This is a genomic window from Azospirillum sp. TSH64, from assembly GCF_003116035.1.
Lineage (GTDB): Bacteria > Pseudomonadota > Alphaproteobacteria > Azospirillales > Azospirillaceae > Azospirillum.
In genome coordinates, this window is record NZ_LGQW01000015.1 from 5,077,897 (window position 1) to 5,134,612 (window position 56,716).

47 protein-coding genes are annotated in these 56,716 nt (G+C 69.0%); 22 read left to right on the forward strand and 25 right to left on the reverse strand.

All coding sequences use genetic code 11. The annotated features are described in order from the left end of the window. Positions 1–134: 134 nt before the first annotated feature. On the forward strand, positions 135–1,013 hold the full coding sequence (locus tag TSH64_RS24390) for a 3-hydroxybutyryl-CoA dehydrogenase (RefSeq protein ID WP_109448981.1): 879 nt from the start codon (positions 135–137) through the stop codon (positions 1,011–1,013). A gap of 65 nt (positions 1,014–1,078) precedes the next feature. Here TSH64_RS24390 and TSH64_RS24395 read toward each other — a convergent pair whose 3' ends face one another. Continuing rightward, positions 1,079–1,696: a glutathione S-transferase gene (locus TSH64_RS24395; protein WP_109448983.1), complete on the reverse strand. Its 618-nt coding sequence runs from the start codon at positions 1,694–1,696 to the stop codon at positions 1,079–1,081. Between the two features lie 55 nt (positions 1,697–1,751). Next, entirely contained in the window at positions 1,752–4,214 is a 2,463-nt protein-coding gene (locus TSH64_RS24400; RefSeq protein ID WP_109448985.1) for a glucose/quinate/shikimate family membrane-bound PQQ-dependent dehydrogenase, read from the reverse strand. Between the two features lie 195 nt (positions 4,215–4,409). Between TSH64_RS24400 and TSH64_RS24405 the strand changes: the two genes are divergently transcribed. Further along, on the forward strand, positions 4,410–4,931 hold the full coding sequence (locus tag TSH64_RS24405; protein WP_109448987.1) for a BON domain-containing protein: 522 nt from the start codon (positions 4,410–4,412) through the stop codon (positions 4,929–4,931). A gap of 174 nt (positions 4,932–5,105) precedes the next feature. Beyond that, a complete protein-coding gene (locus TSH64_RS24410) occupies positions 5,106–5,315 on the forward strand; it encodes a hypothetical protein (protein ID WP_085090871.1) in 210 nt (69 codons plus the stop codon). Between the two features lie 43 nt (positions 5,316–5,358). On the opposite strand, the gene TSH64_RS24415 is transcribed toward TSH64_RS24410, so the two are convergent. Further along, the gene (locus TSH64_RS24415; RefSeq protein ID WP_109448990.1) at positions 5,359–5,658 is read right to left on the reverse strand and encodes a hypothetical protein; all 300 of its coding nucleotides are present in this window, start codon (positions 5,656–5,658) and stop codon (positions 5,359–5,361) included. 320 nt (positions 5,659–5,978) lie between these two features. Here TSH64_RS24415 and TSH64_RS24420 point away from each other — a divergent pair, with 320 nt between their 5' ends. Both TSH64_RS24420 and TSH64_RS24425 read left to right on the forward strand, forming a co-directional pair. Beyond that, complete coding sequence (locus tag TSH64_RS24420; RefSeq protein ID WP_109448992.1) at positions 5,979–7,250, forward strand: allantoate amidohydrolase; 1,272 nt, start codon at positions 5,979–5,981, stop codon at positions 7,248–7,250. A gap of 13 nt (positions 7,251–7,263) precedes the next feature. Beyond that, the gene (locus TSH64_RS24425; RefSeq protein ID WP_109448994.1) at positions 7,264–8,502 is read left to right on the forward strand and encodes a M20/M25/M40 family metallo-hydrolase; all 1,239 of its coding nucleotides are present in this window, start codon (positions 7,264–7,266) and stop codon (positions 8,500–8,502) included. A gap of 235 nt (positions 8,503–8,737) precedes the next feature. On the opposite strand, the gene TSH64_RS24430 is transcribed toward TSH64_RS24425, so the two are convergent. Genes TSH64_RS24430 through TSH64_RS24455 form a run of 6 tightly spaced genes read right to left on the reverse strand, consistent with a single transcriptional unit; the run spans position 8,738 to position 16,527 of the window. After that, positions 8,738–10,534: an alpha/beta fold hydrolase gene (locus TSH64_RS24430; RefSeq protein WP_109448996.1), complete on the reverse strand. Its 1,797-nt coding sequence runs from the start codon at positions 10,532–10,534 to the stop codon at positions 8,738–8,740. Continuing rightward, positions 10,531–13,050 carry a glycoside hydrolase family 2 protein gene (locus tag TSH64_RS24435; protein ID WP_109448998.1) on the reverse strand — a complete coding sequence of 840 codons (2,520 nt, stop codon included), beginning with the start codon at positions 13,048–13,050 and terminating at the stop codon, positions 10,531–10,533. The genes TSH64_RS24430 and TSH64_RS24435 overlap by 4 nt, the downstream gene beginning before the upstream one ends. Positions 13,051–13,056: 6 nt before the next feature. After that, on the reverse strand, positions 13,057–14,016 hold the full coding sequence (locus tag TSH64_RS24440; RefSeq protein ID WP_109449000.1) for a DUF1839 family protein: 960 nt from the start codon (positions 14,014–14,016) through the stop codon (positions 13,057–13,059). 8 nt (positions 14,017–14,024) lie between these two features. Continuing rightward, complete coding sequence (locus TSH64_RS24445; protein ID WP_199237656.1) at positions 14,025–14,951, reverse strand: amino acid--[acyl-carrier-protein] ligase; 927 nt, start codon at positions 14,949–14,951, stop codon at positions 14,025–14,027. Beyond that, positions 14,948–16,171 (reverse strand): acyl-CoA dehydrogenase family protein, encoded by a 1,224-nt coding sequence (locus TSH64_RS24450; protein WP_109449004.1) that lies wholly within the window; start codon positions 16,169–16,171, stop codon positions 14,948–14,950. Before TSH64_RS24450 ends, TSH64_RS24445 begins: the two co-directional genes overlap by 4 nt. Beyond that, on the reverse strand, positions 16,168–16,527 hold the full coding sequence (locus TSH64_RS24455; RefSeq protein ID WP_282188120.1) for an acyl carrier protein: 360 nt from the start codon (positions 16,525–16,527) through the stop codon (positions 16,168–16,170). Before TSH64_RS24455 ends, TSH64_RS24450 begins: the two co-directional genes overlap by 4 nt. Before the next feature lie 619 nt (positions 16,528–17,146). Here TSH64_RS24455 and TSH64_RS24460 point away from each other — a divergent pair. Beyond that, on the forward strand, positions 17,147–19,792 hold the full coding sequence (locus TSH64_RS24460; RefSeq protein ID WP_109449006.1) for a methyl-accepting chemotaxis protein: 2,646 nt from the start codon (positions 17,147–17,149) through the stop codon (positions 19,790–19,792). A gap of 24 nt (positions 19,793–19,816) precedes the next feature. Here the strand turns inward: TSH64_RS24460 and TSH64_RS24465 are convergent, their stop codons facing one another. The 3 genes from TSH64_RS24465 to TSH64_RS24475 form a co-directional block, all read right to left on the reverse strand. After that, complete coding sequence (locus tag TSH64_RS24465; protein WP_247873122.1) at positions 19,817–20,524, reverse strand: Crp/Fnr family transcriptional regulator; 708 nt, start codon at positions 20,522–20,524, stop codon at positions 19,817–19,819. A gap of 103 nt (positions 20,525–20,627) precedes the next feature. Further along, complete coding sequence (locus TSH64_RS24470) at positions 20,628–22,466, reverse strand: ABC transporter ATP-binding protein/permease (RefSeq protein WP_247873123.1); 1,839 nt, start codon at positions 22,464–22,466, stop codon at positions 20,628–20,630. A 99-nt stretch (positions 22,467–22,565) separates the two neighbouring features. Continuing rightward, positions 22,566–23,930, reverse strand: a complete 1,365-nt coding sequence (locus TSH64_RS24475) for a GH1 family beta-glucosidase (RefSeq protein ID WP_109449012.1) — start codon at positions 23,928–23,930, stop codon at positions 22,566–22,568. 210 nt (positions 23,931–24,140) lie between these two features. Between TSH64_RS24475 and TSH64_RS24480 the strand changes: the two genes are divergently transcribed. After that, positions 24,141–25,424 (forward strand): alpha-glucosidase/alpha-galactosidase, encoded by a 1,284-nt coding sequence (locus TSH64_RS24480; RefSeq protein ID WP_109449014.1) that lies wholly within the window; start codon positions 24,141–24,143, stop codon positions 25,422–25,424. Positions 25,425–25,430: 6 nt separating this feature from the next. Here the strand turns inward: TSH64_RS24480 and TSH64_RS24485 are convergent, their stop codons facing one another. Further along, positions 25,431–26,576, reverse strand: a complete 1,146-nt coding sequence (locus TSH64_RS24485) for an MFS transporter (RefSeq protein ID WP_109449016.1) — start codon at positions 26,574–26,576, stop codon at positions 25,431–25,433. A 209-nt stretch (positions 26,577–26,785) separates the two neighbouring features. On the opposite strand from TSH64_RS24485, the gene TSH64_RS24490 reads away from it, so the two are divergent. Together TSH64_RS24490 and TSH64_RS24495 are read left to right on the forward strand one after the other, a co-directional pair. Next, positions 26,786–27,601 (forward strand): alpha/beta hydrolase, encoded by an 816-nt coding sequence (locus TSH64_RS24490; RefSeq protein WP_109453006.1) that lies wholly within the window; start codon positions 26,786–26,788, stop codon positions 27,599–27,601. A 41-nt stretch (positions 27,602–27,642) separates the two neighbouring features. Beyond that, entirely contained in the window at positions 27,643–28,527 is an 885-nt protein-coding gene (locus tag TSH64_RS24495) for a helix-turn-helix transcriptional regulator (RefSeq protein ID WP_109453007.1), read from the forward strand. Here TSH64_RS24495 and putA read toward each other — a convergent pair. Both putA and TSH64_RS24505 read right to left on the reverse strand, forming a co-directional pair. Continuing rightward, positions 28,524–32,270, reverse strand: a complete 3,747-nt coding sequence (putA, locus tag TSH64_RS24500; RefSeq protein WP_247873124.1) for a trifunctional transcriptional regulator/proline dehydrogenase/L-glutamate gamma-semialdehyde dehydrogenase — start codon at positions 32,268–32,270, stop codon at positions 28,524–28,526. The two genes, TSH64_RS24495 and putA, sit on opposite strands and share 4 nt — an antisense overlap. 369 nt (positions 32,271–32,639) lie before the next feature. Next, positions 32,640–33,257 carry a metal-dependent hydrolase gene (locus TSH64_RS24505; RefSeq protein WP_109449020.1) on the reverse strand — a complete coding sequence of 206 codons (618 nt, stop codon included), beginning with the start codon at positions 33,255–33,257 and terminating at the stop codon, positions 32,640–32,642. A gap of 444 nt (positions 33,258–33,701) precedes the next feature. Between TSH64_RS24505 and TSH64_RS24510 the strand changes: the two genes are divergently transcribed. From TSH64_RS24510 to TSH64_RS24525, 4 genes are all read left to right on the forward strand, one after another. Beyond that, positions 33,702–35,195 carry a glycosyltransferase family 87 protein gene (locus TSH64_RS24510; protein ID WP_109449022.1) on the forward strand — a complete coding sequence of 498 codons (1,494 nt, stop codon included), beginning with the start codon at positions 33,702–33,704 and terminating at the stop codon, positions 35,193–35,195. A gap of 92 nt (positions 35,196–35,287) precedes the next feature. Next, complete coding sequence (locus TSH64_RS24515; protein WP_109449024.1) at positions 35,288–35,893, forward strand: hemerythrin domain-containing protein; 606 nt, start codon at positions 35,288–35,290, stop codon at positions 35,891–35,893. A gap of 100 nt (positions 35,894–35,993) precedes the next feature. Then, entirely contained in the window at positions 35,994–37,166 is a 1,173-nt protein-coding gene (locus tag TSH64_RS24520) for a zinc-dependent alcohol dehydrogenase (protein ID WP_109449026.1), read from the forward strand. 9 nt (positions 37,167–37,175) lie between these two features. Beyond that, positions 37,176–37,727 carry a cyclase dehydrase gene (locus TSH64_RS24525; protein ID WP_109449028.1) on the forward strand — a complete coding sequence of 184 codons (552 nt, stop codon included), beginning with the start codon at positions 37,176–37,178 and terminating at the stop codon, positions 37,725–37,727. A gap of 88 nt (positions 37,728–37,815) precedes the next feature. On the opposite strand, the gene TSH64_RS24530 is transcribed toward TSH64_RS24525, so the two are convergent. Continuing rightward, positions 37,816–39,126, reverse strand: a complete 1,311-nt coding sequence (locus TSH64_RS24530; protein ID WP_109449030.1) for an MFS transporter — start codon at positions 39,124–39,126, stop codon at positions 37,816–37,818. A gap of 180 nt (positions 39,127–39,306) precedes the next feature. Between TSH64_RS24530 and cyoA the strand changes: the two genes are divergently transcribed. The 7 genes from cyoA to TSH64_RS24565 all read left to right on the forward strand — a co-directional run bounded on the left by cyoA (position 39,307) and on the right by TSH64_RS24565 (position 46,232). Beyond that, a complete protein-coding gene (gene cyoA / locus TSH64_RS24535; protein ID WP_247873126.1) occupies positions 39,307–40,416 on the forward strand; it encodes a ubiquinol oxidase subunit II in 1,110 nt (369 codons plus the stop codon). A gap of 14 nt (positions 40,417–40,430) precedes the next feature. Next, the gene (gene cyoB / locus TSH64_RS24540; protein WP_109449034.1) at positions 40,431–42,428 is read left to right on the forward strand and encodes a cytochrome o ubiquinol oxidase subunit I; all 1,998 of its coding nucleotides are present in this window, start codon (positions 40,431–40,433) and stop codon (positions 42,426–42,428) included. A 24-nt stretch (positions 42,429–42,452) separates the two neighbouring features. Continuing rightward, on the forward strand, positions 42,453–43,091 hold the full coding sequence (cyoC, locus tag TSH64_RS24545; protein ID WP_109453009.1) for a cytochrome o ubiquinol oxidase subunit III: 639 nt from the start codon (positions 42,453–42,455) through the stop codon (positions 43,089–43,091). Beyond that, complete coding sequence (gene cyoD, locus TSH64_RS24550) at positions 43,088–43,510, forward strand: cytochrome o ubiquinol oxidase subunit IV (protein ID WP_109049436.1); 423 nt, start codon at positions 43,088–43,090, stop codon at positions 43,508–43,510. Before cyoC ends, cyoD begins: the two co-directional genes overlap by 4 nt. Before the next feature lie 38 nt (positions 43,511–43,548). Then, on the forward strand, positions 43,549–44,280 hold the full coding sequence (locus TSH64_RS24555; RefSeq protein WP_247873127.1) for an SURF1 family protein: 732 nt from the start codon (positions 43,549–43,551) through the stop codon (positions 44,278–44,280). Positions 44,281–44,413: 133 nt separating this feature from the next. Further along, a complete protein-coding gene (locus TSH64_RS24560; RefSeq protein ID WP_247873128.1) occupies positions 44,414–45,691 on the forward strand; it encodes an ATP-binding protein in 1,278 nt (425 codons plus the stop codon). Further along, entirely contained in the window at positions 45,678–46,232 is a 555-nt protein-coding gene (locus TSH64_RS24565) for a response regulator transcription factor (RefSeq protein WP_109449040.1), read from the forward strand. The genes TSH64_RS24560 and TSH64_RS24565 overlap by 14 nt, the downstream gene beginning before the upstream one ends. Positions 46,233–46,253: 21 nt before the next feature. Here the strand turns inward: TSH64_RS24565 and thiD are convergent, their stop codons facing one another. From thiD to flhA, 7 genes are all read right to left on the reverse strand, one after another. Further along, entirely contained in the window at positions 46,254–47,084 is an 831-nt protein-coding gene (thiD, locus tag TSH64_RS24570) for a bifunctional hydroxymethylpyrimidine kinase/phosphomethylpyrimidine kinase (protein ID WP_109449042.1), read from the reverse strand. Beyond that, positions 47,081–48,454, reverse strand: coding sequence for a phosphoglucosamine mutase (gene glmM, locus TSH64_RS24575; protein WP_109449044.1), 1,374 nt, complete (start codon positions 48,452–48,454; stop codon positions 47,081–47,083). The genes thiD and glmM overlap by 4 nt, the downstream gene beginning before the upstream one ends. 173 nt (positions 48,455–48,627) lie before the next feature. Then, positions 48,628–49,797: a dihydropteroate synthase gene (gene folP, locus TSH64_RS24580; protein ID WP_109449046.1), complete on the reverse strand. Its 1,170-nt coding sequence runs from the start codon at positions 49,795–49,797 to the stop codon at positions 48,628–48,630. 193 nt (positions 49,798–49,990) lie between these two features. Continuing rightward, positions 49,991–50,290, reverse strand: coding sequence for a hypothetical protein (locus tag TSH64_RS24585; protein ID WP_109449048.1), 300 nt, complete (start codon positions 50,288–50,290; stop codon positions 49,991–49,993). 156 nt (positions 50,291–50,446) lie between these two features. Further along, positions 50,447–51,529 carry a flagellar biosynthesis protein FlhB gene (flhB, locus tag TSH64_RS24590; protein WP_109449050.1) on the reverse strand — a complete coding sequence of 361 codons (1,083 nt, stop codon included), beginning with the start codon at positions 51,527–51,529 and terminating at the stop codon, positions 50,447–50,449. Between the two features lie 3 nt (positions 51,530–51,532). After that, entirely contained in the window at positions 51,533–52,291 is a 759-nt protein-coding gene (locus TSH64_RS24595; RefSeq protein ID WP_199237657.1) for a flagellar biosynthetic protein FliR, read from the reverse strand. Between the two features lie 16 nt (positions 52,292–52,307). Continuing rightward, entirely contained in the window at positions 52,308–54,401 is a 2,094-nt protein-coding gene (gene flhA / locus TSH64_RS24600; protein WP_109449054.1) for a flagellar biosynthesis protein FlhA, read from the reverse strand. A gap of 184 nt (positions 54,402–54,585) precedes the next feature. Between flhA and TSH64_RS24605 the strand changes: the two genes are divergently transcribed. Beyond that, the gene (locus TSH64_RS24605) at positions 54,586–55,047 is read left to right on the forward strand and encodes a MarR family transcriptional regulator (RefSeq protein ID WP_199237658.1); all 462 of its coding nucleotides are present in this window, start codon (positions 54,586–54,588) and stop codon (positions 55,045–55,047) included. Positions 55,048–55,087: 40 nt separating this feature from the next. After that, positions 55,088–55,489: a DUF1398 family protein gene (locus TSH64_RS24610; RefSeq protein ID WP_109449056.1), complete on the forward strand. Its 402-nt coding sequence runs from the start codon at positions 55,088–55,090 to the stop codon at positions 55,487–55,489. A 7-nt stretch (positions 55,490–55,496) separates the two neighbouring features. Here TSH64_RS24610 and TSH64_RS24615 read toward each other — a convergent pair whose 3' ends face one another. Together TSH64_RS24615 and fliQ are read right to left on the reverse strand one after the other, a co-directional pair. Further along, a complete protein-coding gene (locus TSH64_RS24615; protein WP_247873129.1) occupies positions 55,497–56,252 on the reverse strand; it encodes a lytic transglycosylase domain-containing protein in 756 nt (251 codons plus the stop codon). A gap of 39 nt (positions 56,253–56,291) precedes the next feature. After that, positions 56,292–56,558, reverse strand: a complete 267-nt coding sequence (gene fliQ, locus TSH64_RS24620) for a flagellar biosynthesis protein FliQ (protein ID WP_109449060.1) — start codon at positions 56,556–56,558, stop codon at positions 56,292–56,294. Positions 56,559–56,716 lie beyond the last annotated feature (158 nt).

Here is a 56,716-nt window from a genome sequence, read left to right on the forward strand (position 1 = left end):
GTTCAAGGCCGTGCCGGAGCTGACGGAAAAGCTTGGATAAGGCGCGCTGATCCAGGCCGCCGCGGCGGTCGCCGGACGGAACCGGCGACCGCCATGGCGGACCAACCACCCACATCCTTCGCGGGACAGCCTCCATGACCACGATCAAGAAGATTGGCATCATCGGTGCCGGCCAGATGGGCAGCGGCATCACCCAGGTCTGTGCCCAGGCCGGCTACGACGTCTTCCTGTCCGACATCAGCGAAGCGGCGCTGGAAAAGTCGCTCGCCGGCATCTCCCGGAACTTCGACCGGCAGATCCAGAAGGGCAAGCTGAGCGAGGCGGACAAGACGGCGGCGCTGGCCCGCATCGTCACCGGCACCGACCTGTCGATCTTCGGCGACTGCGATCTGGTGGTCGAGGCCGCGACCGAGAACGAGGCGCTGAAGCGCGACCTCCTGAAGAAGCTGGTCCCGCACCTGAAGCCGGAGGCGCTGATCGCGACGAACACCTCGTCGATCTCGATCACCCGTCTGGCGGCGGCGACCGACCGGCCGGCCAAGTTCATGGGCATGCACTTCATGAACCCGGTGCCGGTGATGCAGCTGGTCGAGCTGATCCGCGGCATCGCGACCGACGAGCCGACCTTCAACGCCATCAAGGAACTGACGCTCGCCATCGGCAAGACCGCCGCGGTGGCCGAGGATTTCCCGGCCTTCATCGTCAACCGCATCCTGCTGCCGATGATCAACGAGGCCGTCTACACGCTGTATGAGGGCGTCGGCGGCGTCGACGCCATCGACACCGCGCTGAAGCTGGGCGCCAACCACCCGATGGGCCCGCTGGAGCTGGCCGACTTCATCGGGCTGGACACCTGTCTGGCGGTGATGCAGGTGCTGTACGAGGGCCTTGCCGACAGCAAGTACCGCCCCTGCCCGCTGCTGGTGAAGTATGTCGAAGCCGGCTGGATCGGCAAGAAATACGGCCGCGGCTTCTACGACTACTCGCAGACTCCGCCGGTGCCGACGCGCTGAGGATTGCCGGTTTTATTTGAAAAAGGCCCGCCCCGGAAGACCGGAGCGGGCCTTTTCATTGGCCCTCACTTGAAGTAGGCGCCGCCTTTGGCGAGCGCGCGCTGCCAAGCCGGACGGGCGTGCATGGCGTCGACGAAGGCGGCCAGCTTCGGCCAGCGGCTGCGGTTGCCCTTCATCATCGCAATCTCGACCGGGAAGCTGAGCATGATGTCGGCACCGGTCAGGCTGTCGCCGACGAAATGGCCGGACGGTCGAAGCTCGGACTCCAGATAGTCGAAATGGCTGGCCAGCTGCTCCTGGATGCGGGGATGCAGCGGCGCGCCCGCCTCGCCCAGCCGCCCGACATAGAGGTCGAGCAGCACCGGGGTCATCACCGAGCCTTCGGCGAAATGCATCAGCTGGAGATGGCGCAGCGCGTCGTCCGAGCCGGCCGGCGGCAGGAAGCGGCCGGCACCCTCGCACAGATGCTGGACGATGGCGCCGGACTCCATGACGATCCGTCCGTCGATCTCCAGCAGCGGCGATTTCCCCAGCGGGTGCACCGCCTTCAATTCCGGCGGCGCCAGATTGGTCGTCTTGTCACGCTGGTAGAAGCGGAGTTCATAGGGAAGCTCCAGCTCCTCCAGCAGCCACAGGATCCGCTGCGACCGGCTGTTGTTGAGATGATGGACGACGATGGTCACGGAATGCCCTCCGGGGAATGGATTGAGGTGCGGGAAGCGGCAGTAGGGGGGAGGGTCATTTCGGCAGCGCGTAGGCGATCACCGAATCGCCGCCCTTGGTCCCGAGCGAGCCATGCCCGCCGGCCACCACCAGCACATATTGCCGGCCGTCCTCGCCCTGGTAGGTCATCGGCGTCGCTTGGCCTCCCGCCGGCAGGCGGCTCTCCCACAGCTGCCTGCCGGTGGAGACGTCGTAGGCCCGGACATAATAGTCAATGGTGCCGGACAGGAAGGCGACGCCGCCCGCGGTCATGACCGGGCCGCCCAGGTTGGGCACGCCCATGCGGAACGGCAGCGGAACCGGCGAGGCGTCGCGGGTGGTGCCGTTCTTGTGCTTCCAGACCACCTTTCCTGTCGTCAGGTCGGCGGCGGCGACATAGCCCCAGGGCGGCGCCTGACAGGGCAGGCCGAGCACCGAGACGAAGGGGCCGAGCTTGATCGCATAGGGCGCGCCGAAATTCTCGTTCAACGCCGGCAGGCTGAATTTGGGCCGCTCGCCGCCCTGGACATAGAGGTCGGTGTCGTTCTTGCGCGGCACCAGCTGCGAGACGAAGGCGAGATATGTCGGGGTGGTGAAGGCGACCTGCCGCTGGGGATCGACGGCGACGCTGCCCCAGTTGAAGACGCCGAAATTGCCGGGATAGATCAGAGACCCCTGGAGCGACGGCGGGGTGAAGCGGCCGTCGTAGCGCAGGCGCTTCAGTGCGATGCGGCAGGCGAGCTGGTCGAACATCGTCGCCCCCCACATGTCGGCCCCGCTCAGCGGCGGCGGGTCGTAGGAGAGGGCCGAGACCGGCTGGGTCGGGGCGGCATGGTCGCCGTCGGCGGCGCCCTGCGGCGCCGGCGTCTCGGTCACCGGCAGCACCGGCTGGCCGGTGCGGCGGTCGAGCACGAACAGCTCGCCCTGCTTGGTCGGCTGGACCAGCGCCGGGACGGTCTGGCCATTGACGGTCAGGTCGATCAGGCTGGGCTGCGCCGGCACGTCATAGTCCCACAGGTCATGGTGCACGGTCTGGAAGACCCAGCGCACCTGCCCCGTCGCCAGATCGAGCGCCACGACGGAGGAGGAGAAGCGCTCCACCTCCGGGCTGCGGTTGGCGCCGAACTGATCGGGCGGCTGGTTGCCCAGCGGCAGATAGACCATGCCCAGCGCCTCGTCGACGCTGGCGATCGACCAGCTGTTGGGCGAGTTGACGGTGTAGGTCTGGCCGTCGGCGATCGGCGCGGTCTGGTCGGGCTTGGCCGAATCCCAGTTCCACACCAGCCGGCCGCTGTCGGCGTCGAAGGCGCGGACGACGCCCGACTGCTCCTTGGTCGAGACATTGTCGAGCACCGTGCCGCCGACGACGATCAGCTTGGCGGTCACCACCGGCGGCGAGGTCGAATAATAGGCGCCGGGCCGGACATTCGGCATGTTGGCCCACAGGTTGACCTGCCCGTTCTCGCCGAAGCCGGTGCAGATCGAGCCGTCCTCCGGGTTCAGCGCTACCAAGCGGCCGTCCGCCGTCGGCATGAACAGCCGGGCGGCGCAGGCACCGCCGGCCGCAGGGGTGGATGCGGTGGCCTGCGGGGCCGGGCGGTAGGACAGGCCGCGGCAGGTCAGGTGCTGCAGGGCCAGCTGCTTTTGGTCGATCTGCAGGTCGCGGCGCCAGACCTCCTTGCCGGTGGTGGCGTCGAGCGCGATGACATGCTGGTGCGGCGAACACAGGAACAGCCGGTTGCCGATCTTCAGCGGCGTCACCTCGAAGGTGGTTTCCTTCGGGTCGCCGGGCTGGCCGCGCAGGTCGCCGGTCTCATAGCTCCAGGCGACCTGGAGCTTGTCGGCATTCTCCGGCGTGATGCCGGTCAGCGGCGAATAGCGCTGGCCGAAGCCGGTGCGGCCATAGGCCTGCCACTCGCCGTCCGGGACCGCCGGACCGCTGCCGCCGGCGGGGGACGCGGCGGAGGCGGTCTGCTGGCGCGCCGGAACGGTGCCGTCTATGCGGTGCGGGTCGGTGAACCAGGAGGCGACGGCGACCAGCAGCACGATGGCCAGCGCGGCGGTCAGCGGGATGCCGGTGCCGCGGAAGGCGCCGACGGGATAGGCCCCCGGCGCCGGTTCGCCGGCCATCGGCTGGCGCTCGCCCAGGCGGCGGGTGACCCAGGGCAGCAGCAGCAGGAAGCCCACCACCGCGATCACGTCGCCGCGCGCCGAAAGCGGCCACCAGTCCAGCCCGGCCTCCCACAAGGCCCAGATCAGCGTGCCGATCACCAGCAGCGCATAGACCGACAAGGCCGTGGGCGACCGCTTCGCCAGCAAGGCGGCGGTGGCGAGGAACAGCAGCCCGGCGACGGCGTAGTACCAGGAGCCGCCCAGCAGGATCAGCCAGAGGCCGCCGCCCAGCGCCCCCAGCCCCAAGACCGCCAGCAGGATGACCATCGCCCAGAGGGCGAAACCGCCCCGCGCCCAGAGGGCGGCGCTCGAGTCAGACTGTTTCATGGCACTCAACCTCGACCGAAAGCTTTTCGGACCGAACAGCCGGGCGCGGCCAAGGTTGCGGCGGATTCGCTCCCCATCCCCTTTCACCCCGCAAGGCTGACCTTCCGGGTGCGCCGGGCTCAAGTGCCGGAACGCCACGGGCGCAACTTTTGTTGAAGGGCAAAGGAGTCTGACATCAACAAGACGGAGGCCGCCATGCACCGCCATCCCTGGAGCGAAGAGTTCGTCAAGATGAGCCCGCAGGCCCGCTATCGCGGCGTCGGCCCACGCAACTACCGCCGCTCCGACGACCGCATCCTGGAGGACATCAACGAGCGCCTGACCGACGACCACCACATCGACGCCTCCGACATCGGCGTTCGGGTGGAGGGCGGCGAGGTGACGCTGTCCGGCACTGTCGGCGACCGCACCGCCCGCCGCCGGGCGGAGGACATCGCCGAGAGCGTGTCGGGCGTCGGCCATGTGCAGAACGACCTGCGCGTCGCCAGCCACAATGCGCCGGGCCAGACGAATTCGGTCGGCATGGGCGAGCGGGTGGAGCCGGCAGCGCCGCAGGGCGAGGGCAGCGTGACCGGCCCCGGCGCCCCGGCGCGGGACGCGATGGTGGCGGCGCTCGACAACAGCTCCATGGTGCTGGGCAAGCGGCCGCTGCCGGAAGACGACACCCTGCGGCATGGGGACGCCATGGTGGGCAGCGGCGGGCACGACCGCCGCTGACTCAATGGGTTGCCGGGGGGCCATTCGCCCCCCTGCACCGCATGCGCTGCTGCCCTGCGCCAGGGGCGGAGAGCCGGAGAGGCTGCTTAACCGTTGGTTAACCGCCGGGGACCATTGTCCCGCGGCCAATCGAGTATCCCCTCTCAAGCCTTCTGGAACAGAGCAGCTGCCATCATGGGCACCAAGACCATCAAGCTTTCCGACAAGACCGGCTACCGCGACGTCGAACTGGACCAGCTGCCGCGCAATGTGCGCGCCGCGGTCACCGACCTGTCGACCAAGAACCCGGTCGCCGATATCATCGTCGACCAGTCCGGCATGCTGTACCGCATCCACCTGTCGGCGCCCGCCAACATGTATGTGGATGTCCTGTCCGTCGCCTGACGCGACGCCACGGCGCACCGGTTTCGCGAAGGGCGGTTTGCAGCTATTGCAACCGCCCTTCGTCGTTCCGGCCCTCCAGCCGGGCGAGCGCCCGGTTCAGCAGGCGCGGCGGCAGCATCGCCACGGCACCCTCGCGCACGGCGCGCACATCCTCGATGTCCAACCCGGTGGCGACGGCCAGCTGGCGGTCGTCCAGATCGCGGTCCTCCGCCAGCAGCATGATCCACCCCGCCAGCGTGCGGGCCTGGACCAGCTCGGTCCGGTTGTTGAACCACAGGCCGGCACCGGGCCGGCCAATCGGCGTTGCGTTCTCGAAAGGCATGTCGGGATCGAACGACGTCATGGACGCACCTCCCCTCAGCTGTTTCTTTCGCGGTTGCAGCAAATACGCGCCGTCATCCAGTGCTTTTGTTCATCCTCATCTATGAAGTCTGCCCGAGGCTTCCAGAGGGTGGTAGACATTATTCGGCACCACCAACGAATTCCCGCCTGTCTTTTTGCGCTGCGGCACGAGCGGACGGTGCCGGGGCTGCGCCTTTCCGGGATTCTTTGAAACTGTCTTCGCCGGCCGGGGGCTAGGGTGGGAGTGCCGCTTCGGCGTATAACCGGCTCCATAGTCCTGATTCCATCGTCCCGCTTCCTCAGCGCATTCCGGAACCGCCGATGCCCGATTCCCTGCCGCCCGACTCTCCGCAGCCCGAGTCTCTGTTGTCGGGAGCGGCCCTTCTCGACCGCATCGACGCGCTTGCGGCGATCAGCGCGGAGGAGGGGCGGCTGTCGCGCCTCTACCTGACGCCGGAACACCGCCGCGCCAACGACCTCGTCGCCGGCTGGATGCGCGAGGCCGGGATGGGCGTGCGCGAGGATGCCGTCGGCAACATCATCGGCCGCTACGAGGGCGAGCGGCCGGGGCTGCCGGCCCTGCTGATCGGTTCGCACCTCGACACCGTGCGGGATGCCGGGCGCTATGACGGCATGCTGGGGGTGCTGAGCGGCATCGCCGTGGTGGCCGAGCTGAACGCCCGCGGCCGGCGCCTGCCCTTCGCCGTCGAGGTGATCGGCTTCGGCGACGAGGAGGGCACCCGCTTCCAATCGACGCTGATCGGCAGCCGCGCCATCGCCGGCACCTTCGACCCGGCGGTGCTGGAGACGCGCGACGCCGCCGGCACCCGGCTGGCCGACGCGATGACCGCCTTCGGGCTGGATCCCGCCGCCTGGGCCAACGCCGCCTACAAGGCCGACGACGTGCTGGCCTATGCCGAGCTGCACATCGAACAGGGGCCGGTGCTGGAGGCGCTGGGCCGGCCGGTCGGCGTGGTCACCGCCATCGCCGGCGCCACCCGGCTGGCGGTGACGGTGGAGGGCATGGCCGGACATGCCGGCACCGTGCCGATGACCCTGCGCCGCGACGCGCTGGCGGCATCGGCCGAGATGATCCTGGCGGTGGAGCAGCTCTGCTCGGGACAGGAGCGGCTGGTCGGCACCGTCGGCCGGATCGAGGCGTCGCCCGGCGCCACCAACGTCATCGCCGGCAAGGTCCGCTTCACCATCGACCTGCGCGCCGACCGCGATCCCCTGCGGCTGGAACGGGTCGGCGCGGTGCGCGCCCGGCTGGAGGCCATCGCCGACGCCCGTGGTGTGGCCATCGGCTTCGAGACGCTGCATGAAAGCCCGGCGGTGGCCTGCCACCCGGCGCTGATGGCGCAGGTCGCCGCCGCCGCATCCGCCGAGGGGCTGGACGCGCCGGAGCTGCCGAGCGGCGCCGGCCATGACGCGATGGCGGTGGCGGCGCTGACCGACATCGCCATGCTGTTCGTGCGCTGCGAACGCGGCATCTCGCACAACCCGGCCGAACGCATCACCGCCGCCGACGCCGAGGCCGGTGCACGGGTGCTCGCCCGCTTCGTCGAAAATTTCCAGCCCGCAAACTCCTGACGGACCGCCTGCCATGACCGACCTGTCTCCCTCCCTCGCCGCCACCCTGGATGAGGCGGTGAATGCCCACTTCGACGAGGAGGTCCGTTTCCTGGCGGAGCTGGTGAAGGTGCCGTCCGACAACCCGGCGGGCGACTGCGCCCCCCATGCCGTCCGCGCCGCCGAGCTGCTGGAGGCGATGGGCTTCACGGTGGAGCGCCACCCGGTGCCGGCCGAGCTGGTGCGGGCCAACGGCATGATCAGCGCCACCAATCTGGTGATCCGCCACCGTTTCGGGGATGGCCCAACCGTGGCGCTGAACGCCCATGGCGACGTGGTGCCGCCCGGCGAGGGCTGGTCGAGCGATCCCTACGGCGCCGAGATCCGCGACGGCGTGATGTATGGCCGCGGCGTGGCGGTGTCCAAGTCGGATTTCGCCAGCTATGCCTTCGCGCTTCGGGCGCTGATGGAATCAATGGCTCCGCTGAAGGGCACGGTGGAACTGCACCTGACCTATGACGAGGAGGCCGGCGGCGAGATCGGGCCGAAATGGCTGCTCGACCAGGGGATTTCCAAGCCGGATTATGCGGTGTCGGCCAGCTTCGCCTATTCGGTGGTGACCGGGCACAATGGCTGCCTGCATCTGGAGGTGCAGGTCGACGGCAAGTCCGCCCACGCCGCCCGCCCCGACACCGGCCACGACGCGCTGGAGGCGGCGACCGGCATCCTGGCCGCGCTCTACGCCCACCGGCCGGAGCTGGCGGCGCGCCGGTCGGGCGTCGCCGGCATCACCCACCCGTCGCTGACCATCGGGCTGATCCAGGGCGGCATCAACACCAACGTGGTTCCCGACCGCGTCACCTTCCGCCTCGACCGCCGCATGATCCCGGAAGAGAACCCGGCCGAGGTGGAGGCCGAGCTGCGCAGCCTGATCGAGGGTGCCGCCGCCGGCCGGGACGGCATCCGCGTGTCGATCCGCCGCATCCTGCTGGCCCGTCCCTTCCGCTCGGTCGGCGACGCGCCACGGCTGGCGGCGCTGTTCGCGGCGCAGGCGCAGGAGGTGCTGGGCGTTCCGGTCGGGCAGACCGGCATCCCGCTCTACACCGACGCCCGCCATTATTCGGAGGCCGGCATCCCGACCATCCTCTACGGCGCCGGCCCGCGCGACCTGCTGGAAGCCAACGGCCACCGCGCCGACGAGAAGCTGGTGCTGGAAGACCTGCGCAAGGCAACCCAGGTGGTCGCACGGTCGCTGGCGGAGTTGCTGGGGTAAGGAGGGGGCAACGAGGTCAGGTCAAGGCGACTGCCTATAAGCCCTCTCCCCTCCGGGGAGAGGGTTGGGTGAGGGGGCAGCGCGGGCGGAACGCCTGCGCCAGGGGATTGCCAAGGGGCAGTATGCCCCTTGGCGGCGCGCTTTGCGCGCCGGCCCCCTCACCCTCCCCACGCCTCCAGCGCGGGTCCCCTCCCTCTCCCCGGGGGAGAGAGGGCATTCTTCGCCCCCCTTTGCCCTACCCCACCCGCTCGCCGGATGGCAGCCCTCCCGATGACAGATCGAGGCCCCAGCCGGTCAGGTCCGAGGCGGCGGGGTCCGCCTGCGCCGCGCTGTCCAGACCGGCCAGATGGCGGTCGATCATGCGGTCCAGCCGGTCGCGCGCCTCCCAGACCGTCAGGCTGTGGTCGGAGCGGTCGAGATAGGCCACTTCGATGCCGGACAGGCCGTCCAGCGCCCGGCCTCCCTCGCCCAGATGCAGGTAGAACTCGGCCAGCGTCATGTCGCCGCTGCTGTAGACCACCAGCACCCGCCGGCCTTCCACCGACAGGCGGCGGAACATGCGCAGCGCGTGGCGCGTCAGGCCGGTGCGGAGCAGCACCTTGCGGAAGAAGCGCCCGGCCAGACGCCTGGCCAGCCCGGTCAGGCGGGCGGGCTTGCGGAAGCTGGCGCGCAGCCGGGCCGGCTTCAGCGCCTCGATCAGATATTCCTTGGTGGAGCGGAAGGCCACCGTCCGCATCAGCTCCGACACGGCGATGCCGCCGCCCATCTCGAACCGGCCGGGGTTCAGCACGATCTGCCCGACGACGCGGTCGTCGCCCAGCCCGGCATGCAGGGCGGGCGTGCCGCCGGCGCACAGGCCGATGACGACGACGCGCTCGTGCCCCTGCTCCTCCAGCCAGTTCAGCGCGGCGCGGACGTCGCCCATCACCTCCTTGTTGTAGAGGAGATTGTCGGGGAAGCCGGGACGGTCGGGGCTGTCGCCGATGCCGGCCGCGTCGATGCGGAGCGAGGCGTAGCCGCGCGCCGCCAGCCGCCGAGCCTGCACCACCGTGGCGCGGCCGGAGCCGACATGGTGGGTGGCGCCGCTGTTCAGGAACAGGATGGCCGGCCGGTTGCCGGCCGGATCGGCCAGGACCGGCGTGCAATAGACGCCGAACAGCTCCGGCGCGGTGCCGAAGAAGATCGGGCGTTCGACCGCGGTCGGCATCATCAGCCCGGCCGGGCGATCCGGCGGCGGGGTGGCGCCGGCGGCGACCGGGGCGGCGGCGACGATCCAGCGCAGCACCGGCTCGAACGCGGCGGCGGCCTGGGCGCGCTGCGGCTGCTGGGTCAGCTCCATCATGCCGCTGACGCCCATCGGCTCCGCCATCGCACCCAGCGTGCGCCAGCGGGCGGCCAGCTTGACCGGGGTCTTCCCCTCCGGCCGGTCAGCGATCAGGATGCGCGGCGCCGGCAGGGCCGGGGCGTCGCAGGGGTTGAGGCCGCCCAGCGTCAGTGCTGTTTCCGGCGTCAGCGGCATGCCGATGACGTTCAGCCAGGAGGAGCGCTCCGGCGGTTCCGGGTTGCAGACCGGACGCAGCACGATGGAGGACAGGGTCTGCATTTCACGGACCGCCTTGCGGCCCGAGGTGATCGGCGACATCAACACCAGCCTGTCGATGCCCTGCCCGTCCTCCGCCATCTCCAGCGCGGCGGCGGTGGCGAGCAGCGCTCCCATGCGGAAGCCGACCAGGGTCACGTCGGTGACGCCGGTGTCCTCGCGCAGGCGGCGGACCGCCGCCTTGACGCCGTCCAGCCAGGCGCGCACCCGGTCCGGCTCGCCGTCGTCGCCGGCCGAATCGCCGGAGCCGGGATAGTCGAACCGCAGCGTCGGCAGCCCGGCGGACGCCAGGCTTTCGGCGAAGCTCTTCCAGGCGCGGTGGGCGCACAGCTCCTCATACCCGTAGGGACCGCAGAGGACCACCCCGCGCAGCCCCTCGGCCGGGTGCAGCCATCCGAAACAACCCTCGAACACCACCGGTGTCGGCTTCATGCGTTCCCCCTGTAGCGGACGGGCGCCATCGCGTTCAGCGCATGGACCTCGCCGTCTGGCACCATCCGTCCGGCCGATGCCGTCCCGTCCGTAACCCCAACCCCATTCCCACTTTGCGAACCTGCACGCGGCCGCAAGGTGACAACCCGCTCGACGCCGGGGGCGAGATGGAACCAGCCGTCATCCGCCTGGAACCGCTCATCCTCGACATGCACCGAACAGGCGAACCGCCCTGCCGCCAGCCGCAGCGCCCACGCGTCGCCGTCTCCGCTCCCCTGGCGCTCGACCACCGCCGTCAACCCCAGGTCGGCGCGCGGCAGCGAGCGTCCCTTTGGAAAATAATGAGACTCGTCAATTGGTTCCGCGTCCCTTTCGGCCAGCAGCACCTGCGCCGTGACCACATCGTGCGAGATAGGCCCAAACCTGTAGGCGTAGGTCGTGTCAAAAAAGCGGTCGGTCAGTTCGGCGGCGGCCAGCGCCACCGCACCCCTCGCCGGAACCGTCACCGGACGCTCCGCCTTCAGCACCGGGACCGAGCCGTCACGCCCCCCCTCCCGCCATGCGGTCAGCCGCAGCAGGGCCTCCACCGGCCGGGCGGTGTCGTTGACCAGATGCACCGCCAGCCCGTTGACACCCTCGTCGGTCAGGATGACCCGCAGCGGGCGGAAGGCGCGCTTCAGCGCGTAATAAGCCGGCTTCGGCGTGCCGTCGGCGGCGACCACGCCCCAGCCGGCGCCCGGAGCGATGTCGCGCCACTGCCAGACCAGACCGCCGGCACAACTGGAGCCGGCGCGCCGCCATTCGTCGAACACCGCCTGCATCACCTCGCCGGTCACCGCGCGCGACAGGCGGCGGTAGCGGTCGGGATCCTCGTAGCGCAGGCGGCGCGGATCGACGGCGTAGAGGCTTTCCAGATAATGCTCGCGCACATCCTCGAAGTCCCAGGAGGCGCCGGGATCGCGCGGCACCCGCGCCTTCCAGCGCGGATGGTGGAGCGCCGGAACGCCGAGCGGATCCTCCTCGGGGAGGTTGGCGAAGGCGAGGCATTCGCTGGCGAAGCGCACCCCCGCCCGCCGGGCATCGTCGAGCGGTTTCATGTAGGCGCCGACGCCGTAATAATGGGTCACCCCGGCATTGGCGATGAAGGGCAGCGGCCCGCCGCTGGGGGAGTTCGGCACCTGGATCAGGTCGGGCCGCCGGGCCGTCGTCTCCTCCGCAATCACCGCCGTCAGGGCCGCTTGCGCCCAGGAGGCGCGGGGCAGGCCCAGCATGGCCGCCTGCTGCTCCATCTCGCTGCCGCCGCAGAGCACGGCCAGCGACGGCGACGCCTGGGTGCGGTCGAGCAGCTGCGCGATCTCCGCCCGCACGCTGTCGAGGAAGGCGGTGTCGGTGGGATAGTCGAAATTGGCGAACATGGCGTCCTGCCAGACCAGCAGGCCCAGCTCGTCGCACAGCTCGAAGAAGGCGTCGCCCTCATAGAGCATGGTGCCGCCGACGCGGACCATGTTGGCGCCGGCCTCGCGCAGCCGGCGCAGCTCCGGCTCGTAGGCGGCACGGTCGGACGACAGCCCGACAAGATCGACCGGCACCCAGCAGCCGCCGCGGCAGAACACCCGCTCGCCGTTCACCAGCAGGGCGAAGCCGGTGCCGTCCACCCCGCGGTCGACCGCCAGCGAGCGGAAGCCAACACGGCCAAGGTCCACTTCGACCGATCCAATGCGGGCGGCGACGCCGTGCAGGACCGGCTCGCCATGGGTGTGCGGCCACCAGGGCTCGACACCCGGCAGGGTCAGGTCGGCGGTGAAGCCGTCCACCCCGTCGAAGACGAGCGGCGCCGTGCGGCCGGCGACCTCGACCGAACCGGCGGTGCTGGGCGATGCGCCCTCCACCGTCAGGCGGAGCGACAGATGGCCGTCGCGTCCGTCATAAGCGGTGCGCAGGTCGGCGGCGAGGACACGGCAGGGGCCGGTGTCCTCCACCAGTTCCACCGGACGGAACGGGCCGACGGCATGGATCGGCGGGCACCAGCCCGGCATGTGGCCCAGCAGGGTGGTGCGGACGAAGCGCAACCCCGCCGGCTCGGCCAGCTTGGGACGCCAGCGGGCGCGGCCCTTCTTCGCCGCCAGCACCGGGTGCAGGGCGTGGAAGCGGATGGACAGTTCGGCCTCGCCGGTCAGCGTCACCGGCACCTCATGGGCCAGATACATGCTGTCGGAGGTCAGGATGCGCTCGCCGTCCAGCCGCACCTCCGCGATGGTGGCGAGGCCGTGGAAGCGCAGGACATGGGGGCCATGGCCGTTGAGGCGGGTGCGGTAGACGAAATCCCTGTCATGCAGCGGGGCCGGCTCCTCCGCCGACCACAGGCCGGCGGCCTGGAGGGCCTGGGCGGCGGTGCCGGGAACCGGGGCGGGGATGATCTCCCCGCTGTCCGGTCCGCCGGGCGCCGAGACGGTCAGCGTCCATCCCCGATCCAGAAGGGTCCGCCGCTGTCCCGTGACCGCTCGGATTAGGGCCATCGCCGCTCACCCGTACCGGCGGGCCAGACTGCCCATGACGGTGTCGTAGCCGCGCTCCAGCCGGTCGAAGCTGTCGGTCAGGTCGGGCGCCTTGCGCCGGGCCACCGTGCGGGCAAGCTGGAACTGCATCGCCTTGGCGCCCTCGGCGATGGACTGGCAGGCCTCCACCGCTTCCCCAGGGCCGTCGAGCCAGCGGAGATGGGCGCCAAGCAGTTCGAAATTGGCGCCGAGCTGGCGCAGCAGGTTGAAGGCGTAGAGGTGGAAATATTCCATCGGCCGGGCGAGCAGCCGGTCGAGATGCTCCGGGAAGGCGGCGCGGTAGGCCGTCACCGGGTTGCCGGCGGGACGGCGGGCGAGATGGCGGCGCAGCAGGTCGAGCGAGGCGGCGACCAGCGCCCCGCCCTCCAGCGCCGTCCCGCCGGGCTTGACGAACTCGACATAGGGGAAGAGCGGCCCGGCCGCCGCGGCGGCGACGCCCTGGTAGTCGGCACCGTCGAGCCGGTAGAAGCCGGCATTGTGGAAATAGTCCATCGTCCCGGCGGCCGGATCGATGCGGACGATGCCGACCGTGGTCTTCACATGGGTGGTGCCATAGGAGGTGCCGCGGGTATCCGGCAAATGGAAGCCGTCGACCTCCACCAGCACCAAGCCGCCATCGGGACTCCTCCGCAGCTGCTCGGCCACATGGGCCTCGACGCTGTCGTAGATCGCCAGCTCCTGCACGCGCAGGCCGTACAGCGTCTCCAGATCCTCCAGCGGCACCTTGAAGAAGGTGAACTGGTCGCCTTCAAAATCCTGGGTGACGGTGAAGCCCAGCATCGCCCGCGGTTCCAGTCCGCGGGCGTGCAGCGCCTCGATCCACAGATCGACGTAGCAATTGGTCTCCGGCCAGATCCGTTCCCCCCCCTGGTCGTCCCGGTGCAGGGAGTGGCGGTCGTAGCCGTCGGGGTGGCGCTGCGTCCACATGGTGCCGGTTACCCCCACAGGACCTTGCGCACCGACGCCGGCCACTGCGCGGTGTCGAAGCCATGGTGGCGGAACAGCGCCAGCGCCACGCGTTCCATGCCGAAGCCGACGCAGGCGGTGTGGGCGACGCCGTCATCGGCGGTGTGGATGTCCCACAGATGGCCGAAATGGTCCTGGTGGTAGTTGAAGCTGAGGCAGGCGGTCGGCTTCTCGGTGCTGGTGATCGGGATCAGCAGCTCGAACTTCAGCTTCTGCTCGCGCTGGCTGTTCGACAGCATGGTGCCGGCCCGGCCGAAGAAGGGGTCGTTGGCGACATCGACGTCGAGCGGCACCTCCAGCGAGCCCATCATCGCGCGCCCGCGCTCCAGCCACAGCTCGCGGAACTCCACGACCTGATCGGGGGTGCCGATGCGGATGTATTCGCGCATGCGGAACAGCTGCATACGGGCGGGGTCGATCGACGGCTCATGCCGGAAGCAGTAGGAGAAGACGTCGATCAGCTTGCCCTCGCCGGGCAGCGGGCCCCGCCGCGCGATGGTCGGATAGACCGGGTAGCAGGCGGCCGGCGTCATCACCACGTCGGTCGCGACCTGATCCTCGGTCCAGTCCTGGCCCTCCTCCAGCCGGCGCAGCAGGGTGCGGTGCGCCTTCTCGTCGCCACCGAAGCTGTGGATGGTGCCGGCCAGATGGGGGAAGCTCTTCAGATACTCGCTTTCCTCGAAATACTGGCGGTTCAGCGCCGGCGGGAAGCGCATCACCTCCGCCCCGTCCTGGCCGCCCCAGCGGGTGACCAGCGCGTCGAAGCGCTCCACCACATCCTCGAAGACGCCGCTGCGGCCATAGAGACCGTCCACGCCCGTCGGGATCAGCAGGCCCGCCTCCACCAGCGCGTCGCGATAGGCGGCCTGGGCGGCCGTGATGTCGACCATGTTCATTCGAAGGCCCCCGACCCGTCGCGCTGGACGAGCAGCTGTGTGGAGATGTGCGACATGATGCGGTCGTTGCCGATCATGAGGGCGGCGGAATGGGCGTCGCGCAGGTGGCGGCCCAGGCTGTAGGGGGTGTCGTTGCGGTAGCCGGCGAGACCGCAGGTGCGGATCGACGCTTCCACCACCTCGCGCACCAGCTCCGAGGTGGTCACCTTCAGCGTGCCCATGGCGGTGGCGAAGGACAGGCTGGTCAGCCGCTCCGGTGAGCCGCAGGCCAGCTCGTACTGGCGGATGGCGGCCAGGATGACGGCCTTCATCTGCTGGAGCTTGGCGGTCGCCTCGGCCAGCCGCACGGCGGACGCCGGGGTGGTGCCGGGCTTGCGCTTGGCCTCCGAACGGACGAAGGCGCGGGCGCGGCTGACCGCGTCGGCGGCGATGCCGAGCCAGGTGCTGCTCCACAGGATGTGGGTCACCGGCAGCATGGTCTGGGCCGACAGGTCGGCGTAGGACAGCGGCAGGATCTGGTCGAGGACGCCCGCCGCCTCCAGCCGGTAGCCGTCGGAGCAGGTGCCGCGCATCCCCATCGCGTCCCAGAGGCTGGTCTTCTCCAGCCGGTAATCGTCCTTGGTCACCACCACCAGCACCTGGTCCGACGAGGGGGCGTCGGGGTTGCGGCGGGCGGTGACCAGGATCACGTCGGACTGGTCGCCGTAGGAGATGACCGACGCGTTCTTGGCCAGGGTGAAGCGGTCGCCGCCAGCCTCCTGATCCGCCTGCACGGCGCAGACGCTGTTGCGGATGTCGCCGCCGGTCTCCTTCTCCGTCGTGGCGGAGCCGAGCAGGAGCTGGCCGGCGGCGATGCGCTGCATCAACTCGCGGTGCCAGCCGTTGCCGCCATGGTTGACCAGACAGGCGATCTGGATCTGGTGCATGGCATAGATCATGCCGGTGGCGGCGCAGCCGCGGGCCAGCGCATGGCAGGCGGCGGCCACATCGAACAGCGACGCACCGCCGCCGCCGAGTTCCGCCGGGATCATGACGCCCAGCAGCTTCTCCGCACGCAGGGCTTCGAAGGCCTCGATGGGGAAGCGGCCGTCGCGGTCGACGTCAGGGGCGTGGCGCGCGGCGATCTCGGCACCGATGGCGCGCGCGCGGGCCACGATATTGGCTGGGGCCTGGACCGATGCTGGAGTCAGCTCGGCCAGGCCGGCCAGGGCCGCGTTCACGCCTCGCCCCCGTCGACCAGGCCGCGCACCGCGTCGCGGATGGCGGCGATGCTCTCGAAGGTGCGGCGGTTCAGCAGCTTTTCCGGAAACTCGATGTCGAACTGCTCCTCCAGCCCCAGCATCAGGCCGACGCAGCCATGCGAGGTGAGGCCGGCGGCATAGAGGTCGTCGTCGATGGCGAGCGTTCCGGCATCGACCGCCAGCCCGCCGCACTCCGCCAGGACGGAGCGGATGCCGGCGACCGTCTCGTCGTCGGCGCCGCCGCCGGGCGGACGTCCGAGGCCCCCGGCGGCCCCGGCGGCCTGGAAGCCCTCATGGGAAGAATTGGCGTAAGGCGGGCTGGCATCCTGCGGCATTCTCGAATTCCCTCGGGCAAACTTGCTGGTCTGAAGCTAGCCACGCCATCCCGGTGCTTCCACTCGGCATCGGTATGGCCGCACCGCTATCCAAGTGATCGCTTTTTCACCGGTGGGGGTAAGCAGAGGGATAGGGTCGGTCGATAGCCCGGATAGCTTTGGTGCTGCCCGCTATGGCCATGATCCTTGCGCATAGGCTCAAGCCGGGGCTTGGGCTTGGCCGCTGGAAGACAGGCGGCTCCTGCCCCCGCGGCACCGGAGGGCGGACCCCACCGGCGGCGGGCAACGGAGTTTCCTGCGAGCGAAATTTTCCCATCCATTTTGCCTACCTCTTCCGTATAGCGGAAGGACGGCGACTATCTTTTCTCGGTCACGGAAAAAGAAGTTGACGGCTGCTCGCGCTGTCGAAAAGCATGCAAGGGCCGGTGTGGCCGATGGTCGCAAGCACTTCGCGGCGCTTGCATTGCCGTGATTGCGCACAATGCGGACGCGCAGCCCCCCTCCCCCCAGGCGAGGCTGCAGGCGCCCGGCCAGAGTTCGTGCCGGCCTCGTTTCGTGCAGGCCTCGTTTCGTGCAGATCGACCAGCGACCACACCCGCCTTCAAGGGACACCGACGCCATGACCATCGCCGAAACCACCGCCCCGCAAACCGGTCCCGACCTGTCCGGTACAGGCGGCGGACGCCGCCCCGGCCTGCGGTTGGGCGTGCGGGCGAAGCTGATGCTGGCCTTCGCCGGCATGGCGGCGATGACGGTGGCGGCCAGCGGCGTCGGGCTGGTGTCCTTCTCGGCGGTCGAGCGGCCGATGGCGCAGATCGCCGACACCAGCCTGCCGGAGATGGAGCTGGCGACCCGGCTGGCCGGCGAAAGCGGCGCCATCGCCTCGGCCGCCCCGATGCTGGACGGCGCCGCCAGCCAGGAGGAGCGGGAACGGCTTCGGACGGAGGCGCAGGAGCGCGCCCGCGGCTTCCTCTCCCTGGTGGACGATCTGGCAGCACGCCGGCCGCAGGACCCGCTTTTGTCGGAGGTGCGCGAGACCGGCAATGCCCTGATCGGCACGCTCGACCGCATCAATGACGGGGTGGCCCGGCGCCTGTCGCTGCATGACCGGCGCGAGGCGGCCTCGACCCGGCTGGCCCAGACCTATGACGGCTTCCTGAAGACGCTGGCGCCGCTGGTCGACGGGTCGAGCCAAGCCTTGCAGGAAAAAGGCATGGCGCTCGACGGCGGCACCGACCGCGAGATGGGGGCTCTGTCGGACGCCGTGCGGTCGATGATCGCGCTCTATGACCTGCGCGGCGGGATCGCCGGTGCGCTCGACGCCATGAACCGCTCCGGCGCGGCGCAGGACGCCAAGACCGTCGGCGACCAGCAGCAGTCCTTTCTGGAGGCCTCGTCCCAGGTGACGGCCACGCTCGGCACGCTGGGCGACCGGCTGCCGGCCGACGCCGCCGGCAAGATCGACGCGCTGTTCCTGTTCGGCTACGGCAAGGACAATGTCTTCGACCTGCGCCGCGCGGCGCTGGAAGGCACCGGCGGGCCGGCGGCGGACCGCCAGCTGGCCGAACGGCTGGCCGACGCCCGGACGCAGGCCGCACAGCTGCTCACCCTGCTGAACGCGCCGCTGCGCAAGGTGCAGAGCGATATCAAGCGCGCCAACTTCGACATCCGGTCCCAGGTGCAGGACGCGGTGCAGGATCTGCTCGGCCGTGGGCTGGAGCAGTTCCGCACGAACCTGGAGCTGTCGACCTACGGCACCGCCCTGACCGGCGCCCTGAACGAGGCGTCGCAGGCCCCCGACGCCGCCCGGCTCGACCTGTTGGAAAAGCGCTTCTCCACCGCCTCCTCCTCGCTGTTCGAGCGGATCGGCACGCTGCGCGCCCAGGCCGGCGACAGTGCCGCCGGCACCGAGGTGCTGGCCGCGCTGGTGAAGGCGCTGATCGGCTTCGGCCGTGGCGAGGAAGGGGTGATCGCGCTGCGCCGCGGCGAACTGGCGGCGATGGCGGACACCGAGCGGATGCTCGCCGAGAACCGGCAGCTGGCCCAGCGCTTCGCCGCCACGGTGGACCGCAAGATCGCCGCGATGCGCGAGGAGGCCAAGGCCGCGGTCGCCGGCACCGACGACACCATCGCCGCCGGCCGCAAGATGCTGGTCCTGTTCGCGGTCGGCAGCCTGATCGTCGCCGCCGCCCTGGCCTGGCTGGTGGTCGGCCGCCACATCGTGGCACGGCTCAGCGGGCTGTCGGACGCCATGCGGGCGATTGCCGCCGGCAACCTGAACGCGCCGATCCCCGCCGCCGGTGCGGACGAGATCGGCGACATGACCCGCGCCCTGATGGTCTTCCGCGACACCGCCAACGAGGCGAAGGCCGCCAACGCGCGGGCCGAGGCCGAACGCGGCCGTGCCGCCGGCGAACGCCGCCGCGCCATGGTCGAGATGGCCGAGAATTTCGAAAGCAGCGTGCGCGGCGTGCTGGACCGCGTCTCCCAGGCCGCCGGCGAGATGCAGAGCATGGCCGAACGCATGAGCCGCAGCGCCGACCTGACCGCCGGGGAGGCGACGACCGCCGCCGGCAGCTCCCAGCAGGCCGAGGGCAACGTGAAGGCGGTCGCCGCCGCGACGGAAGAGCTGTCGGCCTCGATCCAGGAGATCGGCACCCAGGTCCACGCCTCCAGCCAGATCGCCCGCAAGGCCGCCGACGAGGCCGAGCGCACCGACCGCACGGTGGAAGGGCTGGCCCAGACCGCCGGCCGCATCGGCGAAGTGGTCGGGCTGATCCAGAGCATCGCCGGCCAGACCAACCTGCTGGCGCTGAACGCCACCATCGAGGCGGCGCGGGCCGGCGAGGCCGGCAAGGGCTTCGCGGTGGTGGCGTCGGAGGTGAAGGGCCTCGCCACCCAGACGGCGAAGGCGACGGAGGACATCTCCGCCCAGATCGCCGCCATGCAGTCGGTGACGCAGGAGGCGGTCGACGCCATCCGCTCCATCGCCGGCACCATCCGCGAGGTGAACGAGATCGCCGCCACCATCGCCGCCGCGGTGGAGCAGCAGAGCGCCGCCACCCGCGAGATCGCCCGCAATGTCGGCGAGGCGGCGGACAGCACCCAGCATGTCCGCGGCAACATCGACAGCGTCGCCGATGCGGCGCGGGAGTCGGGGGAATCGGCCAACCGCGTGCTGTCGGCCTCCTCCACCGTGCAGGAGCAGCTGCGGACGCTGGCCGGTCAGGTCGACGGGCTGGTCGGGGAAATGCGGGCGGCTTAAGGCCGGTACGTTGCCGGGGACGGGCTAAGGCCCGTCCGCCAGCTCGCGCAGGGCGGTCACGTCGCAGCGGAAGCGGTTGGGCCGCAGCTCCTCCAGCAGGCCCTGCCGCTTCAGTTCCGCCACCACGCGGCTGGCGGTCTCGGTGGTGATGCCCAGCACGGCGCCGACATCCTCCCGGCCGAAGAAGTCGCACTCGCCGCGGTCGTCCACCAGGGTCAGGAACAGCCGGGCGACCCGCGCCCTGGCGCTGCCGGTGCCGAGTTCGACCAGAAAGGCGTCGGCCCGCTCCACCGCCTGGTGCCAGCGGCGCATCAGCTGCTGGTGCAGGTGCTGCGTCTCCTCCGACAGGCGCTGGATCACCGCGCGCGGGATGCGGCAGGTCAGGACCGGATGGATGGCGATGGCGGTGTGGCGGTAGGGCTCGCCCAGCGCCGCCTCCAGCCCGGCGGTGTCGCCGGTGCGCAGCAGCCGGACGATGCGCTGGCCGCCGTTCGGCAGATACTGCACCAGCTTCACCAGCCCGCCGCGCACGGTGAAGAGCGCCGCCGGCTCGTCGCCGACATGGTAGAGTGCGGCCCCCGGCGCCACCGTCATCTCGTCGATGGGCAGATGGATCAGGTTGAAATCCGGTTCCGTCAGGTCGGCGAAGAGTGCCGAGTCCCGGATGCCGCACCCCCGGCAGTTCGCCAGCCCCCGCCATGCCGCGTTGATGCTGGTCTTCTTCACGCTCATGTCCATGGTGGTGCGGGGCGGCTGCTTCTGTTGGTGCCAACGATGACCGCCGCGCAGTGTGGCAGCTTTTCGGACCGGTTCCAAGGATGCGGGAGGCGGCCGGTCAGGCCGCGCTCTCCTCCACCGGCCGGATCGGCCGCACCTCCTCGCGCAGGGTGACGGCGCCGTTGGTGCGCTCCAGCACCAGCTTGCGGCCGTGGTGGGCGGCCAGTGCCGCATGGTGGCCGATGGTCAGCAGGGTGGCATGCGGCAGTTCGCGCTCCATCAGCGACAGAAGCTCCTCCTCCGCCGGGGGATCGAGGCTGTCGGTCGCGTCCTCCAGGAAGATCCAGTCGGGGCGGCGGATCAGCAGCCGGGCGAAGCCCAGCCGCTGGCGCTCGGGCACCGACAGCACCTCGTCCCAATGGTCGAGGCTGTCCAGCCGGCCGACGAGGTCGGGCAACCCGACGCTGACCAGCGCCTCGGCCGCCTTGTCGTCGCCGACCGACGCCGCCGTGCCGGGATAGGCCAACACCGCGCGCAGGCTGGCATGGGGCAAATAGGGGCGTTCCGGCATGAAGAAGACGCGGGTGTGGGCCGGCAGGGTGATCAGCCCGCGCCCCCAGGGCCAGACGCCGGCCACGGCGCGGAACAGCCGGATGGTCGCCGTCGCGTCGCCGCCGATCAGCACGCGGTCGCCCGGCCGCACCTCCAGGTCGAAGGGATGGACGACCGCCGTGCCGTTCGGCTCGTCGATGGCGACGCCGCGGAAGGTCAGCCTGTCGTGCTCGTCGGAACGCACCAGCTGGATGTGGGCGTCCGGCACCTCGCAGACATTGCGGTCCAGCCGCACCAGCGCGTCGTGCAGGTTCAGCACGCGCTCCACCGACGCCCGCCATTCGGCGACGCGCGGCAGATTGTCGATGGGCCAGGACAGGGCGCCGACCGTCTGCTGGAAGGCCTGCGCCGTCTGCATCAGCACGCCGAGCGTGATGGTGCCGGCGATGTAGCGCGGGGCGGCGACCAGAACCGGAAAGGCGGTGGACAGCACCGAATAGCTGGCGCTGAACACCATCATGTGGCTGAGCGCCCGGGTCTGGCCGTTCCAGCCCCGCACCACCCCGCCGAACAGGCCGGAGAGGTGGCCGCGCTCCGCCGATTCGCCATGCAGCAGGGCGATGGTCTGGCCGTTCTCGCGGATGCGGGCCAGCGCGAAGCGGAAATCGGCCTCGTAGCCCTGGCGGCGGTTGACCGCGTTGACCAGCGGCTGGCCGATCAGCATGGCGATGGTGGTGCCGACCGCGGCATAGAGAAGCGCCACGAACAGCAGGTGGCCCGGCACCGCCAGCTCGGTCCCGAACAGCGTGACCGACAGGGTGCCGGACAGCATCCACAGGATGTTGGTGAAACTGACCAGCAGCAGCGCGCAATAGGTCAGCGAATGGCCGAGATCGATGGCCATCTCCGCGGTGATGCGGATGTCCTCGGCGATGCGGCCGTCGGGGTTGTCGTGCTCGCCCGGCATGTAGGCGATCTGGTGGTGCCGGCCGCGGCGCAGCCAGTCCTCCAGCAGCTTGCGGGTCAGCCAGTCGCGCCAGCCCATCTGCAACCGGCGCTTCACCCGCAGATGCAGGACGACGATGACGATGTTGTAGAGGATGATCAGCCCGACCAGACCGATCATGGTCAGGAAACGGTCCATGGAGCGCTGTTCGAGCGCGTCGAACAGCCGCTCGCTCCACAGGTTGATCAGGACGGGGACCGAAACCTGCCCCACCGTCAGCACGACCAGCGCCACGGTCAGCGCCCACACGGTCACCCGCGTGCGCCCATGCCAATAGCCGCCCGCCAGGCTCAGAAAGCGACGGGCAAAGCCGGGAGCCTTGCCGCCGGCATCATCGCCGCCCTTGCCAGTTCCGGAGCCTTTGCCGGCGCCCGTGTCGCCGCCTGTGTCCTCGGTCATCCCGCCCATTCCGGGCCTCCGCACAATCCCTCAACATCCGTATAACCAACGAATAGGACGTGGCAGGCCGAAAGTACAGGGGCTGCGACGAAAGAAAGATCAAAGCCGTCCAGTTCTCACAACCTCCGCGAGGAAGCGGTAGCTGTCCTTCGGCGTGCGCTCCAGCGTGTCGTAATCGACCCTCACAATGCCGAAGCGCTTCGACAGGCCGTAGGCCCATTCAAAATTGTCCAGCAGGCTCCAGCACAGATAGCCCGTGACGTTGCAGCCGTCGGCCAGCGCCTGCGCCACCGATTCCAGATGCTCGCGGTAATAGAGAACCCGCTCGGCATCGTGGATCTGGCCGTCCGGCGTCACCACGTCGTCATAGGCGCAGCCATTCTCGGCGATGAAGACGGCGGGGTTGCCGTAGTCGGTGCGGAGTTCGCTCAGCAGGTCGTAGAGCCCCTCCGGCTGCACCGGCCAGGCCATGCCGGTCCAGCGCCGGCACCGGGCCTCGCCCCAGCCGACGGCGAAGGGCCGCCCCTCCTCATGCTTCATCGTCATGCGGGAATAGTAATTGATGCCCAGCAGATCGATGGGGTAACGGATCGCCTCCTCGTCGCCGGGCAGAACGAACTCCGCCATTTTGTCGGCCAGCAGCGCCGGGATTTGCCCGCGCGTCAGCCCGTCCAGCGCCACCCGGTTCCACACCGCATCCCAGCGGGCGGCGGCGGCGACATCCTCCGGCCGGTCGCTGTCGGGAACGCTCGGCTGAAGGTTCAGCACGGTGCCCAGCGTCAGGCCGGACCGCTCCGCCGCGATGGCGCGCAGGGCGGCACCCTGGGCCAGATTCTGGTGGTGCAGGGCGCGCAGGATGCCCTGTTCGCCCAGCCGGTGGCCGGGGGCATGCTCGCCGACGCCATAGCCGAAGATGGCGACGACGTTCGGCTCGTTCAGCATCATCCAGCTCTTGACCCGGTCGGCCAGCCGGGCGGTGACGATGCGGGCATAGTCGGCGAAGGGGCCGACGATCTCCCGCCCCTGCCAGCCGCCGGCATCCTCCAGCGGCTGCGGCAGATCCCAATGGTAGAGGCAGGCCATCGGCGTGATGCCGGCCTCCAGCAGGCTGTCGACCAGCCGGTCGTAGAAGTCGAGGCCGCGCGTCTCCACCGCCCCGGTTCCCGTCGGCAGGATGCGCGGCCAGGCGATGGAGAAGCGGTAGCTGTCGAAGCCCGCCGCCTTCATCAGCGCGATGTCTTCCGGGTAGCGGTGATAATGGTCGCAGGCGACGGCGGCGCTGCTGCCGTCCATGATGCGTCCATCAGCCGTGAAAGTGTCCCACACGCAGGGCCCGCGCCCGTCGGCATTGGCCGCCCCTTCGATCTGGTAGGCGGCGGTCGAGGCCCCCCAGCGGAAATCCGGTGGGAAACTCAGCGGCTTGGCATCGGCGGCCTGGGATACGGGCTGGCTGAAGCTGTCCATTCATTTCCTCCCGAGGGGCATGGTTCGTTTTCCCCAGCATGCCGCAGCGGGAGCCCGTGCGCCATGGGACAAGCATGCGAACGGTCCGGGCGCGACGCGGTGGCGCAGCCGGAGCCGGTTGCACACAGGCACTGTGCGGACCTGCCCGAACGGCGTAGCCTGATCCCACAAGACGGCGGCCAGCCGCTCCGTTTACGGAGGAAACGCAAGATGCCCAACACCACGAAGATCGTCTTCATCGGCGCCGGCAGCGCCGCTTTCGGGCTCAGCCTGTTCCAGGATCTGTTCTCCACCACCGAACTGGCCGGCAGCACCCTGACGCTGGTCGATACCAACCCGGAGGCTCTCGACCGCATGGCGGCGCTGGCCGGGGTGCTGAACCGGCGGGGGAATGCCGGCCTCACCATCGAGACGACCACCGACCGCAAGGCGGCGCTCCAGGGTGCCGGCTTCGTGCTGTGCGCCATCGCCATCGACCGCAACCGGCTGTGGAGGCTGGATTTCGAGGTGCCGAGGAAGCACGGCATCCGTCACACGCTGGGCGAGAATGGCGGTCCCGGCGGGCTGTTCTTCACGCTGCGCACCCTGCCGCTGATCGTCGACATCGCCCGCGACGTCGAGGCGATCTGCCCCGATGCGCTGTTCATCAACCTGTCCAACCCGGAAAGCCGCATCGTGCTGGGGCTGTCGCGCTGCACGGGCGTGCGGACGCTGGGGCTCTGCCACGGCATCTTCCTGGCGCGCTGGTCCATCTGCCAGATCCTGGGCATGGCCGAGAAGGAGGTCGATGTCTGGGGCGCCGGGCTGAACCATTTCCAATGGCTGACCGCCATCCGAGAGAAGGCGACGGGCCGCGACCTCTACCCCCTGCTGCGCGAACGGGAGGCGACGCACGACCCGTCCTTCACCCCGCTGGCGCGCCGCCTGTTCCACGCCTTCGGCCTGTGGGTGACGCCCAGCGACGACCACACCGGCGAATTCCTGCCCTATGGCTGGGAGGCCGGGGAGCATGGCTTCGACTTCCGCCACGATGAAGAGGGCCGCGTCATCCTGCGCGACCTGATGGACGGGGTCATCGCCGGCAGCCGGCCGATCCCCGACGACTGGACCAAGCCGTCCTGGGGCGAGCGGGCGGTGGCGGTGATCGCCGGCCAGCTGCACAACCAGAAGCGCTTCATCGAAAGCGGCATCGTCATCAACCGCGGCGTCATTCCCGGCCTGCCCGACGAGCTGGCGGTCGAGGTGCCCGTGATCGCCGATGCCGCCGGCGTCCATCCGATGTCGCTCGGCCGCTTGCCCGACGGCATCCTGAAGCTGCTGTCGGTCCAGGCCAACGTGCAGCAACTGTCGGTGGAGGCGGCGCTGCACGGGTCGAAGGAGTTGGCGCTTCAGGCCCTGCTGATCGATCCCGTCGTCAACTCCAGCACGGCGGCAGCCGCCATCCTCGACGAGCTGTGGGAGGCGAACCGGCTCTATATCCGGGCGTGTTTGTAACTCGGCCTACCGCCGCCGGATCAGCTGGGCCGAGGCGAAGCCCAGCCCGGCGGTCAGCGCGCCGACGCCAAGGAACAGCGGCGCAAAGCCGGTGTGGGAGGAAATATAGCCGTACAGCACCGGGCCGATGCCCTGGCCGATGAAGAAGCTCGACGCGAACAGGGCCAGCGCCGACCCGCGGGCGGTGGGGGCCAGCTCCGTCGCCTGGGTCTGCATGGTGTTGTGCAGCATGTAGAAACCGAAGCCGGCGACCAGGAAGGCGAGGCTGACCACCGGCCAGGGCACCGGGAAGGCGATGACCAGATAGGCCAGACCGGCCGCCAGACCGCCGGCCTTCATCATGCCCCATTGGCCGAGCGAGGCGATCAGCCGCCGCACCACGGCGCTGTAGAAGACGCCACCGATGGCGAAGGCGGCGATGGTCAATCCGGCCTGGAAGGCGCCGGCCGCACCATGTTCGATCAGCACCGGTGCCACGAAGGGGAAGACGCCGAAGATCAGCAGCCCTTCCGCCGCCACCGTGGCGAAGACGAACAGCGAGGCCGGGTTGGTCAGCACGGTGGCGTAGCGCCGCTGGGCGTCGGCCACCGACAGGGGCGAGCGCGTCTCGACCTCGCGCGCCAGCCCGATGAGGGCTGCTGCACAGATCAGCGCGGTCAGGCCGGCGGACAGGCCGAACACCGCGCGCCAGCCGAAGGCCTCGGCCAGCGCGCCCGACACGGCGGAACCCGACATCTGTCCCAGGATGACCGCCAACAGGAAGCGGCTGATGGCGATCTGCCGCTCCTCATAGGGAACCCGGTCGCCGATCAGCGCCATGGAGGCCGGGATGATGCCGCCGGCAAAGGCGCCGGCCAGGATGCGCCCGGCCATCACCGTGCCATAGCTCGGCGCGATGGTGGACAGCACCAGACCGACCGTCAGCACCGACAGGGCCAGCCGGACCAGCCGCGACTTGCCGATGGAATCGCCCACCGGCCCCAGCACGATCTGCATCAGCGCATAGGGCAGCGTGTAGGCCGAGGCCAGCAGCGCCGCTTGCCGCACCGTCACATCGAGATCGTCGGCGATCAGCGTCAGCATCGGATCGGTGGTGCGGAGCGAGAAGGCGCTGGCGAAGCCGGCAAGGCCGAGCAGGAAGATCAGGCGCATCGAGGATCCGAACGGCAGCGGTGACGGTTCAGGACCTTAACCGGATCGCGCAGCCGCGTACCGCAATGCGGCAGTGATGGCAGGCATGCGCGCGCCGCAGGAACGTTCGTGTGCCTCATTACCCGGCAGGTAATCGATTCCGCTCCCTCCGCCGGGCAATCCTGGGGTTGCCGGGACGATCCGGCGGACAGCAGGGGAGGATGAACATCATGGGCGTCATCAACACCGACGACGGCGTGCGCCTGTTCTACCGCGACTGGGGCAACAGGAAGGGAGGGCGGACCATCGTCTTCGTATCGAGCTGGTCGCTGACCTCCGACGCCTGGGCCTATCAGATGGCGCCACTGTCCGAACAGGGATGCCGCTGCATCGCCTTCGACCGCCGCGGCCACGGCCGGTCGGACGAATCACCGTCCGGCTACGGCTTCGACCGGCTGGCGGACGACATCGCGGCATTGCTCGACGGGCTGGATTTGCGCGACGTGACCCTGGTCGGCCATTCGATGGCGACAGGGGAGATCGTGCGCTACCTGTCCCGCCACGGCGCCGGGCGGGTCAAGGGCGTGGTGATGGTCGGGACCATCACGCCGCTGATGGCGCGGACCGGCGACAATCCCGACGGGGTCGATCCGGCGCTGTTCGAAGCCTTCCGGACGGAACAGCTGCTGCGCGACTTCCCGAAATGGCTCGGCGACAACGTCGATCCTTTCGTAAACGCGGAAACCTCGGCGGAGATGAAGGGGTGGATCGTCGGCATGGCGCTTCAATCCTCGCTGATGGCCCTGCTGGAGTGCAACCGCGCCATCACCGCGGCCGATTTCCGGGCGGAGCTGCCGGCCATTGCCGTGCCGACCCTGGTCGTCCATGGCGACCGCGACGTGACGACGCCGCTGGCGCTCGCCGAGCGCACGGTGGCGCTGATGCCGAATGCCAGGCTGTCCTTTTACGAGGGAGCGCCGCACGGCCTGTTCATCACCCACCGCGACCGCTTCAACGCGGAACTGCTGGCCTTCGCCCGCGGATGACGGCAACCATCGACGGCACCACCGGTTCGGAGCCAGCTCCCATGCCCCAGGACATCCCGCAGACACCCGGCCGAAACGGCAGGATTCCGGCCCCGCCGCCGGTCGGCGCCCTGTTGCGGTCCTGGCGCCAGCGCCGGGGGCTGAGCCAGCTCGATCTCGCCTGCGAGGCGGACATCTCGACCCGGCATGTCAGCTTTCTGGAGACAGGCCGGTCGCAGCCCAGCCGTGGCATGCTGATCCATCTGGCCGAACGGCTGGACGTGCCCTTGCGCGAGCGCAACGCGCTGCTGGTCGCCGCCGGTTTCGCCCCGGTCTACAGCGAACACAGTTTGGACAGCCCGGCGATGCAGGCGGCACGCAAGGCGGTCGATCTGGTGCTGACCGGGCATGAGCCCTTCCCGGCGCTGGCGGTGGACCGGCATTGGCACCTGCTGGCGGCGAACCGGGCGGTGGCGCCGCTGCTGGAAGGGGTGTCGGCGGAGCTGCTGGCCGGGCCGGTCAATGTCCTGCGCCTCAGCCTGCATCCCGACGGGCTTGCCGGCCGCATCGGCAACTGGACGCAGTGGCGCGACCATGTGCTGTCCCGCCTGACCCGCCAGATCGAGGCGGGCGCCGACCCGGTCCTGGTCGCCCTGCGCAGCGAGTTGCAGGGCTACCCGGCTCCGGCCTCCGGTCTCGGGGGCGGCAGCGAAGCCGGGCATCATCCCGACGTGGTCGTGCCGCTGCGGCTGCACACGTCCTTCGGGCTGCTGAACCTGTTCAGCACGACGACCGTCTTCGGGACGGCGGTGGACGTGACCCTGTCCGAACTGGCGATCGAGGCGTTTTTTCCGGCCGACGCCGAAACGGCAGAGCGGTTGCGCGAGGCTCTTGCAGACACCCCCTCTCCCCAAGGGAGAGAGGGGGCAGCCCCCTCCCGCTCTTAGCTCATCGCCACGAGGCTGGCGTTGCCGCCTGCGGCGGTGGTGTTGACGCTGAGCGAGCGCTCGTTCATCAGCCAGGCGATCTCCACGCCTGCGCCGCCGGCCGGAACGCCCTGGGTCGGGACGAGGGGGCCGGGCAATTCGGCGATGCGCCGGTTGGCGGCCAGCAGGCGGGTGGAATCGCCCTCCACCAGCGCACCGGCCAGCGGTCCGAAGCCGGTCCAGTTCGCGCTCACCCGGACACGGGCGGCCAGTTCCGGCGGCAGATCCGCCAGGCCGGAGGTGACGGCGCCGTCGCCATCGACCACCGCCTCGTTGCCGGCGGCGAGTGCCGCCCCCAGCAGACGGTACAGCCCGTCCTCGGTCTGCGGCAGCAGCAGGATGCGGCCGCGCGGGATCAGGCTGTAGAGGTTGCTCTCACCCACCGGACCGGCCAGTTCGACGCTGCCGCCGACGAGGGACCGCTTGGCCAGCGACCGGACGTCGGTGGCGATCTCCGCCTTGCCCCGGCCGGCGAGCCAGTCGGCCAGCGCATGGGCCAGCGCACGTACGGCGTCGTCGCCGCGCATGCCGAGATCCAGCGCCGGCCCCAACGCCGGACGTACGGACAGCAGGCGCGACAGGTACAGCGGGCCACCGGCCTTCGGGCCGGTGCCGGACAGGCCATGGCCGCCGAAGGGCTGTACGCCGACCACCGCACCGATGGTGTTGCGGTTGACGTACAGGTTGCCGGCCTCGATCCGGCTCGTCACCCGCTCGATGGTGGCGTCGATGCGGGTGTGCAGGCCGAAGGTCAGGCCATAGCCGGTGCCGTTGATGGCGTCGACCAGCCGGTCCAGATCGTCGCGGCGGAAGCGCAGGACGTGCAGGACCGGGCCGAACACCTCGCGCTCCAGGTCGGCGATGGCGTCGATCTCGATGATGGTCGGCGCGATGAAGGTGCCCTCGGCGGTCTCCGCCGGCAACGGCAGCGATTCGACCCGGCGGCCCTTGGCCTTCATCGCCTCGATGTGGCGGACGATGCCGTCGCGCGCCTCCGCCGTGATGACCGGGCCGACATCGACGGCCAGCCGGTCGGGGCTGCCGACGCGCAGCTCGCGCATCGCGCCCTTCAGCATGGTCAGGGTGCGGTCGGCGACATCCTCCTGCAGGCAGAGGATGCGGAGCGCCGAGCAGCGCTGGCCGGCACTGTCGAAGGCAGAGGCGATCACGTCGCCGACCACCTGTTCCGCCAGGGCGGAGCTGTCGACGATCATGGCATTCTGGCCGCCGGTCTCGGCGATCAGCGGGATCGGCGCCCCCTGCCCCTCCCCTTGGGGCGACAGGCGCCCGGCCAGCTGGCGCTGGATCAGGCGGGCCACCTCGGTGGAGCCGGTGAACATCACCGCACGGGTGCCGGCATGGCCGACCAGGGCGGCGCCGACTTCGCCCGCACCGGGCAGGAGCTGGACCGCGCCGGCGGGAATGCCGGCGGCGCGCAGGAGGCGCACGGCCTCCGCCGCGACCAGCGGGGTTTCCTCCGCCGGCTTGGCCAGCACCGGGTTGCCGGCGGCGAGCGCCGCGGCGACCTGACCGGAGAAGATGGCGAGCGGGAAGTTCCACGGGCTGATGCAAACCACCGGCCCCAGCGGCAGATGGGTGTCGTTGGCGAAGCCGTCGCGGACCTGGGCGCCGTAATAGCGCAGGAAGTCGATGGCCTCGCGCACCTCGGCGATGGCGTTGGCGGCGGACTTTCCGGCCTCGCGGATGATCAGGCCGAGCAGGGTCGGCAGGCGCGCCTGCATCGCGTCGGCAGCGCGGAACAGGCAGGCGGCGCGCTCGGCAGGCGGGGTGGCGGCCCAGACCGGAGCGGCGGCCTCGGCGAACAGGAAGGCGTCGGCGATGTCGGTGGGGCCGGCCTCGATGCACTGCCCGACGACATCGCGGTGGTCGGCCGGGTTCAGCACCGGCTGAGCGGTTCCGCTGCGCTCACCGTCCGCCAGCAGCGGGGCGGCGGTCCAGGCGACGGCGGCGCTGTCGCGCAGGGCGGCGGACAGGTCGGCCAGGACCGTCTCGTTCGACAGGTCGAGGCCGGCGGAGTTCGCCCGCTCGGTGCCGTAGAGATCGGCCGGCAAGGAGATCAGCGGGTTCTTGGCGCCCACCGGCAAGGCTGCGCGGGCAATCGCCACCGGATCGGCGACCAGATCGTCGATCGACACGCTCTTGTCGGCGATGCGGTTGACGAAGGAGCTGTTGGCGCCGTTCTCCAGCAGGCGGCGGACCAGATAGGCCAGCAGCGTCTCATGGGTGCCGACCGGGGCATAGACGCGGCAGGGCCGCTTCAGTGGGCCGACCACCTCCTTGTAGAGCGGCTCGCCCATGCCGTGCAGGCACTGGAACTCGTACTGGCCGACCTTGAAGGCGCCGTTCAGGTGGGCGGCCATCTGGTAGATGGTCGCCAGCGTCTGGGCGTTGTGGGTGGCGAACTGCGGGAACACCGCGTCTGGGGCGCCCAGCAGCCGGCGGGCGCAGGCGACATAGGAGACGTCGGTGTGCAGCTTGCGGGTGTAGACCGGGAAATCCTCCAGCCCGTCGACCTGGGCGCGCTTGATCTCGCTGTCCCAATAGGCGCCCTTGACCAGACGCACCATCAGCCGGTGGCCACTGCGCCGGGCCAGATCGACGACGAAGTCGATGACATAGGGACAGCGCTTGCCATAGGCCTGGACGACGAAGCCGATGCCGTCCCAGCCCTTCAGATCCGGGTCGAAGCACAGCGCTTCCAGCAGGTCGAGCGACAGTTCCAGCCGGTCGGCCTCCTCGGCGTCGATGTTGAGGCCGATGTCGTAGCTGCGGGCCAGCCGGGCCAGCTCGGCGACGCGCGGCAGCAGCTCCGCCATGACACGGTCGGCCTGGGACCGGGAATAGCGCGGGTGCAGGGCCGACAGCTTGATCGAGATGCCGGGGCCGTCATAGATGCCGCGCCCGGCCGACGCCTTGCCGATGGCGTGGATGGCCTTTTCATAATCGGCGTAATAGCGGTCGGCGTCGGCGGCGGTGGTCGCCGCCTCCCCCAGCATGTCGTAGGAATAGCGGAAACCCTCGGCTTCCATCTTGCGGCTGTTGGAGAGCGCCTCGTCGATGGTCTGGCCGGTGACGAACTGCTCGCCCATCATGCGCATGGCGAAATCGACGCCGCGGCGGATCAGTGGCTCGCCGCCGCGCAGGATCAGCTTGGTCAGCGCCGACGACAGCGCCTGTTCGCCGCCGAAGCCGGCGCCCAGCACGCCCGTGACCTTGCCGGTGACCAGCAGCCCCCAGGTCGCGGCGTTGACGAACAGCGACGGGCTGTTGCCGAGATGGGCGCGCCAGTCGCCGCCGGCGATCTTGTCGCGGATCAGCGCGTCGCGGGTGGCGCGGTCGGGAATGCGCAACAGCGCCTCCGCCAGGCACATCAGCGCGACACCCTCCTGGCTCGACAGGCTGTATTCGTGGATCAGCCCCTCCACCCCGCGCCCCTGCGGCTTGGCGCGCAGCGCCGCGATCAGCGTGCGCGCGGTCTGGGCCGCCGCATCGGTCACCTCGGCCGGCAGCGCCGCCTGATCGACCAGCCACGCCACGCAGTCCGGCTCCGGCCGGCGGTAGGCGGCGGTGATCGCCTGGCGCAACGGCCCCACCGGACGAACGACGGGGGCGAAGGCGGCGAAGGGGCCGGCTCCGCTGGAGAGGGACGGCTCGGAAGCGGGGGCAACGCTCGGGTCGGTCATCTGGTTCATCGCGTGGCTGGCTCTGGTCGGGGGGCTCGGGGCGGCTTTGGAAAGCCCGGGTCCGGCAGTCAGGAAAGCCGGTCCAACGCCTGTCAGGCTAACCGATTTTCTAGGATCCTTTCCATCTGGTATTTTATCGATTATGCCGAATAAAGTTCCGATTTTTAGCTTATACGCAGAATATATAATGGGTTCTGCGGCTAAATGTCAGAACATCCAGCCTGTTTTGCGAGGCAAATTTTCGGCAATTCCATTTTTACGGAATAAAATTCGGCCATGCGGCTCCATTTCCGACAATCCGTCTGGATTTTCGGGTTCGCTTCGGAAAATTCGACGGGATGCCGGCGCGAACGCCCGAACGGCCGGGAGTCAGCCCTTCAGCGGCTTGGTCCGGCTGGTTTCCGGCGGCTTGCGCACAGGCAGCGGGGGAGCGGCCTTCTCCACGCCGCCCTCGCCCAGGTAGGTCTGGGCCGCGGCCACGACCGAGCGCCAGGGCCTTTGCAGCGGGAACTCCGGCCAGCCGCCGGAGAACAGGCCGGAGATCATCCAGCCCGCCATCAGCGTCACCGCCAGTTGTTCGGAAAAACCGCCGGTTTTCAGAATGGGCAGGGCGAAGTTGCGCCGCCGCTTGATCGGCCACAGCAGCGGCAGGCCGGCCGGCGTCAGCAGGTCGCCTGCCAGATGGGTGAGGTAGCCGACGATGAATGGGATCAGAACATGCTGATAGGCCGCATGTTCGTGCAGGACCCACAGGCAGCCGGCGATGGCCAGCGCGGAATGGGTGACGCCGCGATGGCCGAAGATGTTGGAAATCGCGGTGGAGAGCGGCTTGACCAGCTGGCCGAGCGTCGATTTCGGATGGTCGATGTCCGGGGCGAGCGCCCCCAGAATCGCCGCCCCGAAGGCGACCGCGTCGAAGGTCATCCCGTACCGGCTCGACAGGTAGAACCACGTGGCGCCACCGACGATTATGTGAGAGGACGCCATCACCGTCGGGTCACCGGGGGCCTGAAGCTGGTCTCTGTCGGGGCGGCATCCGGCCGAACCCGAAATTGGGGGTAGCCTGACATTAGAATATTCCGCACCCCCAGAACAATAAGCCAAGGTAAAACAAGGGATTCCGAAAACGCATAACGTCCATGCGTTCGACAACGGTGGGTTGCCGGCGCCACGACTTTGAATCGCCGACAGCCGGTGGCAGCCGGTCCGGGCAGCCACAGCCCCGACATTTTCCACGCCGCCCTTCTTCGTCCGAACGCGCCGGCAGCCGTCGCGGCGGGGTAGTCGGCTACCGCTGCGGGTGCCCGGCGCTTAATGGCATTACTCCGGTCCGGCACGGGTGGGGCACATTCCCCACACGCACTGCTCTGGCATAGTTTCGCCGACCTGCCGGCGGTTGAAGCCGGGACAAATGCCAGGGAGTGGTCGTCGATGAGATCGAAGGATTTCGTGCGCGCGGCGGAAGGAACGCTGGAAGGACCGCTGGGCGGCAGCAGGACCGGTGCGGCCGATGTCCTGGCCGCCAATGTTCTGGTCAGGGACCGCTTCGCCGCCTGGACGGTGTCGGTGGCATTCCTGTTCGTGCTGTGTGCCGACACGTTGCTCGGTGTCGTCTTCCGCCCCTATCTGGACGGCGGGACCGGCGACACCACGGTTTGGGATGTCCTGCTGCTGGTGGCGGGCCGGTCGCCGGAACGGCTTCCGCTCGACAGCTGGGAACCCATGATGACGGCCTTCACCTGGCTGCGCGAGCATGGGAAGGAGAATGTCTATGACGCCGTCTTCTTCACCCAGCATGTGAAGTTCCAGTATCCGCTGACTTCGCTGCTGGTGATGGAGGCGCTGTCGGCGGTCGGGCTGCTGCATCTGCGCATCTATGCGCTGATCAACCTGCTGATGGTGGTCGCCACCGCCGGCGGCATGGCGCTGCTGATGCGGGAGCTGGCGGAGCGCATGGGCTTCGACCGGGCGATGCGCGGCGGCGTCAGCCGGCTGACGCTTGCCGCCCTGGGGGCGGTGGCGGCGCTGTGCTTCTATCCGGTGGTCAAGGCCTTCGCCGTCGGCCAGATCCAGGTCTGGCTGAACGCCGCCTTCGTCTTCGCCACCCTGTTCACCCTGCGCGACCGGCGGGTGCTGGCCGGCGTGCTGCTCGGCGCCTCGACGCTGATCAAGCCGCAGATGTCGCTGTTCCTGGTCTGGGCGCTGTTGCGGCGGGAATGGGGGTTCGCCGTCGGCTGGGCCGCCGTTGTGCTTCCCGGCTTCGCCGCCGCCTGCGCGCTCTACGGCTTCGGGCCGTCGCTGCATTACCTCGACGTGCTGTCCTTCCTGGGCCAGCATGGCGAAAGCTACTACTCCAACCAGACCGTCAACGGGCTGCTGCACCGGCTGCTGCACAACGGCCCCAACCTGATGTCGACCACCAACGGCGACACCGAATGGCGGGGCAGCGCCTTCGCCCCCTACCACCCGCTGGTCCACATCGCGACCCTGGTTTCCGGCGTGGCCTTCGTCCTGTTCGGCCTGCTCTGGCGGATCAGGAATGGCGGGCGGCAGCCGATCGCGTCCTTCCTGGTGGCCGGCACCTGCTTCACCATCGGCACGCCCATCGCCTGGGTCCCGCATTATGGCGTCCTGCTGCCGGTCTGCGCCTATCTGCTGTTCGTGCTGATCGACCGGGCGGCGATGGAACGGACCAGCGGCGACCGGCGCCGGAACCTGGGCCGGCTGCTGATGCTGGGCGCCGGCTTCGCGATCCTGAGCAACGACTTCTTCCATCCCCTGAGCGAGCTGGCCGACACCTCCTACAACATCCTGCAATCCTACCTGTTCTTCACCGCCCTGATGCTTCTCCACCTGCTGGTGACGACCGCCGATGCGCCGGGCGAACCGTCGCCGGATGCATCGGGGGCGGCCCGGCGGTCCTGAGGGATATCACCTCCCGACGGGTCGCCGGAACGCCGGGGCTCGCGCGCCTGTTGGTGGGCGAGATGACCCAACCGGCAGGAAGGAGTCCCGTCATGGCACGTTACTCAGGATCGGATTACCCGCATCGCGACGGCACGGGCTGGCTGTCGCCGCGCGGGCTGGCGATGATGGCCGGCGGCGCGGCGCTGGCCCTGGTGGCGAGCCGGCTGCTGCCGCCGGTGGTGGCGCAGCTGGCCGGCACCGCCCGCCATGCCGCCGGGCGCGACGGCATCGACGCGCTGATCGACGACCATCGTCACATCCAGGCCCTGCTGGTCGAGATCGTGCAGACCCCCATCGACGCGCCGGGCCGCCGCACCCAGCTGCTGCTGCGGCTGAAGCGCCGGCTTGCCGCCCATGCCATGGCGGAGGAGGACGTCGTCTATCCGCTGCTGCACGAGGAGGCCCGCAAGGAGGAGGACGCCAAGCATCTCTACGGCGAGCATGCCGAGATGAAGATGCACCTCTTCACGCTGGAGCAGACGCCGAAGGACGACCCGCGCTGGCTCGCCGTGGCGCTCGACCTGAAGCGCATCGTCGACGGCCACATCCGGCAGGAGGAGGAGATCGACTTCCCCGCCCTGCGCAGCAGCCTGGACGACGGGCAGACCGCCATCATGTCCGGCAATGTCGCGCGCGAAAAGGCACTGATCCTTTGACGCTCCCCTGAAGGCCAGGGGCCTTCCGGGGGCGGAACGCTCCGTCGGAAGGCCCTGTTGCCCTGGCTACCAACGAGGTGGCCGAAAAGGGAAGACTTCGATGAGAGCACTGGTCTGGCACGGCGCCAACGACATCCGCTGCGACACGGTTCCCGATCCGGAGATCGAGCATCCGCGCGACGCCATCGTCAAGGTGACGACCTGCGCCATCTGCGGCTCCGACCTTCACCTGCACGACAATGTCATGCCGGGCATGGAGAAGGGCGACATCGTCGGCCATGAATTCATGGGCGAGGTGATGGAGGTGGGTGCCGAGGCCAAGAGCGCTTTGAAGGTCGGCGAGCGGGTGGTGGTTCCCTTCACCATCTGGTGCGGCGAGTGCGACCAGTGCCGCCGAGGCAACTATTCGGTCTGCGAGCGCTCCAACCGCAACAAGGCGCTGGCCGACAAGGTCTTCGGCCACACCACCGCCGGGCTGTTCGGCTACACCCACCTGACCGGCGGCTATGCCGGCGGGCAGGCCGAATATGTGCGGGTGCCGATGGCCGACCGCACCCACATCAAGATCCCCGGCGGGCTGACCGACGAACAGGTGCTGTTCCTGGGCGACATCTTCCCCACCGGCTGGCAGGCCGCCGCCCAGTGCGACATCCAGCCGACCGACACCGTGGCGATCTGGGGCTGCGGCCCGGTCGGGCAGATGACGATCCGCAGCGCCATCCTGCTCGGCGCCCGCCAAGTGATCGCCATCGATTGCGTGCCGGAACGGCTGGCGATGGCCAAGGCCGGCGGCGCCATCACCATCGATTTCCAAGAGGAAAGCGTCGTCGAGCGGCTGAACGAGCTGACCGGCGGCAAGGGTCCGGAGAAATGCATCGACGCCGTCGGCATGGAGGCGCACGCCACCGCCACGCTCGATTCGATGTACGACCGGGCCAAGCAGGCGCTGATGCTGGAATCGGACCGCGCCCATGTGCTGCGCGAGATGATCTATGTCTGCCGCCCTGCCGGCACCCTGTCGATCCCCGGCGTCTATGGCGGGCTGGTCGACAAGATGCCCTTCGGCATGGCGATGAACAAGGGACTGACCTGGCGCATGGGCCAGACCCACGTCAACCGCTGGACCGACGACCTGCTGAACCGCATCCAGGAAGGGCAGATCGACCCGTCCTTCGTCATCACCCACACCGTTCCGCTCGACCAGGGCCCCGAGATGTACAAGACCTTCCGCGACAAGCGGGACGGCTGCATCAAGGTGGTCCTCAAGCCCTGAGGTGACATCATGGCTCTTTACGACCGCTCCTCGGCCGGAGACAACCTCGCCCGCGGGCTGGGCTGGTTCAGCATCGGCCTCGGCGTCGCCGAAGTGATGGCCGGCCGCAGCATCGCCCGCTGGATGGGGATGGAGGACAAGACCAACCTGATCCGCGCCTATGGCGTGCGGGAAATCACCGCCGGCGTCGGCCTGCTGGCGCTCGGCGATCCCAAGCCCTGGATCTGGAGCCGCATCGCCGGCGACGCCGTCGACATGGCGACGCTGGCGGCGGGGATGGAGAACAATCCGCGCGCCGGCAACGCCCGCATCGCCTTCGGCGCGGTGATGGCGGCGACGGCGCTCGACGTGGTCTGCGTCCAGAAGCTGCACCGGGAGGAGGCCTATTACCGCAGCCTGCCGGTGCCGGACTACAGCGACCGCAGCGGCTTCCCCCGCCCGGTCTCCGCCATGCGCGGTGCCGCCAGCGACGCCTCCATCGGCGAGGATATGCGGACGCCGAGGATCCTGCGGTTCCAAAGCGCCACGGGGCCGGCGCAAAGCCAATCCGCCCAGGGCTGACCGATAGCTTCCGACTCTCAAAACGAAGACCGCCCGCCGCAGGACTGCGGCGGGCGGTCTTTCCGTCGTCAGGACAACAGGGTCGCGATCAGGACGACAGCGTCTTGTTGATCTTCAGGGCCACCAGCGTGCAGACCGCACCGGACAGCAGATAGAGGCCGGACGCGATCAGCCCGAAATGGCTGGACAGGAACAGGGCGACGAAGGGCGCGAAGCCGGCGCCGAACAGCCAGGCCAGATCGGAGGTCATCGCCGACCCGGTATAGCGGTATTGCTGGCTGAAGCCCGACGCCACCGACCCCGACGACTGGCCGAAGGACAGGCCGAGGATAACGAAGCCCAGCACCATGAACACCAGCTCGCCCATCTTGCCGCCGTCGAGCAGCATCGGGGCGAAGCCGCTGAACACCGCAATCGCCGCGGCACAGGTGCCGAGCAGCGTGCGCCGCCCGACCCGGTCGGCGATGTAGCCCGAGGCGACGATGGCCGCGACGCCGAAGGCGGCGGCGATCACCTCGATCACCAGGAAGACGCCGGTCTCCTGGTTGGCGTTCAGGAAGATCCAGGACAGCGGAAAGACGGTGACCATATGGAACAGGGCGAAGCTCGCCAGCGGGGCGAAGGCGCCGATCACCACCCGCTTGCCTTCCACCTGCAGAGTCTCCACCACCGGGGCCGGCTGCAACTCACGGTTCACGAACAGACGCTCGAACTCCGGCGTCTGGACCAGCCGCAGGCGGGAGAACAGGGCCACCACATTGATGGCGAAGGCGACGAAGAAGGGATAGCGCCAGCCCCAGGCGAAGAAATCCTCCGCCGACAGGCTGTTGACCATGTAGGCGAACAGGCCGCTCGCCACGATAAGGCCGATGGGCGCGCCCAGCTGCGGGATCATGGCATACCAGCCGCGCTTGTTCTCCGGCGCGTTCATCGCCAGAAGCGAGGCCAGGCCGTCCCAGGTGCCGCCCAGCGCGACACCCTGCCCGATGCGGGACAGCGCCAGCAGCCATGCGGCGGCGACGCCGATCGACTCGTAGCCCGGCAGGAAGGCCAGCGCCACGGTGGAGATGCCCAGCAGGAACAGGGCGATGGTCAGCTTGGCGCTGCGCCCGTAATTCTCGTCGATGGCCATGAAGATGAAGGTGCCGATCGGTCGCGCGACGAAGGCCAGCGCGAAGATGGCAAAGGACCAAAGCGTCCCGGTCAGCGGATCGACATAGGGGAACACCAGCTTCGGGAAGACGATCACGGAAGCGATGGCATAAACGAAAAAGTCGAAAAACTCGGAGGTTCGGCCGATGATCACGCCGATGGCAATCTCTCCGGGATTGATCCCGTGATGCCGCGCGTTCACCAGCCTCCCGTCCCGTTCTACGGCCGCAATCGATGAAGTCATCATGTCGGCTCCGGCTGCGTAATTTCGCTTGCGATGATCCGCAGATCATACAATATGTCACCGCAACAGTCGGTGATCTGTCAAGCGCGCAGGAGTGAGGCATTGGACAAATTGTCCAATGTCAGGGCTAGGCTATTGCGGCTAGCTCTCTGCCCAAAGCAAACCTTTGATACAGGTCCTGCCTTGAGCCGTTATCGCGCAATCGCCCTGCTGCCAGTGATGGCGGCGTTGAGTGGCTGCAACCTGGTCGTGCTGAACCCGGCCGGCGACGTTGCAAGCCAGCAGGGTGACCTTGTGGTCATCTCAACCCTGCTGATGCTCCTGATCATCGTCCCGGTCATGGCGCTTACCGTGCTGTTCGCCTGGCGTTACCGTCAGTCGAATAACACAGCCCGCTACGAACCGGACTGGGACCATTCGACGCAGCTTGAACTGGTGATCTGGGCCGCCCCGCTGCTGATCATCATCTGCCTCGGTGCCATCACCTGGGTGACCACCCACAAGCTCGATCCCTACCGTCCGCTCGACCGCATCGCGGCGGACAAGCCCGTTCCGGCCGGCGCCAAGCCGCTGGACGTGCAGGTGGTGGCGCTCGACTGGAAATGGCTGTTCGTCTATCCGGAATACGGCATCGCGTCCGTGAACGAGATGGCGGCCCCTGTCGACCGGCAGATCCGCTTCAGCCTCACCGCCTCGACGGTGATGAACTCGTTCTACGTTCCGGCGCTGGCCGGCATGATCTACACCATGCCGGGCATGGAGACGAAGCTCCACGCCGTGATCAACGAGCCGGGGACCTACAAGGGTTTCTCGTCCAACTACAGCGGTGCGGGCTTCTCGCACATGCGCTTCGCCTTCCTCGGCCTGTCGAACCAGGATTTCGACGGCTGGGTGTCCAAGGTGAAGACGGCCGGCGGCTCGCTCGACCGCAACGCCTACCTGGCGCTGGAAAAGCCGAGCGAGGCGGTTCCGGTCCAGCATTTCGGCACCGTCGATCCGAAGCTGTTCAACGCCGTCGTGAACATGTGCGTCCGTCCCGGCACCATGTGCATGAGCGACATGGCCGCCATCGACCGTGCGGGCGGGCTGAACGCCGGCGGCAAGGCCGCTGCCGACGCCATCCTGCGGGCCAACACGCTGGCCGGCTTCCCGGACACGCAGGCGACCGGCCTGTGCACCGTCGCCGAGGCCGTTGAAGCCGCCGCAAATTCGGGCGCCGTGCAGCGCCCCACCGTCACGCCGATCAGCGCGTCCGCCTCCCCGGCCGGGCCGCAGCGGCTGGCCAATCCCTGATTGGGCAAACCGGCATGCTTGAGACACTGACGACCTTCCTCTTCGGGCGCCTCAGCCTGGAGTCCTTCCCCTATCACGAGCCCATCGTCGTCGCGACCTTCTTCGCGGTGCTGCTCGGCGGCATCGCGCTGGTCGCCGCCCTCAGCTATTTCAAGCTGTGGGGCTATCTGTGGAAAGAGTGGTTCACCACCGTCGACCACAAGCGCATCGGCATCATGTACATGATCCTGGGCCTGATCATGCTGCTGCGCGGCTTCGCCGACGCCATCATGATGCGCGCCCAGCAGGCCATCGCCTTCAACGGCAGCGAGGGCTACCTCAACTCGCACCACTTCGATCAGGTCTTCACCGCCCACGGTGTGATCATGATCTTCTTCGTCGCGATGCCCTTCGTGACGGGGCTGATGAACTATGTCGTGCCGCTGCAGATCGGCGCGCGTGACGTGTCCTTCCCGTTCCTGAACAATTTCAGCTTCTGGATGACCGTCGGCGGCGCCGTGCTGATCATGGCCTCGCTGTTCATCGGCGAGTTCGCGCGCACCGGCTGGCTGGCCTATCCGCCTTTGTCGGGGCTGGAGGCCAGCCCGGACGTCGGCGTCGACTATTACATCTGGGCCTTGCAGGTGGCGGGCGTCGGAACGACGCTGTCGGGCATCAACCTGATCTGCACGATCGTGAAGATGCGCGCGCCCGGCATGACCATGATGAAGATGCCGGTCTTCACCTGGACCTCGCTCTGCACCAACGTCCTGATCGTCGCCTCCTTCCCGATCCTGACCGCCGTCCTGGTCCTGCTGTCGCTGGACCGCTATGCCGGCACGCACTTCTTCACGAACGACATGGGCGGCAACCCCATGATGTACGTGAACCTGATCTGGATCTGGGGCCATCCGGAAGTCTACATCCTGATCCTGCCGTGCTTCGGCATCTTCTCGGAAGTGACCTCCACCTTCACCGGCAAGAAGCTGTTCGGCTACACCTCGATGGTCTACGCGACCGTCGTCATCACCATCCTGTCCTACCTGGTGTGGCTGCACCACTTCTTCACCATGGGTTCGGGCGCCAGCGTGAACTCGTTCTTCGGCATCACGACGATGATCATCTCGATCCCGACGGGTGCGAAGATCTTCAACTGGCTGTTCACCATGTACCGCGGCCGGATCCGGTTCGAGCTGCCGATGATGTGGACCATCGCCTTCATGCTGACCTTCGTGCTCGGCGGCATGACCGGCGTTCTGCTGGCGGTCCCGCCGGCCGACTTCGTCCTGCACAACAGCCTGTTCCTGATCGCCCACTTCCACAACGTCATCATCGGCGGCGTGCTGTTCGGCCTGTTCGCCGGCATCTACTACTGGTGGCCGAAGGCCTTCGGTTTCCGCCTCGACCCGTTCTGGGGCAAGATGTCCTTCTGGTTCTGGGTCATCGGCTTCTACTTCGCCTTCATGCCGCTCTACGTCCTGGGCCTGATGGGCGTCACCCGCCGCCTGCGCGTGTTCGAGGATCCGTCGCTGCAGATCTGGTTCCAGATCGCCGCCTTCGGCGCCGTCCTGATCGCGCTCGGCATCGGCTCCTTCCTGATCCAGATCGCCGTCAGCATCCTGAAGCGCAAGCAGCTCGTCGACGTCACCGGCGACCCGTGGGAAGGCCGCACCCTGGAATGGGCGACCTCCTCGCCGCCGCCGGACTACAACTTCGCCTTCACGCCGGTCATCCATGACAACGATGCCTGGTGGGACATGAAGAAGCGCGGTTATGCCCGTCCGCTGGAGGGCTTCCGCCCGATCCACATGCCGAGCAACACCGGCACCGGCATCATCCTGGCCGGCCTCAGCACGGCTCTCGGCTTCGGTCTGATCTGGCACATCTGGTGGCTGGCGGCGCTGAGCTTCATCGGCCTGCTGGCGGTCGCCATCAACCATACCTTCAACTACAACCGCGACTTCCACATCCCCGTGGATGAGGTGGTGGCGACCGAGAGCGAGCGGACCCGTCTGCTCTCCGGACAGGTGTAAAGCATGACGACGACCGTTGATGCCATGCATGGCGGCCACGCGGGGCACGACACCCCGCGCGGCGCCACCCCGCCCGTCTTTTATGTGACGGACGACCATGCCCACGAGGGAGCCAGCACCGCGCTCGGCTTCTGGATCTACCTGATGAGCGACTGTCTCATCTTCGCGGTGCTGTTCGCGACCTACGGCGTGCTGGGCACCAGCTACGCCGCCGGCCCGACGCCGAAGGAGCTGTTCGACCTGAAGCTGGTGGCGCTGAACACCTCCATGCTTCTGTTCTCGTCCATCACCTACGGCTTCGCCATGCTGGCGATGGAGAAGGGCCGCACCGCCCAGACCCAGGGCTGGCTGGCGGTCACGCTGCTGTTCGGCCTCGCCTTCCTGGGCATCGAGCTGTACGAGTTCGCGCACATGATCCATGAGGGCGCCGGCCCGTGGCGCAGCGCCTTCCTGTCGTCCTTCTTCACGCTGGTCGGCACCCACGGCCTGCACGTCACCTTCGGCAGCGTGTGGCTGGTGACGCTGATGGTCCAGGTCGCCCGCCGCGGCCTGATCCCGGCCAACCGCCGGCGCCTGATGTGCCTCAGCATGTTCTGGCACTTCCTGGACGTCATCTGGATCGGTGTGTTCACCTTCGTCTATCTGATGGGAGCGCTGCGATGAGCACCCACGCGCACAGCGACCACCACGCCGATCACGGACACGGCAGCCATGGGGCACACGGCGGCCATGGCCATGACGATCACGGCCACCCGGCGGGCGCCCACGGCACCTTCGGCAGCTATATGATCGGCTTCGTCCTGTCGGTGATCCTGACGGTCATCCCGTTCTGGCTGGTGATGAACGGCACGCTGGACAACACGACCACCACGGTCGTGATCCTGGCGCTGGCCGTCGTCCAGATCATCGTCCACATGGTGTATTTCCTGCACATGAACGGCCGCGTCGAAGGCGGCTGGTCGATGCTGGCGATGATCTTCACGATCATCGTCGTGGTCATCATGTTCGCCGGTTCGCTTTGGGTGATGTACCACCTGAACACCAACATGATGCCCGGCCACGACATGAGCAAGATGCCGTGACCGGACTGCCGTCCGCGCCCCCTGCGGGCGGTTCTTCGGTGAAGAGGGCCCGCCCGGCTTGGGCGCTGGCCCTCTTCGGCCTTCTGGCGCTCGCCGGCATCGCCGGCCTGACCGCGCTCGGCATCTGGCAGCTCGAACGCCGGGTGTGGAAGCTCGACCTGATCGAGCGGGTGGACGCCCGCATCCATGCCTCCCCCGTCCCGGCTCCGGGGCCGGAGGCGTGGGCGTCGGTCACCGCCGCCTCGGACGAATACCGCCGGGTCGCCGTCACCGGGCGGTTCCTGAACGACCGCGAGACGCTGGTGCAGGCGGTCAGCGACCTGGGCGGCGGTTTCTGGGTGATGACGCCGCTGGTCACCGACCGCGGCTTCACCGTTCTGGTCAACCGCGGCTTCGTGCCGCCGGACAAGCGCGATCCCGCGACCCGTGCCGACGGGCAACCGCAAGGCGAAGTCACGGTCGCCGGCCTGCTGCGCCTCACCGAGCCGAAGGGCGGCTTCCTGCGCAGCAACGACCCGGCCGCCGGCCGCTGGTATTCCCGCGACGTGGCCGCCATCGCCGCCGCGACGGGGCTGGAGCAGGCCGCGCCCTACTTCATCGACGCCGACAACACCCGCAATCCCGGCGGCTGGCCGGTCGGCGGGTTGACGGTGGTCAGCTTCCCCAACAGCCATCTCGGCTACGCGCTGACCTGGTTCGCGCTGGACCTGATGCTGATCGGCGCCGTCCTGTTCGTGCTCCGCAGCGAGATGCGGCGCCGGCGAGCCTGAAGGAAGACACTCAGCGGAAAACAGGCAGCGGAAAACAGGCGTCCTAAAACTCCACCTAAAACTCCCCGCCCGCCGGTAACTCTCTATATAAGTCGGTGGGCTGATGAACCGGGTGAGGAACAGGACGTCTTTCGTGCGCGACACCACCGACCGCAAAAACCTGTTCCTGCTCGTCCAGCTGCGTTGGCTTGCCGTCGTCGGGCAGATCGTGACGATCCTGATCGTCCATGCGCAGATGGGAATCCGCCTGCCGCTGCTGCCGATGGCGGCGGTGATCTTCGTCCTGATCGCGCTGAACATCGCCAGCCTGATCCAGATCCGCCGCAGTTCCAACGTCTCCAACACCCAGCTGTTCCTGGAGCTGCTGATCGACGTCTGGGCGCTGACCTTGCAGCTCTATCTCAGCGGCGGCGCGTCCAACCCCTTCATCTCGCTCTATCTTCTCCAGGTGGCTTTGGGGGCGGTGCTGCTGGAGGCGTGGTCGGCCTGGGCGCTGGTGCTGGTGGCGACCGCCGGCTTCACCTGGCTGATCGGCACCCACCAGCCGCTGCCGCTGCCGCCCGCCTATGAGGGCGAGCTGTTCAGCCTGCACATCCAGGGCATGTTCATCTGCTTCGTGCTGGCGGCGAGCCTGCTGGTCCCCTTCCTCACCCAGATCAACCGCAACCTGCGCGCCCGCGACGCCTTTCTGGCCGAGCTGCGCCAGCGCTCGATGGAAGAGGCGCACATCGTCCGCATGGGGCTGCTGGCGTCGGGTGCGGCGCATGAGCTGGGGACGCCGCTCGCCACCCTGTCGGTGATCCTCAACGACTGGCGCCGCATGCCGGCGCTGGCCTCCGACCCCGATCTGGCCGACGAGATGGCGGAGATGCAGAACCAGATCGACCGCTGCAAGACCATCGTGTCCGGCATCCTGATGTCGTCGGGCGAGGCGCGCGGCGAGGGCACGGTGCGCACGACGGTCAAGGGCTTCCTCGACGGGCTGGTCGAGGACTGGCTGTCCAGCCGGTCGCCCAAGCGCTTCGACTATGACAACACGGTCGGCCCGCAGGAACGGATGATCGCCGACCTCGCCCTGAAGCAGGTGCTGTTCAACGTGCTGGACAATGCGCTGGAAGCCTCGCCGGGCTGGATCGGCGTCGCGGCGCTGCGGCAGGGCGACAATCTGGTGGTGGCGGTCAACGATGCCGGCCAAGGCTTCGACCCCGCCATTCTGGAGGAGCTGGGCAAGCCCTACCGCTCCACCAAGAAGCGGCCGGGCAGCGGGCTCGGCCTGTTCCTGGTGATGAATGTGCTGCGCAAGCTGGGCGGGACGGTGTCGGCCAAGAACCGGCCGGGCGGCGGCGCCACCGTGACGCTGACCCTGCCGCTGTCCGCCCTGTCGCCGGGAGGCTCCGATGGAGACGACTGAGTTGGAGGAGGAGATCCTCCGCACCCTGCTGATCGTCGAGGACGATGCGTCCTTCGCCAAGGCGCTGCGCCGGTCCTTCGAGCGCCGCGGCTATGAGGTCCATGCCTGCGCCGGGCTGGAGGAGATGCGGGAGCTGTTGCAGACGCTGGATCCCGACTATGCCGTGGTCGACCTGAAGCTCGCCACCGGATCGGGGCTGGAATGCGTGAAGGAGCTGCACGAGGCGGACGAGGAGACCCGCATCGTCGTGCTGACCGGCTTCGCCAGCATCGCCACGGCGGTGGAGGCGATCAAGCTGGGCGCCTGCCATTATCTGGCGAAGCCGTCCAACACCGACGACATTGAGGCGGCCTTCGACCGCACCGAGGGCGACACCTCCATCGCGCCCACCGTCCGCACCACCTCGATCAAGAATCTGGAGTGGGAGCGCATCCACGAGACGCTGGTGGAGACGAACTTCAACATCTCCGAGACCGCAAGGCGGCTCGGCATGCACCGCCGCACCCTGGCGCGCAAGCTGGAGAAGAAGCGGGTGCCGTGATCCGGGCACCCGCTCCGTTCCCTACGAAAACTCCCGCACCGTGTGCAGGTGGTTGAGCGGGCCGTGGCCGTGGCCCAGGCCGGGGGCGGTGAGGATCGCCGTCTCGACATAACGCCGCGCGCGGGCAACCGCGTCGCGGGTGTTCAGGCCCTGGGCCAGTCCGGCGGCGATGGCAGAGGACAGGGTGCAGCCGGTGCCGTGGGTGTGGGGGGTGTGCACCCGCTTGCCCTGGAAGACCGTCTCGCCCTCCTCGGTCAGCAGCAGGTCGTAGAGGGTGTCGTCCTCCAGATGGCCGCCCTTCAGCAGCACCGATTTCGGGCCGAAACTGAGCAGCAGCTCGGCGGCGCGGCGCATGTCGTCGAGGTCGCGGATCGGCAGGTCGGTCAGCGCCTCGGCCTCCGGCAGGTTGGGCGTCACCACCTCGGCCAGCGGCAGCAGGCGCCGGCGCAGGGTCAGCACCGCGTCGGGGTCGAGCAGGTGATGGCCGCTCTTGGCGATCATCACCGGATCGAGCACCAGCGGCACATTGACCGCGCGCGCCTCATACTCCGCCGCCACCGCCTCGATGACGGGGGCGTTGGCGAGCATGCCGATCTTCACCGCGTCGGCGCCGATATCCTCCAGCACCAGCTTCATCTGGAGGGCGACGAAAGCCGGATCGACCGGCACCACGCCATAGACGCCGGTGGTGTTCTGCGCCGTCAGGGCAGCGATGGCGGTCATGGCGTAGGCGCCGAGCGCGCTGACCGCCTTGATGTCGGCCTGGATGCCGGCACCGCCGCCGGAGTCGGACCCGGCGACGATCAGCACGCGGCCGTTGATGGTGCTGCCGTTGATGGTGCTTCCACTCATTGCGCAGCCTCCAGGCTGCGGGCGGCGCTCGCCTGGATGGTGCCGGCGATGTCGGCGACCACGCTGTCGACCAGCGCCGCGTCGTCGCCCTCCGCCATCACGCGGATGAGCGGTTCGGTGCCGGATTTGCGGATCAAGAGGCGGCCGCTCGACGCCAGCCGCGCCTCGCCCTCCTTGATCGCCTGCTGGACGACGGCGTCCTCCAGCGGCTTGGTCCCGGCGGTGAAGCGGACGTTGGTCAGCTTCTGCGGGACCGGATCGAACACGCGGCAGACCTCGCTCGCCGAGCGGCCGTCGGCCTGGATCAGCACCGCCAGCACCTGCAAGGCGGCGATCAGCCCGTCGCCGGTGGTGGAGTAGTCGGACAGCACGACATGGCCCGACTGCTCGCCGCCGACATTGTAGCCGCGCTCGCGCATCATCTCGACGACGTAGCGGTCGCCGACCGGCGTGCGGGCCAGATGCAGGCCGAGCCCGCCGAGATGGCGCTCCATGCCCAGGTTGGACATCACGGTGGCGACGACGCCGCCGCCGCGCAGCGTCTGCGAGCGCGCCCAGGAGGTGGCGATCAGGGTCATCAGCTGGTCGCCGTCGATCGGGCGCCCGGCCTCGTCCACCATGATCAGGCGGTCGGCATCACCGTCCAGCGCCACGCCCAAATGGGCGCCATGGGCGACCACCTGCTCCTGCAGGGTCTGGGTGGATGTTGCGCCGCAGCCCTTGTTGATGTTGGTGCCGTCGGGGCTGACGCCGACCGGGATCACGTCGGCCCCCAGCTCGTACAGCACCTTGGGCGCCACCTTGTAGGCGGCACCGTTGGCGCAATCGACGACGATCTTCAGCCCGTCCAGCCGCAGGCCGCGCGGGAAGGTGTTCTTCACATATTCGATGTAGCGGCCGGTGGCGTCCTCCATCCGGCTGGCGCGGCCGAGATCGGCGGGCCGGGCGAGGTCGGGGGCGAAGGGCAGCGCCATGCGCGCCTCGATGGCGGCCTCCACCTCGTCCGACAGCTTGTAGCCGTCGGGGCCGAACAGCTTGATGCCGTTGTCCTGATAGGGGTTGTGCGAGGCGGAGATCACGACGCCCATGTCGGCGCGGAGCGAGCGGGTCAGCATGGCGACGGCCGGGGTCGGCAGCGGACCGACCAGCACCACGTCCATCCCCATGGAGATGAAGCCGGCGGTCAGCGCCGGTTCCAGCAGATAGCCGGACAGCCGGGTGTCCTTGCCGATCACCACCCGGTGGCGGTGGTCGCCGCGGCGGAACTGCAACGCGGTCGCCATCGCCACGCGCAGGGCCGTTTCGGCGGTCATCGGGTCGATGTTGGCGGTGCCACGGATGCCGTCGGTGCCGAACAGGTGTCGCGTCATGAAAGCCTCGTGCAGAAACGGTATCCAGGCCCCGCATGTCGGGGCGCGGACCCGGATGTACAAGCGAAGGATGTTTCTTCGCGCGGCAGCCGGGCCGGGTCAAGGCCCCATCGGCGGCTGCGCGAAAGGGTTACAGGTGGAACGTCTTTTTCCCCGACCGGCGGGGGCGGTCCTCAGTGCCGATGCAGCCCTTCCCAGACGGCGCGGGCCTGCGCCGTTTCGGCCACGTCGTGGACGCGCAGAATCTGCGCGCCCTGGTTCAGCGTCTCCAGCCCGGCGGCGAGCGAGCCGGCCAGCCGCTCCTTCGGCGGCTCCTCGCGCGACAGCCGGCCGATGAAGCCCTTGCGCGACAGGCCGATCAGCACCGTGCAGCCCAGCGCATGATAGAGCGCGGTGTGGCGCAGGATCTCCAGATTGTGCTCCGTCTTCTTGCCGAAGCCGATGCCGGGATCGACGGCGATGCGCTCCGGGGCCACGCCGGCCGCCACACAGCGGGCGACCCGCTCCTCCAGCCAGTCGAACACGTCGAGTGCTGCGTCGCGGTAGGTCGGGTTGGCCTGCATGGTGCCGGGGTCGCCCTGCATGTGCATCACCACCACCGGCGTCGCGGTGCGGGCCACCACCGGCAGCGCGTCCGGGTCGGACAGGCCGGCGATGTCGTTGACGATGCGGGCGCCGGCCGTGGCGGCGGACTCCATCACGCGGGCGTGGCGGGTGTCGACCGAGACGGTCGCCCCCTTCTCGGCGAAATGGCGGATGACCGGCAGGACGCGCCGCTCCTCCTCCTCCGGCGGGACCGGGACGGCGCCGGGACGGGTGGACTCGCCGCCGATGTCGAGGATGTCGGCGCCGGCCGCCAGCATCGCCTCGCCATGGGCGATGGCAGCGCCGGGGTCGAGGAAGTCGCCGCCGTCGGAGAAGCTGTCCGGCGTGACATTGACGATGCCCATGATTTGCGGCCGGTCGGGCGACAGCCCGGCGAAGGGCGCGCGGGCGCGGGTCAGGGCGCCGAGCTGGCGGTCCAGCGCCTCCGCCACCGCACGCGAGCGCTCCCAGCCCCAGGCCATGATCTCCGACAGCGGCGCGAAGGCGCGGTCGATGCGGGAAGCCCCATGGTGCAGGCCATCGCGGACGATCAGTTCGGCGGTGGAGAAGGCGAAGCGCCCGCCGGCCAGCGGCACCGCCGCTCCCTTGGCCCAGGCGGCGATGGGCATCAGCCCGACCGGACGGAGATAGACCCGCCCCCCCTCTTCCCCCGCCCAGGGACAGAAGCCGGCCAGCGAGCCGGCGGCGGATTTGGGCGCTGCCGCCTTGGCGGCGGGCTTGGCGGAGAGCGGCGGCATCGGGGATCCCCTTCACGTCATTGGCTGACGGATCCGTTCCTGGCATGCGGCCGGCGCAATGGCAAGGGGGGCCGCCCTGGACGGCGAAGCCGGCGGGGATTTTCGGACGATGTGCAAGACGCTGGAACGGAACGGGCCGCCCGATGGACGGCCCGGACAACCGGTAGGCGACAGGCAGACGGCGTGAACCGGATTACATGCAGGTGGCCTGCGCGGTCATCACGATCTCGATGCCCTTGCTGTGCTTCTGCGTGGCCGCGGCGGCTTCTTCGGCCTTGCCGGACGCCATGGCGGCGTTCATCGCCTTCATCGCCTCGATGGCGGTGGTGCGGTCGGCACCCGTCAGCTTGCCGGACGCGCACTTGCACGACGCGACGGTCGGCTCGGACTTGTCGGTGGCCGTGCACAGCGCCTCGAAATCATCGGCGAGGGCAATGGCGGGAACGGCCATCATGGCGACGGCGGCGACGGCAGCGATCTTCAGAATGCGCATCTACAACTCTCTCAATCGAATTTGTGACAATTGCGAGGTAGCGCCAGATATTCGCGCGTTAGCAAGCCGATAGCGTGGTGCCTTGGAAGGTTAGAGATTTGTTGTTTGAAACAATTGGCGGCTGTTTGCCGGCCTATGGTCCGGCTGGCGCGACACTCACCCCCGCCGCGCCAGACCGCCCTTCAGCTTCAGCACATAGGTGATGACCTCCGCCACCGCCTGATAGTGCTGGAGCGGGATCGTCGCATCCACCTCGGCCGAGGCGTGGAGGGCGCGGGCCAGCGGCGGGTTCTCGACGATGGGGATGTTGTGCTCCTGGGCCAGGGCGCGGATGCGCAGCGCGATCAGGTCGGCGCCCTTGGCGAGGCAGATCGGGGCGGCGGTGCGGCCGCGCTCGTACTCCAGCGCCACGGCGAAATGGGTGGGGTTGGTGATCACCACCGTGGCGCGCGGGACGTTCGCCATCATCCGCTTCTTCGAGCGCGACCGGCGGATGTCGCGCAGCCGGGCCTTGGCGTTGGGGTCGCCCTCGATCTGCTTGAACTCGTCCTTGATCTCCTGATGGCTCATGCGCAGGCGGCGGCGCCACTCCAGGCGGTTCCACAGCACGTCCACCGCCGCCATCAGGACGGTCGCCAGCAGGACCGCCAGCAGCAGCCGCAAGGTCACGTCCCGCAGCAGGGTGGGCAATCCGGCGACGTCCATGCCCACAGTATCCTCCGTCCATGCGATGTAGGGCGCCAGCGCGTGCCAGGCGGCGGCGCTGATGATGGCGAGCTTGACCAGGCTCTTGGCGAATTCGACCAGCGCCGGCCGGCCGGCGATCCGTTTCCAGCCGGAGGCCGGCGACAGGTGCGACCATTTCGGCCGGATGCGGTCGGACGCCACCACGAAGGGCCCCTGCCCCAGCGCCGACACCGCCACCCCGGCCAGCAGGATGCCCAGCACCGGCAGCAGGGCGACGGCAGTGCCGCCGATCAGCCAGCGCAGGCTGTGGATGACGTCGACGGCGCTGCCGTCGATGCGGATGTCGTCCGGGTTCTCGATCAGCGGCAGCAGCAGGGCCGACAGGCTCGACGCCACGCCCGGCACCGCCATCAGCACGATCATCCAGGCGGCGACCATCGCCGACAGCAGCCCGACATCGCGGGCGCGGGGGACGTCGCCCTTCTCCGCCGCCTCGCGCAGGCGTTTCTCCGTCGGTTCCTCGGTCTTCTGCTCGTCGTCCTGCTCCGCCATGCGCTACGAGCCCGACAACCAGCCGCCGAGTGCGGCGACGAAGGCGGTCAGCATCGCCCCAGCGGTCGCCATGAACAGGCCCATGCCGATCATCAGGACGCCGGGCGTCGCGACGAAATAGACCGGCATCGCCGGCATCACCCGGTTGACCAGCCCCAGCGCCAGATTGACCACCAGCCCATAGAGGATGAAGGGCGCCGCCAGCCCCACCCCCAGACGGAAGGTGGTCGCCAGCAGCTCGGCGAAACGCTGGGCGACCATGCCGAGGTCGGGGAACAGCCCCGCCGGCCAGGAGCCGTAGGAGCGGGCCAGCGCGCCGATCATCAGGTAATGCACGTCGGATGCGAACAGCAGCGCCAGCCCGCCGATCAGCAGCACGCCGGACAGCACCGACCCGCCCTCGAACCCCGCCGCCGCCATCGAGAAGGGGTTGCTCAGCCCCACCACCTGGGCCGCCACCGCGCCGGCGGTCTGGAGGGCGGCCATGAACAGCCGGGCGCCGAGGCCGAGATAGGCGCCGACCAGCGTTTCGCCGGCCAGCGCCCGCAGCATCTCCACCGGCTGGTCCGGCATGCGGTCGGGCAAGCCCTCCACCCCCGGCAGCAGCACCAGCGTGACGATGACCGCCAGCGCCGCCCGCACCCGCATCGGCACCGCCGCCTCGCCGAAACCCGGCAGCAGCCCGATGGCCGCCGCAACCCGCACCAGCACCAGCAGGCCGCGGTAGATCTCCAGGGTGAGAAACTGGCTGAGGCTGTCCATGGGGCCATCCATCGGCCTAGACCTGATCGACGGTCTTGAGCGCCGCCTTGCGGTGCAGCTCGGCATGGCTCAGCACCGGGGTCATCGGGCTGACCCGCTCCAGCAACGACCGCACGAAGGGCCGCGCCTCCGCCCCCACCAGCAGGGCGGGCCAGATTTGCGAGGTGGCGTGCTTCTGGATCTTCAGCCGCACCGCGGTCAGGAACTCCTGCACCTGGCTGGGCGGCATGACGAAGCGGCGGTCGTCGCCCTCCACCACGATGTTGTCGAGCAGCGCCTGCTCCCAGCGCGGGCTGAGCGCGATCACCGAGACGAATCCGTCGGGTCCGGCCAGCCCCTGGTGGATCTGCTGGCCCAGCCGCATCCGCACATGTTCGGTGATCAGGGTGATGTGGCGGGTCCAGCCGACCGCCTCGGCCACCGCCTCGACGATGGCCGGCAGGTTGCGGATCGACACCCGTTCCGACAACAGCTGTTGCAGCACGCGCTGGAGCACGACCAGCGAGATCTGGCTCGGCACCATGTCGTTGATCAGCTTCTGGTACTCGCGGCCCAGCCCGTCGATCAGCTTTTGCAAGGCGGCGAAGGTCAGCAGGGTGGAGAGGTTGTCCTTGATGACCTCGGTCAGGTGGGTGGTGATGACGCTTTCCGGATCGACGACGGTGTAGCCCTTCGCCACCGCCTCCTCATGGCGGGCCGGGTCGATCCATTTGGCTTGCAGGCCGAAGGTCGGCTCGCGCGTCGCGTCGCCGGCGATGTCGGGCACCGCGCCGCCGGTCGGATCGATGGCGAGCAGGTGCTTCGGCCGCACCTCGCCCTTCGCCGCCTCCACCCCCATGATGCTGATGACGTAGCTCTTGGGCGCCAGGAAGCTGGAATCCTTGATGCGCACCGACGGCAGGACGAAGCCGAACTCGGTGGCGAAGCGCTTGCGCAGGGTCTTGACCTTGGTGGTCAGTGGGCCGTTCTTGTTGAGGATCAGCGGGACGAGGTGGTTGCCGACCTCCACCTTGACCTCGTCGACCTTCAGCATGTCCTCGACCGCCTCCTCCGGGACGGCGGGGGGCGCCTTGCGGCTTTCCTCCAGCTTGGCGAGTGCGGCGGCGCGGGCCTTGCGGCGCGGCGCGTACCAGCCGAGCAGGGCGAAGGCGGCGCCGATGGCGAGGAAGGGCGCCATCGGCAGGCCGGGCGTGATCGCCAGCGACACCAGCAGGCCCGACGCCACCAGCAGCGCCTTCGGATAGGCGCCGAGCTGGTCGATCACCGCCTTTTCCGCCGAGCCGACATTGCCGCCCTTGGTCACCAGCAGGCCGGCGGCCAGCGACACCACCAGCGCCGGGATCTGCGTCGCCAGCCCGTCACCCACCGTCAGGGTGGTGTAGATGGAGGCGGCATGGTCGAAGCTCATCCCCTTCTGGGCGATGCCGATGGCCATGCCACCGAGAACGTTGATGACGGTGATGACCAGCCCGGCCACCGCGTCGCCGCGCACGAATTTCGAGGCACCGTCCATGGCACCGTAGAAGGTGCTCTCGTCCTCCAGCTCCTTGCGGCGGCGCCGTGCCTCGGCCTCGTCGATCATGCCGGCGGAGAGATCGGCGTCGATGGCCATCTGCTTGCCGGGAATGGCGTCCAGCGTGAAGCGGGCGCCGACCTCGGCGATGCGGGTGGCGCCCTTGGTGATGACGACGAAATTGATCACCACCAGGATGCAGAAGATCACCACGCCGATGACGAAGTTGCCGCCCATCACGAACTGGCTGAAGCCCTGGATGACGTGGCCGGCGGCGGCGTGGCCGTTGTGCCCCTCGCTGAGGATCAGGCGGGTGGACGCGATGTTCAGCGCCAGCCGCAGCATGGTCACCACCAGAAGGACCGTGGGGAAGGAGGAGAAATCCAGCGGGCGCGGGATCCACAAGGACACCATCAGCACCAGCACGGCGACCGAGAAGGACAGCGCCAGCCCGAGATCGAGGAACCAGGACGGCACCGGCAGGAACAGCACCGCCAGCACCAGCAGGATGCCGACCGCGAACAGCACGTCGCGGTTCGCCAGCCCGATGTCGCCGATCAGGCCGAACCGGCTGCGGACGTGATCCGTGAGGGTCATGGGGGTCCTGATGGGTTTGTGAAGGGGCGGGTTTGTTTGAAAGGAGGCGTTCCGGCAACGATAGGGGGGTGCGGTAAAACCGGGATTTAAGGGCGGGGCCCGATGCGGGGTCGGAACGGGAAAGTGGTTGACTAGGAAACAAACTGCGCGGTAGTTTCCTAGTCAACAAACGGAGCGGCCTTCCATGAACGCCAGCGGCGGGGGTTTCCGGCTGACCGACCATCTCGGCTACTGGATGCGCATGGTGTCCAACCATGTGTCCTTCGCCTTCGCCCGCCGGCTGGAGGGCAAGGACGTGACGGTGGCCGAGTGGGTCATGATGAGGGAGTTGCAGGACGCCGGTCCTCTGGCCCCCAACCGGCTCGCCGGACGGATGGGCATGACCCGCGGCGCCATCAGCAAGCTGGCCGACCGGCTGGTCGCCAAGGCCCTGGTCACCCGCGACGACGACCCGGCCGACGGCCGCGCCCATGTGCTGGCGCTGTCGGACGCGGGACGCCTGCTGGTGCCGGATCTGGCCCGCTTGGCGGACGAGAACGACGAGGCGGCCTTCGCCTGCCTGACGGCGGAGGAACGCGCGCAGCTCGACCGGATTTTGAGGAAGATCGCCGCGGCGCATGGGCTGAAAAGCAGCCCAACCGGCTGATCCCCTCTCCCCCACCGACCCTGATGAAGGAGAAGCGCCGATGTACGCGCAGCAGAAGACGATTGCCCAGACCTGCCTCGCCGCGTCGCATGACGGCACGATGAACTTCCCGTCCATCGTCGCCGTGCTGATCGACGCCGGGTTCGAGGGCTATGCCGTCGATTACCGCCGCGGGACCAGCACCTATTACCTGCCGGACGGCGACAGCGTGGAGTTGCCGGCCATCGCGACGCCGACACCGGTCGCCGCGACCTTCCGGGCGGACGGGGTCGAGGCGGCGGTGCGCGCGGCGCAGACCAACGCGCCGGGCTACAGCTATCGCGGCTTCTGCGAGGCGGTGAAGGCGGCCGGATGCGCCGGCTACATGGTGTCCTTCTCCGGCCGGCGGGTGGTCTATTACGGCCGGACCGCGGAATGCCATGTCGAGCATTTCCCGCAGTGACCCGGTTTCAGTTCTGCCCGGCCGGCAGCAGCGGGCGGGCCGGGCCATCGGCGAACAGGCCGGACAGGAAGCTCAAGCGCCCGCGCTCCGCGGCGGTCCAGACCTGGGCGGAGCCGCCGGGGCCGGCGGCCAGCGTCTCCAGATAGCCGAGCGCCCCGGCGACCCAGCGCAGATTGCCGGTCACCCGCTGGCGATAGGCCTCGCCGCGCTCGGACTGGGCGGAGTGGTAGCGGGCGATGGCGGTTTCCAGCGAGCCGTGGTCGCGCCGCAGCGCCGACAGGAAGGACGCGGCATAGCGGGCATTGGCGACCGGATCGAAGGCGGTGACGAGGTCGGGAAAGGCGTCGGGGTGCCAGCGCAGATTCACTTGCAGGCAGCCGACGTCGATGGACTGCACGCCGCGCGCCTGGGTCTCGCGCACGAAGGATATCGCCGCGTCGCGCGTCGGGAAGTAATGGGAGCGCCCCTCGGTGTTGACCGTCCAGGGCCAAGCGGTGAACAGCCGGTCCTCCGTCCGCCGGCCGGACTCGGTGAAGCCCATCGCCAGCAGCAGATGGTCGGCGATGCCCGCCGCCTTCTCCGCATCGAGGATGGCGGCGATGCATTGCGCTTCCGGCGGCAGGGCCTTTGCCGGCGCTTGGGGGGCGGGCTGTTTGGGCGGCGCGTAGAGGGCGGTGCTCCACACCCCGATCTGCGAGAGGTTGGCCGGCGGCGCCGCCGCACCGCCGGCCGGGCTCACGAGCAGCCCGAGAAGGGGGAGCACGGCCGCTCGCAACAGGGGGGACCGCATCCGCCGGCGCCGTCAGTCGATGGCGACGATCAGGTCGCTCAGCCGGTCGGCGTAGGTGGTGAGCGCGCCGTACATGAAGGGCAGCGCCAGCACCGTCACCACCAGGATCGCGACGATCTTCGGCACGAAGGTGAGCGTCATCTCCTGCACCTGGGTCAACGCCTGCACCAGTGAGATCGACACGCCGACCACCACCGCGACGAGCAGCGGCGGGGCGGCGATCAGCAGGGTCGTCCAGATGCCGCTGCGCAGCACCTCCAGCACGTCGGCCTGATTCATGGGGGATCCTTGGTTTTCCTATGGAGCGGAAAATCCCCCTCTCCCCCCCGGGGAGAGGGCCGGGGTGAGGGGGATGCAAGGCGAGGATTCTCGGGAAGCCACGCGGTGCGTCCCCCCCCCCCCCACCCCCCCCCCCCGGGGGGGGGGGGGGGGTTTTC

Coding starts and splice junctions, on each gene's coding strand:
- TSH64_RS24390 (WP_109448981.1), top strand. CDS start 135: ATGACCACGATCAAGAAGATTGGCATCATCGGTGCCGGCCAGATGGGC.
- TSH64_RS24400 (WP_109448985.1), bottom strand. CDS start 4,214: ATGAAACAGTCTGACTCGAGCGCCGCCCTCTGGGCGCGGGGCGGTTTC.
- TSH64_RS24405 (WP_109448987.1), top strand. CDS start 4,410: ATGCACCGCCATCCCTGGAGCGAAGAGTTCGTCAAGATGAGCCCGCAG.
- TSH64_RS24410 (WP_085090871.1), top strand. CDS start 5,106: ATGGGCACCAAGACCATCAAGCTTTCCGACAAGACCGGCTACCGCGAC.
- TSH64_RS24415 (WP_109448990.1), bottom strand. CDS start 5,658: ATGACGTCGTTCGATCCCGACATGCCTTTCGAGAACGCAACGCCGATT.
- TSH64_RS24420 (WP_109448992.1), top strand. CDS start 5,979: ATGCCCGATTCCCTGCCGCCCGACTCTCCGCAGCCCGAGTCTCTGTTG.
- TSH64_RS24425 (WP_109448994.1), top strand. CDS start 7,264: ATGACCGACCTGTCTCCCTCCCTCGCCGCCACCCTGGATGAGGCGGTG.
- TSH64_RS24430 (WP_109448996.1), bottom strand. CDS start 10,534: ATGAAGCCGACACCGGTGGTGTTCGAGGGTTGTTTCGGATGGCTGCAC.
- TSH64_RS24435 (WP_109448998.1), bottom strand. CDS start 13,050: ATGGCCCTAATCCGAGCGGTCACGGGACAGCGGCGGACCCTTCTGGAT.
- TSH64_RS24440 (WP_109449000.1), bottom strand. CDS start 14,016: ATGTGGACGCAGCGCCACCCCGACGGCTACGACCGCCACTCCCTGCAC.
- TSH64_RS24445 (WP_199237656.1), bottom strand. CDS start 14,951: ATGAACATGGTCGACATCACGGCCGCCCAGGCCGCCTATCGCGACGCG.
- TSH64_RS24455 (WP_282188120.1), bottom strand. CDS start 16,527: ATGCCGCAGGATGCCAGCCCGCCTTACGCCAATTCTTCCCATGAGGGC.
- TSH64_RS24460 (WP_109449006.1), top strand. CDS start 17,147: ATGACCATCGCCGAAACCACCGCCCCGCAAACCGGTCCCGACCTGTCC.
- TSH64_RS24465 (WP_247873122.1), bottom strand. CDS start 20,524: ATGAGCGTGAAGAAGACCAGCATCAACGCGGCATGGCGGGGGCTGGCG.
- TSH64_RS24470 (WP_247873123.1), bottom strand. CDS start 22,466: ATGACCGAGGACACAGGCGGCGACACGGGCGCCGGCAAAGGCTCCGGA.
- TSH64_RS24475 (WP_109449012.1), bottom strand. CDS start 23,930: ATGGACAGCTTCAGCCAGCCCGTATCCCAGGCCGCCGATGCCAAGCCG.
- TSH64_RS24480 (WP_109449014.1), top strand. CDS start 24,141: ATGCCCAACACCACGAAGATCGTCTTCATCGGCGCCGGCAGCGCCGCT.
- TSH64_RS24485 (WP_109449016.1), bottom strand. CDS start 26,576: ATGCGCCTGATCTTCCTGCTCGGCCTTGCCGGCTTCGCCAGCGCCTTC.
- TSH64_RS24490 (WP_109453006.1), top strand. CDS start 26,786: ATGGGCGTCATCAACACCGACGACGGCGTGCGCCTGTTCTACCGCGAC.
- TSH64_RS24495 (WP_109453007.1), top strand. CDS start 27,643: ATGCCCCAGGACATCCCGCAGACACCCGGCCGAAACGGCAGGATTCCG.
- putA (WP_247873124.1), bottom strand. CDS start 32,270: ATGACCGACCCGAGCGTTGCCCCCGCTTCCGAGCCGTCCCTCTCCAGC.
- TSH64_RS24505 (WP_109449020.1), bottom strand. CDS start 33,257: ATGGCGTCCTCTCACATAATCGTCGGTGGCGCCACGTGGTTCTACCTG.
- TSH64_RS24510 (WP_109449022.1), top strand. CDS start 33,702: ATGAGATCGAAGGATTTCGTGCGCGCGGCGGAAGGAACGCTGGAAGGA.
- TSH64_RS24515 (WP_109449024.1), top strand. CDS start 35,288: ATGGCACGTTACTCAGGATCGGATTACCCGCATCGCGACGGCACGGGC.
- TSH64_RS24520 (WP_109449026.1), top strand. CDS start 35,994: ATGAGAGCACTGGTCTGGCACGGCGCCAACGACATCCGCTGCGACACG.
- TSH64_RS24525 (WP_109449028.1), top strand. CDS start 37,176: ATGGCTCTTTACGACCGCTCCTCGGCCGGAGACAACCTCGCCCGCGGG.
- TSH64_RS24530 (WP_109449030.1), bottom strand. CDS start 39,126: ATGATGACTTCATCGATTGCGGCCGTAGAACGGGACGGGAGGCTGGTG.
- cyoB (WP_109449034.1), top strand. CDS start 40,431: ATGCTTGAGACACTGACGACCTTCCTCTTCGGGCGCCTCAGCCTGGAG.
- cyoC (WP_109453009.1), top strand. CDS start 42,453: ATGCATGGCGGCCACGCGGGGCACGACACCCCGCGCGGCGCCACCCCG.
- cyoD (WP_109049436.1), top strand. CDS start 43,088: ATGAGCACCCACGCGCACAGCGACCACCACGCCGATCACGGACACGGC.
- TSH64_RS24565 (WP_109449040.1), top strand. CDS start 45,678: ATGGAGACGACTGAGTTGGAGGAGGAGATCCTCCGCACCCTGCTGATC.
- thiD (WP_109449042.1), bottom strand. CDS start 47,084: ATGAGTGGAAGCACCATCAACGGCAGCACCATCAACGGCCGCGTGCTG.
- glmM (WP_109449044.1), bottom strand. CDS start 48,454: ATGACGCGACACCTGTTCGGCACCGACGGCATCCGTGGCACCGCCAAC.
- folP (WP_109449046.1), bottom strand. CDS start 49,797: ATGCCGCCGCTCTCCGCCAAGCCCGCCGCCAAGGCGGCAGCGCCCAAA.
- TSH64_RS24585 (WP_109449048.1), bottom strand. CDS start 50,290: ATGCGCATTCTGAAGATCGCTGCCGTCGCCGCCGTCGCCATGATGGCC.
- flhB (WP_109449050.1), bottom strand. CDS start 51,529: ATGGCGGAGCAGGACGACGAGCAGAAGACCGAGGAACCGACGGAGAAA.
- TSH64_RS24595 (WP_199237657.1), bottom strand. CDS start 52,291: ATGGACAGCCTCAGCCAGTTTCTCACCCTGGAGATCTACCGCGGCCTG.
- flhA (WP_109449054.1), bottom strand. CDS start 54,401: ATGACCCTCACGGATCACGTCCGCAGCCGGTTCGGCCTGATCGGCGAC.
- TSH64_RS24605 (WP_199237658.1), top strand. CDS start 54,586: ATGAACGCCAGCGGCGGGGGTTTCCGGCTGACCGACCATCTCGGCTAC.
- TSH64_RS24610 (WP_109449056.1), top strand. CDS start 55,088: ATGTACGCGCAGCAGAAGACGATTGCCCAGACCTGCCTCGCCGCGTCG.
- fliQ (WP_109449060.1), bottom strand. CDS start 56,558: ATGAATCAGGCCGACGTGCTGGAGGTGCTGCGCAGCGGCATCTGGACG.